This window comes from Pseudomonas sp. S5D5 (genome assembly GCF_003013355.1).
Lineage (GTDB): Bacteria > Pseudomonadota > Gammaproteobacteria > Pseudomonadales > Pseudomonadaceae > Aquipseudomonas > Aquipseudomonas aylmerensis.
In genome coordinates, this window is sequence record NZ_PTEO01000001.1 from 2,080,495 (window position 1) to 2,135,053 (window position 54,559).

Annotated in this window: 57 protein-coding genes, 4 tRNA genes and 1 riboswitch (2 of these 62 running past the window's edge); of the genes, 38 read left to right on the forward strand and 23 right to left on the reverse strand. The window is 60.8% G+C overall.

Going from position 1 to position 54,559, the window contains the following annotated elements; all coding sequences use genetic code 11:
- A protein-coding gene (locus tag C9990_RS09780) for an OPT family oligopeptide transporter (protein ID WP_106803144.1) crosses the window boundary here: on the forward strand, positions 1–1,133 show its 3' portion. 607 nt of this gene lie to the left of the window's left edge; 1,133 of the gene's 1,740 nt are visible here — the last part of the coding sequence; its start codon lies off the left edge, out of view; its stop codon occupies positions 1,131–1,133.
- Positions 1,134–1,143: 10 nt separating this feature from the next.
- Here C9990_RS09780 and C9990_RS09785 read toward each other — a convergent pair whose 3' ends face one another.
- Positions 1,144–1,770 carry a LysE family translocator gene (locus C9990_RS09785; RefSeq protein ID WP_106803145.1) on the reverse strand — a complete coding sequence of 209 codons (627 nt, stop codon included), beginning with the start codon at positions 1,768–1,770 and terminating at the stop codon, positions 1,144–1,146.
- Positions 1,771–1,911: 141 nt separating this feature from the next.
- Between C9990_RS09785 and C9990_RS09790 the strand changes: the two genes are divergently transcribed.
- The gene (locus tag C9990_RS09790) at positions 1,912–2,538 is read left to right on the forward strand and encodes a glutathione S-transferase family protein (RefSeq protein WP_065904430.1); all 627 of its coding nucleotides are present in this window, start codon (positions 1,912–1,914) and stop codon (positions 2,536–2,538) included.
- 41 nt (positions 2,539–2,579) lie between these two features.
- On the opposite strand, the gene solA is transcribed toward C9990_RS09790, so the two are convergent.
- The 3 genes from solA to C9990_RS09805 all read right to left on the reverse strand — a co-directional run bounded on the left by solA (position 2,580) and on the right by C9990_RS09805 (position 5,654).
- A complete protein-coding gene (gene solA / locus C9990_RS09795; protein WP_106803146.1) occupies positions 2,580–3,764 on the reverse strand; it encodes an N-methyl-L-tryptophan oxidase in 1,185 nt (394 codons plus the stop codon).
- 182 nt (positions 3,765–3,946) lie between these two features.
- Positions 3,947–5,206 carry a hypothetical protein gene (locus tag C9990_RS09800; RefSeq protein ID WP_106803147.1) on the reverse strand — a complete coding sequence of 420 codons (1,260 nt, stop codon included), beginning with the start codon at positions 5,204–5,206 and terminating at the stop codon, positions 3,947–3,949.
- A 97-nt stretch (positions 5,207–5,303) separates the two neighbouring features.
- Positions 5,304–5,654, reverse strand: coding sequence for a hypothetical protein (locus tag C9990_RS09805; RefSeq protein ID WP_065904434.1), 351 nt, complete (start codon positions 5,652–5,654; stop codon positions 5,304–5,306).
- 95 nt (positions 5,655–5,749) lie between these two features.
- Between C9990_RS09805 and C9990_RS09810 the strand changes: the two genes are divergently transcribed.
- Entirely contained in the window at positions 5,750–6,232 is a 483-nt protein-coding gene (locus C9990_RS09810) for a GNAT family N-acetyltransferase (RefSeq protein ID WP_106803148.1), read from the forward strand.
- Between the two features lie 13 nt (positions 6,233–6,245).
- On the opposite strand, the gene C9990_RS09815 is transcribed toward C9990_RS09810, so the two are convergent.
- Positions 6,246–7,109: a LysR family transcriptional regulator gene (locus C9990_RS09815; protein ID WP_065904438.1), complete on the reverse strand. Its 864-nt coding sequence runs from the start codon at positions 7,107–7,109 to the stop codon at positions 6,246–6,248.
- A gap of 111 nt (positions 7,110–7,220) precedes the next feature.
- On the opposite strand from C9990_RS09815, the gene C9990_RS09820 reads away from it, so the two are divergent.
- Positions 7,221–7,829, forward strand: a complete 609-nt coding sequence (locus C9990_RS09820; RefSeq protein ID WP_106803149.1) for a LysE family translocator — start codon at positions 7,221–7,223, stop codon at positions 7,827–7,829.
- A 12-nt stretch (positions 7,830–7,841) separates the two neighbouring features.
- On the opposite strand, the gene C9990_RS09825 is transcribed toward C9990_RS09820, so the two are convergent.
- A complete protein-coding gene (locus tag C9990_RS09825) occupies positions 7,842–8,378 on the reverse strand; it encodes a hypothetical protein (protein ID WP_106803150.1) in 537 nt (178 codons plus the stop codon).
- Between the two features lie 110 nt (positions 8,379–8,488).
- The gene (locus C9990_RS32275; protein ID WP_157955060.1) at positions 8,489–9,205 is read right to left on the reverse strand and encodes a hypothetical protein; all 717 of its coding nucleotides are present in this window, start codon (positions 9,203–9,205) and stop codon (positions 8,489–8,491) included.
- 247 nt (positions 9,206–9,452) lie between these two features.
- Between C9990_RS32275 and C9990_RS09840 the strand changes: the two genes are divergently transcribed.
- On the forward strand, positions 9,453–10,013 hold the full coding sequence (locus C9990_RS09840) for a hypothetical protein (RefSeq protein ID WP_106803152.1): 561 nt from the start codon (positions 9,453–9,455) through the stop codon (positions 10,011–10,013).
- A gap of 115 nt (positions 10,014–10,128) precedes the next feature.
- Here C9990_RS09840 and C9990_RS09845 read toward each other — a convergent pair whose 3' ends face one another.
- Positions 10,129–10,479: a hypothetical protein gene (locus tag C9990_RS09845; RefSeq protein ID WP_106803153.1), complete on the reverse strand. Its 351-nt coding sequence runs from the start codon at positions 10,477–10,479 to the stop codon at positions 10,129–10,131.
- Between the two features lie 218 nt (positions 10,480–10,697).
- Here C9990_RS09845 and C9990_RS09850 point away from each other — a divergent pair, with 218 nt between their 5' ends.
- Positions 10,698–10,991, forward strand: coding sequence for a hypothetical protein (locus C9990_RS09850; protein ID WP_106803154.1), 294 nt, complete (start codon positions 10,698–10,700; stop codon positions 10,989–10,991).
- Positions 10,992–11,646: 655 nt separating this feature from the next.
- On the opposite strand, the gene C9990_RS32280 is transcribed toward C9990_RS09850, so the two are convergent.
- Positions 11,647–11,952, reverse strand: coding sequence for a hypothetical protein (locus C9990_RS32280; protein ID WP_157955061.1), 306 nt, complete (start codon positions 11,950–11,952; stop codon positions 11,647–11,649).
- A 444-nt stretch (positions 11,953–12,396) separates the two neighbouring features.
- Here C9990_RS32280 and C9990_RS09860 point away from each other — a divergent pair, with 444 nt between their 5' ends.
- Both C9990_RS09860 and C9990_RS09865 read left to right on the forward strand, forming a co-directional pair.
- Complete coding sequence (locus C9990_RS09860) at positions 12,397–12,942, forward strand: GNAT family N-acetyltransferase (protein ID WP_065904464.1); 546 nt, start codon at positions 12,397–12,399, stop codon at positions 12,940–12,942.
- Between the two features lie 484 nt (positions 12,943–13,426).
- Entirely contained in the window at positions 13,427–13,795 is a 369-nt protein-coding gene (locus tag C9990_RS09865) for a hypothetical protein (protein WP_106803155.1), read from the forward strand.
- Between the two features lie 34 nt (positions 13,796–13,829).
- Here C9990_RS09865 and C9990_RS09870 read toward each other — a convergent pair whose 3' ends face one another.
- Complete coding sequence (locus C9990_RS09870) at positions 13,830–14,165, reverse strand: hypothetical protein (RefSeq protein ID WP_065904467.1); 336 nt, start codon at positions 14,163–14,165, stop codon at positions 13,830–13,832.
- Positions 14,166–14,464: 299 nt separating this feature from the next.
- Here C9990_RS09870 and C9990_RS09875 point away from each other — a divergent pair, with 299 nt between their 5' ends.
- The 6 genes from C9990_RS09875 to C9990_RS09900 all read left to right on the forward strand — a co-directional run bounded on the left by C9990_RS09875 (position 14,465) and on the right by C9990_RS09900 (position 17,983).
- Positions 14,465–14,887: a hypothetical protein gene (locus C9990_RS09875; RefSeq protein ID WP_106803156.1), complete on the forward strand. Its 423-nt coding sequence runs from the start codon at positions 14,465–14,467 to the stop codon at positions 14,885–14,887.
- 189 nt (positions 14,888–15,076) lie between these two features.
- The gene (locus C9990_RS09880; protein ID WP_106803157.1) at positions 15,077–15,310 is read left to right on the forward strand and encodes a hypothetical protein; all 234 of its coding nucleotides are present in this window, start codon (positions 15,077–15,079) and stop codon (positions 15,308–15,310) included.
- A gap of 66 nt (positions 15,311–15,376) precedes the next feature.
- Positions 15,377–15,676, forward strand: coding sequence for a hypothetical protein (locus C9990_RS09885; protein WP_065904505.1), 300 nt, complete (start codon positions 15,377–15,379; stop codon positions 15,674–15,676).
- 70 nt (positions 15,677–15,746) lie between these two features.
- A complete protein-coding gene (locus tag C9990_RS09890) occupies positions 15,747–16,310 on the forward strand; it encodes a nucleotidyltransferase family protein (RefSeq protein ID WP_106803158.1) in 564 nt (187 codons plus the stop codon).
- Between the two features lie 309 nt (positions 16,311–16,619).
- Positions 16,620–17,060, forward strand: coding sequence for a TspO/MBR family protein (locus tag C9990_RS09895; RefSeq protein WP_065904475.1), 441 nt, complete (start codon positions 16,620–16,622; stop codon positions 17,058–17,060).
- Positions 17,060–17,983: an alpha/beta hydrolase fold domain-containing protein gene (locus C9990_RS09900; protein WP_065904476.1), complete on the forward strand. Its 924-nt coding sequence runs from the start codon at positions 17,060–17,062 to the stop codon at positions 17,981–17,983. Before C9990_RS09895 ends, C9990_RS09900 begins: the two co-directional genes overlap by 1 nt.
- On the opposite strand, the gene C9990_RS09905 is transcribed toward C9990_RS09900, so the two are convergent.
- The 3 genes from C9990_RS09905 to C9990_RS09915 are packed head-to-tail and all read right to left on the reverse strand — an operon-like array spanning position 17,980 to position 19,531.
- The gene (locus C9990_RS09905; protein WP_177410328.1) at positions 17,980–18,414 is read right to left on the reverse strand and encodes a DUF6678 family protein; all 435 of its coding nucleotides are present in this window, start codon (positions 18,412–18,414) and stop codon (positions 17,980–17,982) included. The genes C9990_RS09900 and C9990_RS09905 overlap by 4 nt on opposite strands.
- 2 nt (positions 18,415–18,416) lie before the next feature.
- Complete coding sequence (locus tag C9990_RS09910; protein ID WP_106803159.1) at positions 18,417–19,103, reverse strand: hypothetical protein; 687 nt, start codon at positions 19,101–19,103, stop codon at positions 18,417–18,419.
- 26 nt (positions 19,104–19,129) lie between these two features.
- A complete protein-coding gene (locus tag C9990_RS09915) occupies positions 19,130–19,531 on the reverse strand; it encodes a hypothetical protein (protein WP_106803160.1) in 402 nt (133 codons plus the stop codon).
- 124 nt (positions 19,532–19,655) lie between these two features.
- Between C9990_RS09915 and C9990_RS09920 the strand changes: the two genes are divergently transcribed.
- The 3 genes from C9990_RS09920 to C9990_RS09930 all read left to right on the forward strand — a co-directional run bounded on the left by C9990_RS09920 (position 19,656) and on the right by C9990_RS09930 (position 21,015).
- Positions 19,656–20,195 carry a hypothetical protein gene (locus C9990_RS09920; protein ID WP_256595072.1) on the forward strand — a complete coding sequence of 180 codons (540 nt, stop codon included), beginning with the start codon at positions 19,656–19,658 and terminating at the stop codon, positions 20,193–20,195.
- Positions 20,196–20,296: 101 nt separating this feature from the next.
- On the forward strand, positions 20,297–20,521 hold the full coding sequence (locus tag C9990_RS09925; RefSeq protein WP_106803161.1) for a hypothetical protein: 225 nt from the start codon (positions 20,297–20,299) through the stop codon (positions 20,519–20,521).
- Positions 20,518–21,015 carry a GNAT family N-acetyltransferase gene (locus C9990_RS09930; RefSeq protein WP_106803162.1) on the forward strand — a complete coding sequence of 166 codons (498 nt, stop codon included), beginning with the start codon at positions 20,518–20,520 and terminating at the stop codon, positions 21,013–21,015. The genes C9990_RS09925 and C9990_RS09930 overlap by 4 nt, the downstream gene beginning before the upstream one ends.
- A 55-nt stretch (positions 21,016–21,070) precedes the next feature.
- Here C9990_RS09930 and C9990_RS09935 read toward each other — a convergent pair whose 3' ends face one another.
- From C9990_RS09935 to C9990_RS09945, 3 genes are read right to left on the reverse strand one after another with little or no spacing between them, the layout of a single operon-like run.
- Positions 21,071–21,835 (reverse strand): ABC transporter ATP-binding protein, encoded by a 765-nt coding sequence (locus tag C9990_RS09935; RefSeq protein ID WP_106803163.1) that lies wholly within the window; start codon positions 21,833–21,835, stop codon positions 21,071–21,073.
- Positions 21,832–22,836, reverse strand: coding sequence for an iron ABC transporter permease (locus tag C9990_RS09940; RefSeq protein ID WP_065904489.1), 1,005 nt, complete (start codon positions 22,834–22,836; stop codon positions 21,832–21,834). Before C9990_RS09940 ends, C9990_RS09935 begins: the two co-directional genes overlap by 4 nt.
- Entirely contained in the window at positions 22,833–23,843 is a 1,011-nt protein-coding gene (locus C9990_RS09945; RefSeq protein ID WP_106803164.1) for an ABC transporter substrate-binding protein, read from the reverse strand. Before C9990_RS09945 ends, C9990_RS09940 begins: the two co-directional genes overlap by 4 nt.
- 114 nt (positions 23,844–23,957) lie before the next feature.
- A riboswitch (cobalamin riboswitch) is annotated at positions 23,958–24,152 on the reverse strand.
- Positions 24,153–24,268: 116 nt separating this feature from the next.
- On the opposite strand from C9990_RS09945, the gene C9990_RS09950 reads away from it, so the two are divergent.
- Positions 24,269–24,712, forward strand: coding sequence for a hypothetical protein (locus tag C9990_RS09950; RefSeq protein WP_106803165.1), 444 nt, complete (start codon positions 24,269–24,271; stop codon positions 24,710–24,712).
- Positions 24,713–25,971: 1,259 nt separating this feature from the next.
- Here C9990_RS09950 and C9990_RS09965 read toward each other — a convergent pair.
- Complete coding sequence (locus C9990_RS09965) at positions 25,972–27,363, reverse strand: aldehyde dehydrogenase family protein (protein WP_106803168.1); 1,392 nt, start codon at positions 27,361–27,363, stop codon at positions 25,972–25,974.
- Positions 27,364–27,466: 103 nt separating this feature from the next.
- Between C9990_RS09965 and C9990_RS09970 the strand changes: the two genes are divergently transcribed.
- Positions 27,467–28,336, forward strand: coding sequence for a LysR family transcriptional regulator (locus tag C9990_RS09970; RefSeq protein WP_106805622.1), 870 nt, complete (start codon positions 27,467–27,469; stop codon positions 28,334–28,336).
- Positions 28,337–28,366: 30 nt separating this feature from the next.
- On the opposite strand, the gene C9990_RS09975 is transcribed toward C9990_RS09970, so the two are convergent.
- Together C9990_RS09975 and C9990_RS09980 are read right to left on the reverse strand one after the other, a co-directional pair.
- The gene (locus tag C9990_RS09975; protein WP_017138724.1) at positions 28,367–28,576 is read right to left on the reverse strand and encodes a hypothetical protein; all 210 of its coding nucleotides are present in this window, start codon (positions 28,574–28,576) and stop codon (positions 28,367–28,369) included.
- 146 nt (positions 28,577–28,722) lie between these two features.
- A complete protein-coding gene (locus C9990_RS09980; protein ID WP_034116881.1) occupies positions 28,723–29,919 on the reverse strand; it encodes an amino acid aminotransferase in 1,197 nt (398 codons plus the stop codon).
- Between the two features lie 343 nt (positions 29,920–30,262).
- On the opposite strand from C9990_RS09980, the gene uvrB reads away from it, so the two are divergent.
- Both uvrB and C9990_RS33060 read left to right on the forward strand, forming a co-directional pair.
- Positions 30,263–32,278: an excinuclease ABC subunit UvrB gene (gene uvrB, locus C9990_RS09985; protein ID WP_065904495.1), complete on the forward strand. Its 2,016-nt coding sequence runs from the start codon at positions 30,263–30,265 to the stop codon at positions 32,276–32,278.
- An 88-nt stretch (positions 32,279–32,366) separates the two neighbouring features.
- Complete coding sequence (locus C9990_RS33060; RefSeq protein ID WP_083221398.1) at positions 32,367–32,459, forward strand: UvrB/UvrC motif-containing protein; 93 nt, start codon at positions 32,367–32,369, stop codon at positions 32,457–32,459.
- A gap of 118 nt (positions 32,460–32,577) precedes the next feature.
- On the opposite strand, the gene C9990_RS09995 is transcribed toward C9990_RS33060, so the two are convergent.
- Together C9990_RS09995 and C9990_RS10000 are read right to left on the reverse strand one after the other, a co-directional pair.
- A complete protein-coding gene (locus C9990_RS09995; RefSeq protein WP_106803169.1) occupies positions 32,578–34,128 on the reverse strand; it encodes an MDR family MFS transporter in 1,551 nt (516 codons plus the stop codon).
- Positions 34,118–35,164, reverse strand: coding sequence for an HlyD family secretion protein (locus C9990_RS10000; protein WP_065904509.1), 1,047 nt, complete (start codon positions 35,162–35,164; stop codon positions 34,118–34,120). Before C9990_RS10000 ends, C9990_RS09995 begins: the two co-directional genes overlap by 11 nt.
- A gap of 183 nt (positions 35,165–35,347) precedes the next feature.
- Here C9990_RS10000 and gltX point away from each other — a divergent pair, with 183 nt between their 5' ends.
- From gltX to C9990_RS10060, 12 genes are all read left to right on the forward strand, one after another.
- Positions 35,348–36,829 (forward strand): glutamate--tRNA ligase, encoded by a 1,482-nt coding sequence (gltX, locus tag C9990_RS10005; RefSeq protein ID WP_025856465.1) that lies wholly within the window; start codon positions 35,348–35,350, stop codon positions 36,827–36,829.
- A 147-nt stretch (positions 36,830–36,976) separates the two neighbouring features.
- A tRNA-Ala gene (locus tag C9990_RS10010) sits at positions 36,977–37,052 on the forward strand.
- A gap of 78 nt (positions 37,053–37,130) precedes the next feature.
- Positions 37,131–37,206 (forward strand) — tRNA-Glu (locus tag C9990_RS10015).
- A 50-nt stretch (positions 37,207–37,256) separates the two neighbouring features.
- Positions 37,257–37,332, forward strand: a tRNA-Ala gene (locus C9990_RS10020).
- Positions 37,333–37,411: 79 nt separating this feature from the next.
- A tRNA-Glu gene (locus C9990_RS10025) sits at positions 37,412–37,487 on the forward strand.
- Positions 37,488–37,669: 182 nt separating this feature from the next.
- Positions 37,670–38,209 (forward strand): TetR/AcrR family transcriptional regulator, encoded by a 540-nt coding sequence (locus C9990_RS10030; RefSeq protein ID WP_065904511.1) that lies wholly within the window; start codon positions 37,670–37,672, stop codon positions 38,207–38,209.
- 16 nt (positions 38,210–38,225) lie between these two features.
- A complete protein-coding gene (locus C9990_RS10035) occupies positions 38,226–39,059 on the forward strand; it encodes an alpha/beta hydrolase (protein WP_065904513.1) in 834 nt (277 codons plus the stop codon).
- Between the two features lie 41 nt (positions 39,060–39,100).
- Positions 39,101–39,535 carry a thioesterase family protein gene (locus C9990_RS10040; RefSeq protein ID WP_106803170.1) on the forward strand — a complete coding sequence of 145 codons (435 nt, stop codon included), beginning with the start codon at positions 39,101–39,103 and terminating at the stop codon, positions 39,533–39,535.
- A 55-nt stretch (positions 39,536–39,590) separates the two neighbouring features.
- Complete coding sequence (locus C9990_RS10045) at positions 39,591–40,550, forward strand: tRNA-dihydrouridine synthase (protein ID WP_106803171.1); 960 nt, start codon at positions 39,591–39,593, stop codon at positions 40,548–40,550.
- A 481-nt stretch (positions 40,551–41,031) separates the two neighbouring features.
- Positions 41,032–42,531, forward strand: a complete 1,500-nt coding sequence (locus C9990_RS32920) for a hypothetical protein (RefSeq protein WP_157955062.1) — start codon at positions 41,032–41,034, stop codon at positions 42,529–42,531.
- A 502-nt stretch (positions 42,532–43,033) separates the two neighbouring features.
- A complete protein-coding gene (locus C9990_RS33065) occupies positions 43,034–43,621 on the forward strand; it encodes a hypothetical protein (protein WP_315420768.1) in 588 nt (195 codons plus the stop codon).
- Between the two features lie 86 nt (positions 43,622–43,707).
- The gene (locus tag C9990_RS10060; RefSeq protein WP_106803174.1) at positions 43,708–44,964 is read left to right on the forward strand and encodes a hypothetical protein; all 1,257 of its coding nucleotides are present in this window, start codon (positions 43,708–43,710) and stop codon (positions 44,962–44,964) included.
- Positions 44,965–44,967: 3 nt separating this feature from the next.
- Here C9990_RS10060 and C9990_RS10065 read toward each other — a convergent pair whose 3' ends face one another.
- Both C9990_RS10065 and C9990_RS10070 read right to left on the reverse strand, forming a co-directional pair.
- Positions 44,968–48,246 carry an EAL domain-containing protein gene (locus C9990_RS10065; RefSeq protein WP_106803175.1) on the reverse strand — a complete coding sequence of 1,093 codons (3,279 nt, stop codon included), beginning with the start codon at positions 48,244–48,246 and terminating at the stop codon, positions 44,968–44,970.
- A gap of 65 nt (positions 48,247–48,311) precedes the next feature.
- Positions 48,312–49,202, reverse strand: a complete 891-nt coding sequence (locus C9990_RS10070; RefSeq protein ID WP_065904527.1) for a LysR family transcriptional regulator — start codon at positions 49,200–49,202, stop codon at positions 48,312–48,314.
- Between the two features lie 147 nt (positions 49,203–49,349).
- Between C9990_RS10070 and leuC the strand changes: the two genes are divergently transcribed.
- The 5 genes from leuC to asd form a co-directional block, all read left to right on the forward strand.
- A complete protein-coding gene (gene leuC / locus C9990_RS10075) occupies positions 49,350–50,768 on the forward strand; it encodes a 3-isopropylmalate dehydratase large subunit (RefSeq protein WP_106803176.1) in 1,419 nt (472 codons plus the stop codon).
- A gap of 10 nt (positions 50,769–50,778) precedes the next feature.
- Positions 50,779–51,423 (forward strand): 3-isopropylmalate dehydratase small subunit, encoded by a 645-nt coding sequence (leuD, locus tag C9990_RS10080; protein ID WP_065904531.1) that lies wholly within the window; start codon positions 50,779–50,781, stop codon positions 51,421–51,423.
- 146 nt (positions 51,424–51,569) lie between these two features.
- Positions 51,570–52,334, forward strand: coding sequence for a class I SAM-dependent methyltransferase (locus C9990_RS10085; RefSeq protein WP_106803177.1), 765 nt, complete (start codon positions 51,570–51,572; stop codon positions 52,332–52,334).
- A 53-nt stretch (positions 52,335–52,387) separates the two neighbouring features.
- On the forward strand, positions 52,388–53,470 hold the full coding sequence (gene leuB / locus C9990_RS10090; protein WP_065904535.1) for a 3-isopropylmalate dehydrogenase: 1,083 nt from the start codon (positions 52,388–52,390) through the stop codon (positions 53,468–53,470).
- A 64-nt stretch (positions 53,471–53,534) separates the two neighbouring features.
- Positions 53,535–54,559: the 5' portion of an aspartate-semialdehyde dehydrogenase gene (gene asd / locus C9990_RS10095; protein WP_106803178.1), read on the forward strand. Its footprint extends 88 nt past the window's final position; 1,025 of the gene's 1,113 nt are visible here — the first part of the coding sequence; it begins with the start codon at positions 53,535–53,537; its stop codon lies off the right edge, out of view.

The window sequence follows — 54,559 nt, forward strand, 5'->3', positions numbered from 1 at the left end:
CGCTGGAGCGCCTGACCTTCACCGCCGACCCGTCGTTACTGCTGGTGGGGTTTGGCGGCATCATCGGTATTCGCGTGGGCCTGACCCTGTTGCTGGGGGCCTTGCTCGCGTGGGGCGGCCTCGGCCCTTGGCTTTTGGCGCAGCACCTGGTGACGTTGCCGGCCGACAGCAGTGGCCCGCAGTTCGCAGCGTTGGTGGAGTGGTTGCTGTGGCCGGGCGTGAGCCTGATGGTGTGTTCCACCTTGGCGTCATTGGCGATTCGCTTGTGGGCGTTGCGCGCCGCCACCCAGGCGGCGGGCGGGCGCACCTGGAGCGTACCCCGGCCAGGGCCGGCTGCGGGGTTCGTGTTGTCGATCGTATTGGTCGTGTGCCTGCAGGCGGTGTTGTTCGGCATCAACCTGTGGATGGCATTGTTGACGATTCCCTTGGCGATCTGCCTGGCCGCCGTGGCCGCGCGGGTGGTGGGCGCCACCGGTATTCCACCGATCGGCGCCATCGGGCAGCTGTCTCAATTGAGCTTTGGCATCGTCGCGCCCGGCCAGGTGCCGATCAACCTGATGAGCGCCAACACCGCCGGCGGCTCGGCCGGGCAATGCACGGATCTGATGAACGACTTCAAGGTGGGCAAGGCGATTGGCGCCACGCCGCACAAGCAGGTGATCGCGCAGATCCTGGGGATCTTCATCGGCAGCATCGTCGGGGTGTTCGCCTACCTGGCACTGATTCCGGACCCGCACGCCATGCTGCTCACGGAAGAATGGCCGGCGCCGGCGGTCGCCACCTGGAAAGCCGTGGCGCAAACCCTGACCCATGGCCTGGAGTCACTGTCCACCAGCATCCGCTGGGCGATCGCCATCGCGGGCCTGGTTGGCGTACTGCTGGGCATTCTCGACAGCACACTGTCTACCCAGCGGGCCCGCTACCTGCCCAGCGCTGCTGCGTTGGGCCTGGCCTTTGTGTTGCCGGCGTCGGTGTCACTGATGATGGCGCTCGGCGCCATCCTCACCTGGCTGGTGAGCCGCCGCTGGGCGAGTCTCACCGAACGCTTTGCCATTACCGCCGCCGCCGGGTTGATTGCGGGGGAGAGCATCACCGGTGTCGGCGCGTCGTTGTGGGCCATGATGAATGGCTGATCACGTCTGTCTAGCGCTGTTGCAGGGCGATTTTCAGCCCCAGGCCCATGAACAGCGTGCCGATGATCTTGCCTTCCCAGCGACGCAGCCGGGCCAGGCCTTTGATCATGCGGCTCAAGGGGCGAATCGAGAGTGAAATCAGGCTGGTGTAGACCGCGCTGAGTCCCGAGAAAATCAGGCCCAGCACCACGAACTGGAGCAGGGACGAGCCGGATTGCGGGTGGACGAACTGCGGCAGGAAGGCCAGGAAGAAAATCGCGGTTTTCGGGTTCAGCACCTCGGCGCCCACCGCCTGGAAAAACGCCTGCGTCGGCGTCACCTGCGGCAGGTCTGTCCGTGCGTAGGCGCTGGTCTTGGCCATGAACGCGCGCACGCCCAGGTAGATCAGATAACAGGCACCCGCCCATTTCACCAGATTGAACGCGGTGGCAGAGGTCATCAGGATCGCCGACAAACCCAGCGCCGCGCCGAGCGTATGGATCAGGTCGCCCGTGGCCACCCCCAGCCCGGTCGCGATACCGGCCTTGCGTCCGCCCTGGACGGTACGGGTGATCACCAGCAACACGGCAGGACCGGGGATCAGGAACAGGCCGATGACCACGGCTATATAGGTGACGAGCGCGGTGAGTTCAAACATGGCGAGCTGTCCAAGTGAAGGCAAGGCCCTCAGTTATCCTCAGGTTTGGCATGAATGCAATACTGTTTGATTCAGGGCACTCCACGGCGACGGCGTAGTCTTGTTCTAGACACCCCTCACTCTCGTCCTGCGGAGCTTGCCATGATCACGGTCCACCACCTCAACAACTCGCGCTCACAGCGCATCCTGTGGCTGCTCGAAGAACTGGGCCTGCCTTACGAGATCAAGCGCTACCAGCGTGACCCGAAAACCAACCTGGCGCCGCCGGAACTCAAGGCCATCAACCCGCTGGGCAAATCCCCGGTGATCGAGGACGGCGCGCTGGTCCTGATCGAGTCCGCCGCGATCATCGACTATCTGATCCGCCGCCACGGCGCAGGTCGCCTGCAGCCCGATCCTGCCACGGCCACCTACGACAAGTACGTGCAATGGCTGCACTTCGCCGAAGGCTCGGCGATGCTGCCGTTGATGCTCAACCTCTACGTCGGCCGCCTGGGTGAGGCGGGCGCGCCGTTGCACCCACGGATCGAGTCGGAGCTGGCCAACTACCTGGGCTATTTGAACGATGTGCTGGCGGATTCGCCTTACCTTGTCGGCGATGAGTTGAGCGGCGCGGATATCCAGATGAGCTTCATCGGTGAAATCGCCAAGGCCCAGGGCAAGCTCCAGGCCTACCCGAACCTGGCGGCGTGGGTGCAGCGCTTCCAGGCGCGACCTGCGTACCGCAAGGCTGTGGAGCAGGGCGGCGAGTACGCGTTTGCCAAATAAACTCAGCGCAGGCGAGGCCTATCCGCCTCGCCCCCAGCGCTTTACTGCGGCGCTAATGCCTGGCCTGCAAACCGCTTCAGCGAAAACGCCGACAGGTCCAGGTCGCTCGAACCGCGGATACACCACTGCGCAAATGCCTCGCCCAGTGCAGCCGAGTGCTTGAAGCCGTGCCCCGAGCACGGCGACACCACCAGGGTGTGCTGCAGCGTGGGGTGCTGGTCGATGATGAAATGGTGATCCGGCGTCACCGTGTAGGCACATACCGCCGACTTGACGACTTTGGACGTGACCCCGGCAATACGGCCTCGTACCTGCTGCGCATACATTGCCTGCTCCTCAGCGGCCGAGACCGTACGGTCGAGTGTTTCGGGGGTGGACGCGGTGTGGTACTGCGCCGTCGCAATCTTCAACGTGCCCTCGCCGGGCAATGCCGGGAAACCGTAGTTGGTATTGCCCTCGCCCTGGCCGTGCGTGAGGATGTAGGTCGGTGATTTCCCCACGAGGTCGGCCCCCGGCTCAAGCTCGAACCAGAACAGCTGTTGCCGATACACCTTGAGCAGTTGATCAAACGGCGCGCCAAGCAGGCCACCGGCCCAGTTGCCCGCACTCACCACCAACTTGTCGGCCTGCAGCGTGCGCTGGTCGGTGGTCACGGTGACACCGTGCTCATCCGCGCTGATAGCGGTCACGGTCTCGCCCTTGTACAACGTGGCGCCGTGCTGTTCAGCCAACCGGAGCTGCACCTCGATGCAACGCTCTGGCCGCACAAAGCCGCCGCCCGGTTCGTAGTAGCCGATGGCGCTGTCCGCCACGTGGGCGAATTGCGCAAAGCGCTGGCGAATCTGCGCCGCGTCCAGTACTTCATGTTCGATGCCGTAGGTGTTCGCCAGGCCAATGGTGCGCAAGGTGAAGTCCGATTCATCGCTGGGGTCGAAATCATCGCGGGAGGTCAGTACCAGCAACCCGGATTGTTCGAACAATGCCTCCCCCGACGCGGCCTCAAGCTCACGCCAGATACGGTGCGAGTTGCGCACGATGGGCACGTACTGGGCGCCTTCACCCACCGACAGCCGCGTGATGCGGGTGTCGCCATGGCTGGAGCCGAAGGTATGGGGCGGATGGTGACGGTCGATGCCGGCGACCTTTACCCCGGCCTTGGCCAATTGGTACACGGTGGCGGCACCCATGGCGCCCAGGCCGATGACCAGCGATTCATAACGTTCCACTGTCGATACTCGCTAGAGAGGGAGGGCGCTTAGTTGAGGGCAACGGCGGCTAAAACACAATGGGGGGCGGGATGTTTCAGGCCGGTCAATGTGCGCTTGGGCGAAACCGCGCAACGTTTTTGCGAGGTGCCGAGCTTTGCGTTGCCGGTGAACGGCTCACCGGCAACCGATAAAGCTGCCGGTCAGCGCACCACGTCCAACGCGGTAATTTCATTCACATAGTGAAATTCGCTCGACGTCGATTCCAGCGTCAGCGCGACGCCCAGGTCCTCGATGAAGGCGCGCGAGGTTTTGTAGTCGCCCTGGTCACACGCGAGCCGGATGGCGTCCCCGGTCAGCGTGGCAAACACCTGGCGCGCCGGGAAACGCTCGCCGACCTTGCAGGTCAACGTCGTGTCGTTCGGTTTGTCGGTGGGCTTGGCCGGCACATTGACCATGCTCAGGTGAGCTGTCAGCGTCTGGCCCGGCGTCCAACTGGTCGGCAGCTTCAGCTCGGCTGTGCGGGTTTGCAGGACCCGCCCGTCACCCACGCCGTTCATCTTCGATTTCAGCTGGATCAGGTCGGCCTGCATCAGCCGGTCGACGTTGAAGACCGGCCCGTAGACCTCGTTCTTCACCAGCAGGCCGCCCTCGGCCTTGAGCGTCACCGACGTCGGCGAATCCTCGCTGCCGTCGCCCTTCTTGGACAGATAGGTGTAGCTCAGCGTCTTGAACTTGGGTTGCAGCAACGGCGAATCGAGGCGTTGCAGCACGGCAGCCGGCACCTCGACATCGCCGAGGCTGGTTTCAACCTGGGTACGCGGGTAGTCGACCGGCGCGATGTCCGGTCGCAACATCGCCAGCAGCGCTGCGTTGACCCCACCCTGCACCGAGCAACTGATCCGCGACTGCGTGCCTTGCTTGCCTTCCGGTTCGATGATCAGCACGCGCTCGACATTGCGCGTGCCCGGCGCCTTGCCTGGCTGGGGCTTGATCGAGCGCCAGCTGTTGCCGACCTTGAGCTCGCTGCGCGTGTATTCGTGTTCGCCTTTGAACAGGAAATTCGGTTGGTCCAGCAACGGCGCCAGGCGCTGAGCCACTTCATCGATATTGCCCTGCGCAATGAAACCCCAGTAATAGTAGAGGCCCAGCGGGCCGAGGTCGGCGACCTCGTCGTTATAGGCCAGCAGTTTCAACCCGGCGATCGGCGGCGCGCTGACCGGCACGGCGTTGGCGTTGCGGTTGGTGCGATCTTTCACCGCGATCCAGGTGTAGTTCTTTTCCTGCTTGAGCGGCGCATAGGCCTGCCAGGCATCGCGATGGGTGTTCAAGCTGCTGAAGAAACTCGCGTCGCAACGGGCGAAGGCCTTGAGCGTGTCGGTCAGGGCGGCGTCATCGGCGTGGGCAAAGGACGGTGCCAGCAGGGCGCAGGCGAGGACGAGGGCGGACGCAGGCAACTTCATTGGGCGGGATTTCCGTATCGAGGCGGGGAGGTGGGCATTATCCAGAAATTGAGCGCCAGCGCAGTCAAAATGTAGGCGTTGTCGAGCGTGTCGCCTTTCAGCCCAGGCGTACACGCCAATCACCGCCGTGCTGCAGGCGGCATTCTTCTTCGCTGTCAACGCGTACGCAGCGGTCCAGGCGCACCGCGCCAGCTTCGGCAGCGGCCAGCGCAATGCCAGTCAGCTCACGCAGGCGCTGGTCAGTGCCGGCGGCGAGGGCCTGGTCTTTGCTGGCGCGGGTATCGAACACCCAGATCACCCGCAGGCTTTGGGGGAAGGCGGCGTAGTCGACGGTGTGGGTCAGCCACTCGAAGCCGGGGATTTCGGCTTTGGCGGTTTCGCAGGCGTCGGTGAGGGTGGCGACGAGGCGGCGTTCCAGGCGCGTGGCTTCGCGTGGGGTCAAGGGCATGCGGGGCTCCGGGATGTCATGTGTTTTTCACGAGGAGGTCCCAGACTAATGGGCTGGTTGCATTGTGCAAATCCATTTCAAGGAAAGTGCCCCTCATGGACGACGCTGTTACCTATCGACTTGCCACGCTCGATGACGCACTGAGCCTGTGTGAACTGGGGCAAGTGCTCTGCGACGTGCACCATGCCGCGCGGCCCGATATCTATGCGGCGCCCACCGAGGATTTTTCGCGCGATCTTGCCCATTGGTCTGGCCGGTTCGAAAAGGCGGGCCAGGTTGTCTTCATCGCGCATGCGGGCCTTGAGGCCGTGGCCTTTATTACCGCCAGCCTCTCAGCCAGCAGTGGGCCGCTGATGCAGCCGCAGACTGTCGCGCGCGTAGGCTCGGTGTGCGTAGCCGAAGCGTATTGGGGTCAAGGTATTGGCCGCCACCTTATGGGCCTGGTTAAAAACTGGGCGCTCGACAATGACGCGCAGGATTTGCGCTTATCGGTGTGGTCGTTCAATGAGCGTGCCGTGCGCATGTACACCGCGTTGGGGTTTGAGAGGCGTGCGCTGGAGATGGGAATGCGTCTGTAGCGCGGGCCGTCGACTACACCGGCGCCCTTAATGCGCTGATGATGAACGCGTGCAGGCTATTCACCGCCTTGGACCCGCGCGAGGCGCGGCTGCGCAGGATCGAAACTTCCATCGGCGCGATAGTGCCCAGGCCATGCTCGGCGCTCAACACCTGCAGCGATGGCTGCACGGTGCACTGGGTGATCGCGGCAATCGCGAGGCCGCCCTCGACGGCGGCCACCTGGCCGGCGAGGCTGGAACTGTTGTAGACCACCTTGTATTGGCGCCCCTGCTGGGCCAGTGAATTCACCGCGTAACGCCGCGCCAGGCTTTCACTTTCGTAGACCGCGATAGGCAGCGGGTCTCGGCGCCACAGTTCGAATTGCGGCGAGCCCACCCACACCATCGGCTCCTTGAACAGAAAGGTGCCGCTGTGGGACGAGTCGCGGGACACCAGCGCAAGGTCAAGATCGCCGCTGCGTAGACGCGGGATCAGCGTGGTCGACTGCTCACAGGTGAGTTCGATTTCGACCCCTGCGTAGCGCGGCGAAAAACGCTTGAGCACCGGTGTCAGGTAACTGGCGGCGTAGTCCTCTGCAACGCCGAGGCGGATGCGTCCGGTCAATGCCTCACCGTTGAAGGCCGCCTGGGTCTCGGCGTGCAGGGCAAGCATGCGGCGCGCGTAACCCAGCAGCGTCTGGCCGTCATCGGTGAGTTGCAGGTGCCGCGGGCCACGGTTCAACAGCGGGCGCCCCAGTGCGGCCTCGAGTTTTTTCATCTGCATGCTGACGGCGGACTGCGACCGGTTAACCTCCTGGGCAGCGCCAGAGAGCGACCCCGCGTCCACCACGGCGACGAAACATTTGAGCCAATCAATCTGCAGATCGCTGGACGGCATTGCGCTTACCTGTATTCGTTAATCGAATGGCTGCGACGTGAATAATGCGCTTTTCAGGGTGATTGTTCACTCGCAAGATAGGCGCTTGCCCCCTATTTGCAGGATCTGATCATGCCATTCGACACGTGGCTGCTGTACCTGGTGACCTGCTGCGGCATTGCCGTGGTGCCAGGACCCAATGCGTTACTGGTGCTCACCCATGGCGCCCTTCACGGCAGCCGCAGGACGTTGTTCACCATCAGCGGCGGCGTGCTCGGCTTTGCCCTGGTGCTGACGCTGTGCGCGCTCGGCCTGGGCGCACTGATCAAGGCCTCGGCCACCTGGTTCACGGCCTTGAAGGTGGTCGGCGGGCTGTATCTGATCTGGCTGGGGTTTGGCCTGTGGCGGTCGCCGCCGGTGAGCCTCGAGGCCACTGCGACACCAAGCCTGCGCCGCTGGCCGTTGTTTCGCCAGGGGCTGGTTTCGGCCCTCTCGAACCCCAAGGCATTGCTGCTGTTCACCGCGTTTATCCCGCCATTCCTCGACCCGCACCGCAGCATCATCGCGCAGACAGCCGCCATCGCGCTGACCTACGCCGTCGTGGAGTTCGTGGTGGAATACCTGGTCGCCAGCGCCGCGCACCGAGTGCGCCCTTGGCTGGCCCGAACCGGGCGCCGCTTCAATAAAGTCTGCGGCGGTTTTTTTGTGCTGTTCGGGCTGGCCTTGCCGGCGCATAGCTGAAGGTCGTTGGCCTTAGAAGTTGTCGCCCCATTTGCACAACTTGCTGTCGCCCAACGGTTCGAAGCTGAACGAGCGCGTGCCCACCTGCATTCTCTTGAGGATCACCGCGCAGCTACCAAGCCCGGCCGCCTGCAGTTCGTAGTCCGCGCCAGCAACAGGCACAAAAGTGAACATGTTGTAGCAACGATTGCCGATGTAATGAAATGCGATGGGCTGCCCGGCGGGCACCAGCAGCTCACTCTCCACGGTGGAGGGTAACTGCACGGCGGTGGGCTGCATGCCGAGCTTTTCACCGTTGCGATCAGCATAGCCGTCGCGCTGCGCCACCATCACCCCCGCGCCAGGCAGGCGAAAGTTGATGCAGTCCGACTTGGGCACGGCGCGGACCATGCCGTCGCTGATCACTCGTACGCGGGCGGTGTCGCCGCTGGTGGGCGACGAGTAAGGCGTGGAGAAGGAGCGGACATCCGTCAGCGCTCCACACCCGCTGAGCAATGCCAGCAGGCTGATTCCGACAAGCGAGTTAAGCGCGCGCGGCGATGTGTACATGAGGTGCTCCCTGCGTATTGACGGTCAAGAACGCCCTTTTTTCAGCGCAAAAGGGCCAGCGCGAAAGTGGCTGCACACACAGCAGCCATTGTGTACCAGGCCCGGTCGGCTTATTGCCCGGCCTGGCTGACAGGGGTCACGTTGCGGGTGTGATAATCGCCCGACGCGTCCTGGATGCAGTAATTGGTGGGAATCGGCTTTTCCTCGCCGACTTTCAACTCAACCACCTCATTGCGGCACGTTGTCTTGAATGTTTGCGACTGGAATGCCTGCCGGATTTCATAGTCGGCGCCTGCGCGTGGCACAAAACTCACGGGCGCTGAAGAGCAACTGGACCCGGACGTGACGAACGCCACAAACGCGATCAGCGGCTGCCCGGCCGGGACCACATGTTCATCGAAGTACCTGCGCGTCTCATCGATCTTCGCGCTGACCGGGGAGGGGGGCATGCCGATGACATTGTTCTGGTAGTCGGAAGGCCACATGCCGAAGATATCGCTGCTCTGACCGCTGGGCACGATACGCGAAGGATTCCATCCTTGCGGCCGTTCGCGGGCGGCCAGCGCTTTTACGTAAGTGTCGTTGAAATACTGCTCGCAGCTTTGGCCGGAGACAAAACCTGCGTAGGCCCCTTGCCCGCTGATCAGGCGGATGCGCGCCGTACTGGCGGGGTCGTACTTGGCCATCTCGGCCGGGTTCTGGACATCGGTTTTCTTGAAGGTGCAGCCCCCGACAGCCAACGGCACGATGAGCAACAGCCCCAGGCGTGCGATGACAGTGCCCAAGCCGGTATGAATTGATGAGCGCTTGCTGGCGTCCTGCTTCATTATTTTCTCCCTGTTAGTGGCGCAACCTTGGTGATGACGGGGTTTGGGCAGGCGTTTGCCTTCAAAGTTCGCGGGCTCGCATTGGATTGGGCAAAGAAAGCCGGGCGGCTGCCTTTTTCCCCTGCCGATGTGTCGCGCTTACAGTTCGCCCTGTTATTCTGATTCAGCAATCCGGGGTGTAGATAAGATGCCATACGGCATTAAGCGACAGGAATGTCGGCTAATTGATGGTTAGGGAAAACTGAGTATGCGTCGCTTAATAGCCCATGGGTTTGTGTTTGTCAGCATTGCGATACTCTGTTCCGGCTGCACGTCTTACTCGTCCCAGCCGACAATCAACGCACCCGCTGCACCCGAAACAAAAGAAATCATCCCCAGCTTCAGTTACGCAATAAACTCCCCATGGAAAGCCAGTCGCTTCGGCAAGGACGCCTACGCAGCGACACTCAAGGTTATTCCCGATGCACAGGATACGAGCTCCAGCCTTGCCGCCCCGAGCCTGCCGGCATTGGAAATAAAGATCTCGGAGTTTTCATCTGGCGGCGCGTGCGGACAAGAGTACTTGACGGGCCTGAGCCTGGGCTTGATCCCCAGTTGGTGTACGCGGACAAACCTTTTCAAGTTTGATTTTATATTGAATAAGGATCAGCGCTTTTGCAGGCAGAAAACCTACTCGATCAACTCCACGTCGTTTTCACATCTCACCATGATTCCGTTTGCACTCTTCAATACGGACAATCAGCCATTGACCCTCTATCAGGCGGCGCTTAAAGATTTCCTTCGGACAGGTCAATGTGCGACGCCTTGAGCGGCTGCGGCTACGAGAGGGGCTCATACCAAGCGTTGGGGCGTTCGAAATCAGGTGACCGGCAGCTTCTGGCCAATACGCCCGGCTAGCCACTAGGGGCATTGATGAAGTCAGGTCAGGCATATCCCGGCGGAAGGCGAGTTGCCACTTGCTCCCAGCATCTTCTGATTTCTTTGATAATGCTGCCGTCACCCTGTTTTTTCGTAGAGACCTCACACACCGACAAATGCTCTAACAGCCACTCATCTGTCCATCCCGCCCATTCACCTGCAATGGATTTGAGGTTTGCTTCAAGTGCCGGGAAAACTTCACCCCATAGGATGCTGTGAATTTCCTGGGGCGAATAGCCTGTTTCCACGACTACGCGAGCGACATAGTCAAACGTCGAGTCGGTGATCTCTGTATCGAGGAAAAATTCTGAAAGTGCCTGCCAGATCTTCAGGCGGTTTGTGTCGACAGTTTCCATGCAATATCCCGAAGCTGGACGGCGCCCGGAGGCCAGAGGGTAGGGTAGCCGAAAAAGCGTTTAGACGGATATTCGGTGTCAGGACGGGCTGCTTTAGATACAAAGCGGCTTGTCGTGAAGGGTAGCAATCGGCCAGAAGCGGACCTTCATTTTAGACGCATTCATTCGCCTATAGCGGCCTGTAGTAGAATGCGGATTTGAACAAAAGAAGCTTCATCATGGATGTTCACGCACTTGAAGAAAGCAGTGTCTTATCGATCACAATGGACCAAGCCCATCGCTATTTCGAGATGGTTGTCAGACTGGATGACGGGTCCAGAAACAAGCTGATGGCGTGGAACGCGGACGGCACTCAGCTATCTATCAGGCTTGGCGCTCTTAAACTTCAAAACATCAGCGAACTCGGAGAGCTTGAAGGGATAAATATCGTTGATAATGTTCTATCCCTTGAAGGCGATTTTGGAGATATAACGATCACAGCCACCTCGATTTTGATTGAAAAGCTGATGTAACTACCGTGCGGGAGGCTACTTCGAGCTGAATGCTAACCGTCACGGATGTCTGATTGTGGCCGATAACTGACTTTCTGATTGGAAAGGCCGAGCTGGAAGGGCTGATAGGCAGCTAGTACGCTTGAGTATCTCTAATGATAGGAACCTGACATGGGACATGATTCCTCGTTGCAGATCGAACGCGCCGCTTATGAGGAGTTCGTTCGGCTGTGGAGTCAGGAAGCTTCGAGCATCAGCGACTGGGCCAAGCGTTTTACAACCACTTCAATCTACACAAACTCACCGATCAGGCCGGATTACACGGTCTATATGAGACCGACGGTGATAAAGCCTCACGCTTGATCTTGAGGCTTTTCCACCTTCACTGAGTGGCAGCTGTCGACCCTAAGCTGCCCTTCGCGAAAGGCGGCAATCGGCCAGAAACAGACGTCCATAGACGACTGTTTCCGACCCATAGCAACCCTTCGGGGAGGGCAAAAACCGGCCCTGCAGGAGAGATCTATTAATTTCCGACGCGAACGTCCAAGCCTTTACGGTAATGCTTTGTTTTAATTATCCGTTTCTTGACCGCCATAATTACTATTGCGTGAGAACAATGTTGTCTGCGGCCATTGGATGCCGCAATGACGCAATGCGACCTCCAGCGGTTGCTCCACTATATATGCTCCAAATATTCTATGGAGACCTCTCCACCGATGTAAGGGCCGTCACCACCACAATCCATTGCCGGCTCGTCAAAATTAACCCAGGCACTGGTGATAACTCTTTCTTTGCCAGCAATAGTTCGCTGAGTACTAGTGAATGCCACCTCGCCATCCAAAGCTTCTTTTACAAATTCTGGTGGTAACGAAATTACTCCAACTCCACCATTGGGCCACCACGGGTGCGGCTTAATTTTTACTCTATCACCATCTTTATACTTCATATATTTTTGACCATGTTGCCGACTTTGATTTTGCATTTACCATTCGGTTAATGGGCGGGCGTTAATCCGTCCCAGTGAGCATAGCCAAAGATTTTAGCGCATTTTTATGTCTTGCTGTTTTTCGTTGATCTTGCTGGTCAAAAATAGTGCGCATGAATAGTTAAGTCGAATGCACATGAGCACGAGCCCGTGCAATTCCCCGCCGGTGATCCGAAAATGGCGGAGAGAAAATTCTGAATCGCCCCTGATTTTGTAGAGCATTGAATGACCACTTCTGGCCGACAGCGGTCTGTCACGAAGAGTTACTCCCGGCCAAGAGCTGCCTTTCAGAAAGGCCAGCTAACGAGCTGTTACTCGGAAAATAACCCCGTCTCCTTTCCTACAGCGATGGCTCCATCATTCCCCGTCACATTGGATCTTTCTTTATCAAAGTGCCGCTCTAGACTGGCTCCTACCCCTTGGCCAATCGGAAACAAACCCATGTCCGCCCCCGACTTCGACTGCCAACCCGATCTGTGCGGAAGTACCCTGAGGCTTAGACCTCTGGCGGGCAGTGATTTTGAAGGTATGTTTCAGGCTGCGGCTGATCCAGACATCTGGGGCGGTCATCCCGCCAGGGATCGCTATAAACGCGAGGTTTTCGAGGCGTACTTCGCCTCTCTACTCGCCACGAAGAAGGCGCTCGCCGTCATTGATATTGCCTCGGGGGATATCGTTGGCACATCAAGCTACTACACGCCGCCGGATTTACCGAACAGCATTGCCATCGGTTTTACATTTCTGGTGCGTGCGAAATGGGGAGGCAATTCCAACCGCGAGCTTAAGCAGTTGATGCTGGAGCATGCATTCATGGCTTACGACATCGTCTATTTCCACATAGCGACTACGAACATTCGTTCGCAAACGGCCACGATGAAGTTGGGTGCGGTGCACTTGTATGATGCCGAACTGAAAATATCCGCCGCGCCTGCCTTGGCGAAGTGTTACGGACTAACACGCGCTCAATGGAGGACGTCGCGGGGGTGAAAGGGGCCGTCACTCATCTCTGGATGTACCAACCCAAAACCTGCGACTCGATGCCTCCGGCGAATGTCCTTGCCCCTAGCCCCCCACGGCCGATGCCGACGTGTAGGAGAAACCCGGCGCCAGTCACCAGGATGTAGTTGCTTCCATGTTGGCATGTGGTGAAAAAAATGGCTCCGGCGTTGATCCCAAGGCCAGCTTCCAAGAAATGGCCCGGCGATTTGTATGTATGAAGCGTGCGGGCTATACCCGGCGTGACGGTTTCGACATCTATGCATTGCACCCCATGGAGCCGTTGAAGGCCTGTGAGTCGGTGCAATGAAGCCTATTGAAAACCCCGTAGGCTGAATCGCCCCCTGTATCTAGAGGTGCATCCAGCTGACTGCTTTCACCCAGGGTGTGTGAACACATTGCCGATGAATCAAATAGCGTAGACAAACAACCTCAGGTCTTTCACATTCCATCTAAAGCGGCTCAGGAAAAAGACATGCCTTCACGTTTGGCCTCCAGCTACCCAGATATTCAACATGCACTGGACGCGATCATTCCAAGCAAAAAAATGGACGTGGCTACTCGTATTGTCCTCTGGGCGGCGAGTGACGCCGGGCTAGATCCAGCCGAAATCATGGTCACGCTATCAAAGCTGGATCCAGTGCTGTTCGACAACCTTTGTTCTGAGATGGAGTTGCAGTATTTCAAGCTCTTCGAGCTCGGAGATGAGATGCATCGAGTGTTTTTCTGTAAGGCTCGAGCCTACAGCGCCAGCGCTTGGTTGGCTCGTGAGGCACCCGGCGAAGCCATTTACGAGTCGATCTTTGCCACCGATAGACCCGTTGTTATTGCTGATTTTTTGTAAAAAAGAACCTCCCAATCCTGCCCGATGGCGTCGTCTACATGGATTTAACCGATACCACATCCACGTACTTGTACTTCTTCCTGGCAGCCTTCACAGCCTCCTGCTCAGCAAGCAACGAGCTCAACGTATCGGCCTCGTGAATCAACTCGATCATTTTTCCCTCAAACTCGTTTCCAACACGCAACGTGACCCTCAGCCTGGGCGTAAATGCTTTCGCCACCTTCTTTTTGGCAGCTGGAGCGACCACGGGTTTCGCGGGCACAACGTCTTCCACAGGCGCCTTTACTAGAGGAGCAGACACCTGCTCTTCGGGCTGAGGCGTACCAAATAGGGCACGACGCATTTCTTCTTCAGTTAATTCAGTGTTCATAGAACATCTCAAAGGGGGCGGTAATCAGCTCGATGTATTCTACTAGGATGGCTGCTCCAGCGTGTGCTCTGGAAGCCTGGGTGACCACTGTGAATTCGGGCTACGTGCTCGCAATATTTCAGCGTGGTAACGGGTGTGCAGCCTATATTGCACCCGCACGGGCGGGTAAGTTTTAAGCTTGTCACAGCGATGAGGGGGAGTTGTGCGTATCTTTTCCCGTCGGAGTTTCCCTGACAAGCTGCTCCTCCACCTATAGTCAGGTACGATCCTGACGACTCATCAACAACTGAGATCGTGTCATGCAAGATGGCTGCTGGCCCTTTCATCTCTTCGGTGCCAATTTCGCCACTGAAGCCGAGGCGCAGAAGTTTGTGTTTGAACATTGGGAGCCAGAGCCGCCTGAAGGCGCGAGCGAAGCCGAGTACGATGTGTGGGAAGAACGCAATCCAACCTGGCGACTGGCGGAGGATCTTGGGTTCTACATGGATTCAGACTTTGTTGAGCTTGCCGGCACTCCAGAAGACGTCATAGCGCAAATCCGCAGTCAGTCCGAAAGAGCGCTGATCGTCTCCAAGGCAGGAGAATTCACGCATTTTATCATTGTGGGTTTGAATGCCATCTGGGGCGACCGTCGTTCGACCTCTTCCCAAGTAGAACCGCTGGTGCGCTTGCCGCAGAGCACTGGAACTATTTCATATCTCGGTATGTTCAACTCAATTTGACTGCCAGAAAGGGCGCGTCCGTGGTCGGACAGTTACTGCGGTATACGACTGAGTGTTTTTGGCCCGAAGCCGGTTCACAAAGGACAGAAATTGGCCGAAATCAGCCCCTTTCTCCCCCATCCGGTCTACCATGCCACCCCCGGCAGTGGTTCCACGCGCTACCGTTCTCTTTCCTTAAAGGTACCGCTCATGACCATCGACCAGATCTCCCTGCCTAAAGGCGTAGGTCCCCACGCCACCAAGCTCCTCGACGCCATCACTGGCGCATCCACCCATGAAGAACTCAACCGCGCCGGCGGCAAGGCCGAGGGTTTTGTGTTGGGGTTGGAGTCCGCCAAGGCCATCAAGAGCCAGATCGCCGAGTCGTTGTATGTGGCTTACGATGACGCTGCCAGTCACCGCGCCAGCGAGTTGAAGGGCTGATTTTCAGGGACACTGCGCGCGCACGTCCGCTAGACTGGGCGCCTTATATTTCAGGATGAAATGCTTATGCTTAAAGTTGTCGTCGCATCACTGCTGTTGAGCGCGTCCGTCTGTGTTTCGGCGGGGACGAGCGTTGATGTCTCGAAGATTTACGGCAATATCCAATTTGTCGATAGTTATCCCGACTATAAGGTCAAGGTGGTGAACAGCTACCCCGACCTCAAGGTGCAGCAGGTCGATCACTATCCTGACTCCGCCGGCAAATGGAAAACGGTCGATCACTACCCCGACTACAAGATCCAGATCGTCGATCACTACCCCGACTTCACTATTCAGTACGTGGATCACTACCCTGGCGTTAACTGAAGGCGACGCTGCCGGCCGCTCAGTCACGAAAAGCCAACGGTGAAGGGTTGTTGATCACCCAGGAGTCTCCATGACATTGACCGTCGAAACCCTGCTCGAACTGGCCATGGCCAACCCCATCAATGCCGAAATCATCGCGCGTCTGCCGGCCCTGGGCCTGGATCAGTGTTTTCTGACGGCGGGTTGTCTGTTTCAGGCGGTGTGGAATCATCAGTCGAACCTGCCTGCAGATCAGGGCGTTAAGGACTACGACGTTTTCTATTTCGACACCGACCTGTCCTACGAGGCTGAGGACAAGGTCATTCGTGCGGCCGAGCAGTTGTTCCAGGACCTTGGCGTTCATGTCGAATTGAAGAACCAGGCGCGGGTGCACCTGTGGTATGTGCAGCGCTTTGGCCGGCCCTATCCGCAATTGCACACGGCCAAGCAGGGGATTGATCGCTACCTCGTGGCGGGCACCTGCATCGGCGTGGAGATTGCGACGGGTGAGGTGTATGCGCCTTACGGGCTGGAGGATGTGGCGCAGGGCGTGCTGCGGATCAATCCGCTGCATGCGGAGCCTGAGTTGTTCGCGCAGAAGGCCAGGAGTTATCAGGCACGTTGGCCGTGGCTGAAGATTGTGGCGCCTGGCTAGCGTGAGTGTGGCGGTGATGCTTGTACGGTGTGGGTCGGTAGGACGTGGCGATCCCTTCGCAGCCTCGCAGGGGCTCGACAGCTCTCACAGTTGATCGTGGTCACGGCTGAAATCCCATCTTTAGACATACTGGAATGCAGCAGCACAGCAGCCCCTCTGTAGGAGCTGTCGAGCCCCAGCGAGGCTGCGAAAGCGGTATGTCAGGCGATAAAGGTACCCCGCATTGCCAGTGCCCATCTGTATATCGGCAGTGAACTTTTACCCGTGTGCGACACGTCCAAGCTTGAAATGCTCAGCCAAGGACCGACCATGACTTTCTTCATCTTCCTGCTCGCCTGCGCCGCCGCCGCCAGCACCGGCATTATTTTCAAGCCCGGGGCCTGGTACGACTCCCTGGTCAAACCCGGTTTCACCCCACCCAATTGGTTGTTTCCGGTGGCGTGGACGATCATCTACCTGCTGCTGGCCTGGGCAGGCTATCGCCTGAGCCTGATCCCCGGCAGCCAGGAAGTGCTGGCGTTGTGGGCGGCGCAGATCGCCTTGAATACGCTGTGGACGCCGGTGTTTTTCGGCGCACATCGCATCCTCGCCGGGATGGTGGTGATCGTGTTGCTGTGGATCACCGTGGCGACGATGGTGGTGCTGGCAGTGCGCCTGGACTTGATCACCGGGTTGATCCTGTTCCCTTACCTGGCGTGGCTGTGTGTGGCGGCGGCGCTGAACTTCTCGATCCTGCGGAATAACCGTTGATGGCCTGCAAACCTTGGCCTGCCAGTGAGGCTGAACTGGCCCAGATGCGCCGCTTCAATCAGAAGCTCGCCTGGTTGCCGCGTTTCAAGATCCGTAATCGCGTCACGCCGCGCTTGATCCAGGCACTGCTGCGCGTCAGCCAGACGCTAAAGAAGGCGCCAGACGCAGAGCGCAAGCTTGTAGGATCGGTGCCCGTGCGCATTCTGCGGCCGAGCGGCAAGCCCAAGGGCGTGGTGCTGGATATCCACGGCGGCGGTTGGGTCATCGGCAATGCGCAGATGGACGACGACCTCAATCTGGGCATGGTCAACGCGTGCGACGTGGCGGTGGTGTCGGTGGATTATCGGCTGGCGGTCGACACGCCGGTCGAAGGGCTGATGGATGACTGCCTGACGGCCGCTCGTTGGTTGCTCACCGACGATGAGTTTGCCGACCTGCCGGTGATCGTCGTCGGCGAATCGGCCGGTGGGCACTTGGCTGCGGCGACATTGCTGGCGTTGAAAGAATGGCCGCAATTGCTCCAGCGAGTGAGCGGGGCGGTCTTGTATTACGGTGTCTACGACCTGACCGGTACCCCGAGCGTACGTGCGGCAGGGCCCGATACGTTGCTGCTGGACGGGCCGGGCATGGTCGAGGCATTGCGCATGCTGACGCCGGGCTTGAGCGATGATGAGCGTCGGCGGCCGCCGCTGTCACCGTTGTATGGCGACTTCGAGGGCTTGCCGCCGGCGTTGATGTTTGTCGGGGAGCTGGACCCGTTGAAGGATGACACGCTGATGCTCGCTGAGCAGTGGCCGGGCGCTGAGGCGCATCTGTTGGCGGAGTCGGCGCATGGGTTTATTCATTTTCCGGTGGCAATGGGCGCGGGCGTGCTTGCCTACAGCCGAGGGTGGATTACCCGGACCATCGAGGTTTCGTCTTAGGCAGGCGGAAAGTCTTCGTAGGATTTTGGAAGGTAGCCCCAAATCCTTAGCACATCGGCTTGCACTTCAAACTCGAAGCCAATTCGCGCGACGACTGTCGATATTTCTTCGGTATGGTCGATGTATTTTTGTGGCAGCAGCACGCCCAAAGAGGGCGCCAGTTCCCACAAGCCGATGTCGAACCATTCGACATACGCAAATGGAAATGGAAGGTGGTAAAACCATTCCACATCCCAATCCGAGCGTGGGCCTTTGATGGATTTGGAGCGATAGGACGGGCGCCAACCAGGGCGTTGGCGGAAGTGACTGATCAGTTCGTTCCACTTGGTATTGTTTGCTGCGCCTGCCAGGTTTCTCGCCGCGACCGTGGCGTGGATAATCTTGCGATTTTTATCGTTCTGGCGCGCGTCGGCCATTGGCAGTTCAGTCATCTTCAGTCCTTTTTGTTCGTACCCACGACTGTGACCTTACTGGCACCCAGTTCGGTCAGCCTTCCGTCGAGTGCCTTGAGCAGTCTGATCGAGCCGGCATCGTATTCCTTGAGCTGACGGCTCGCGGTATCTCTGTCGCTATTTACCGCAAAAATCAACTCCATCAACCCATCAGGTTTTCCGGCTTTGATGTCTTCGTCGATGATGTCCTGGGTCACTGTCATGCTTCGTACGGTGTACTCGGTATCGGCCGCGAGCTTCTGGAGGTTATAGCGCCTGACTGCCGGGTCTCCCTTATCATTGCCTGTGTGGGTCGGGCCCATGGGGACGTCGTCCAAGTCAATCAGCGTATCGGCCATGTCTTTGCCGAAGTACCGCTCCAGCTTGAAGTGCTGAACAATCATTCTCTGATGCCAGCGGCGCTCGAATGCCATGTATTCGCGCCATGGGCCTTGGGAGAACTCTTTCCACCCGGTTTCATGTGTTGCGCTGATCAACTTGTCCAGCGCGTTGTAACCATCATCCAGAATAGCCACGGTTTCTTGCACCGTGTTTTGTGCCGCGTCCAGAAATTGGCTCGCCTGCGCCCGCGCCTCTTGGCGTGATTGCAGGGCGTAGGTACCGGCCAGCGTGAGTAGGGAAGTCAGGACAGCGGTAACAACCGCGGTCACAAGAGAGTTTTCAGCCATCAGGATGCTCCATTTCAGCCAGGTGTTCAGGCGCTAATCGTCTGCTCGTACGAGGCGCTCATCAGTGTGCCGCGCTCGCCCCACGCCTCTTGCGCAAGATCCTGGATAATCTCCTCCAGTGTCTCAATGTTTGTCGCAGCGGCGCTGATGCATGCCAGGCGTCCGGGCGACCAATCGATGACGTCACATTGAGGGTACTTGGCCAACAGCGTCGGCAGGGCTGCCTTCGGCGACTGCGTACCGGTGTACATAAAGTCAAAATACGCCTCGGTGGTGTCTTGCAGCGGGTACACCAACACCCAGGCATCCGGAGGGTTTTGGAGCCACAGGGTGACGTAACGGTGGGCCCATTCCGGCCCGTCTTCGGTCATGTGGCGCAGCACGTCGATGATCGACCGGCAGCCGAGGAGGGGGACGGAGGAGGACATGGGCCGTTCCTGTTGTAGAGGTGGCGCGCAGATATACCACGCCACGCCGTCCGGCTAAAACGATCCCCTTTTTCCGACAAGCCGGGTAACCTCTCGCCTCCCACAATCAAGCCAAGGAAAGCACGTGAAGGTTCTTCAAGGATTCATCGGTTTGTCGGCGCTGTACCTGCTGGTCGGTTGCGAGCAAGTCACTGAGAAAGCCGTGCGCTTCGACGTGCCCTACGGCTACTACGAGACCGCCTGGCGCCTGGACGTTACCGAGAAGGGCCAGTTGACGTGCAAGGTGACCACCGACACCCAGGACCGTGGCGAGAAGTGGGTGCCGTCGGTGATCCTCGCGGCCGCTGAGGATGCTGCCGAAGACGATACGTTGTTTCTCTCCAGCTACACGCCCGCCGACACTGACCTGCGCTTGTTCCAGGTGCGCACCTTCAACAAGGCGGAGCCGGTGATCGACACGTTTTTCCATCGGGCTCCCGATCAAAACGGGGTGTATACGCTGCGCCTGACCTGGCAAGCCGATGGCGCCATCGGCTACCAGGTCGAAAACGGCAGCACCTGGGAAGAGAAGAAGTTCGTCCAGAAGCCGGGTTTTCGCGTGCGCCATGTGAGCGTGCATGCGTCAGGAATGAAGGGTAATGCAGTGTGTGAGTTGCGCCAGTAAGTGCTGCCGGAGCTGCTGCCAATGCTGATCCATTGAACTTAAAACTTGATCGATGAGTCAGGTTAATGAGCAGCTCTTCTTTCATGACAAGGACTCCTCCCATGCGCGAATACACCCTCAACTACTTGTTCAACGACGAACCCCGCACCCATGTGTTCGAGCTCAAACAGCCCGACCTGCTGGTGCATGAGGCGGCGTTGCACTTGCTGCAGTTGCATTTCGGTGATGCGGAAAATGGCTTGATCCTGCCGCCCGCAGATGCAGCGCCGGAGGAAATTCTCGAGCAGGCGCAGGTGGTGGGGATTACGCAGATCGAGGTTGCATGAGCCCAAGGCCGATCATTCGAGCGGTCACGGCGGCGGATATCCCTGAGGTATTGGCGTTCGTGCTGGAGGCCCGTGCCGAGCTTTTCCCCAAGCTCGACGCGACAGGGATGCCAGCGGACCTGGCGCATTTCGAGGCGATTTATGTGCAGGGTGATGGGCGATTTCTGGTTGCCTGCGATCAAGGCCAGATCGTCGCTGCCATTGGCTATCTGCCCTATGACGGTCGTTTCCCGCAGTTGAATTACCAGGGCGAAAAGACCGTGGAGGTGGTGCGCCTGTTTGTGCTGCCGGCGTTTCGCCGTTTGGGTCTGGCGCGCGCGTTGTACCTTGCGTTGGAGGCGCAGGCTAAGGCGGATCGGGTCGCGGTGATGTACCTGCACACCCATCCGTTTTTGCCTGGGGCGATTGATTTTTGGCTTCGGCAGGGGTTCGAAGTGGTGGATGTGGACGCGGACCCGGTGTGGCGCACGACGCATATGCAGCGCACCCTCTAACACCACCACCCAGTGTAGACGCCGGCAAACCGGCTCCGACCGTTGAGTGCTCTGATCAGTTTGGGCGTAGCCGCAGTATCTGCGCGCCATCGAACGGGTCTGTCAGGTAATGCGCCTGCACCCCGAACGTCGCCTGCAGCCGATGCGGCGTCAGCACGTCCAGCGGTTTGCCCAGCGCCACCAACCGCCCATGATCCAGCACCGCCAAGCGGTCGCAGGTCAGCGCCTGGTTGAGGTCATGCAGGGCAATCAAAGTGGTCACCGGCAAGCCTTGCACCCCCTTCAGAATCCCCAATTGATGCTGGATATCCAGGTGATTGGTCGGCTCATCCAACAACAGGATCTGCGGCCGTTGCGCCAACGCACGGGCGATGTGCACCCGTTGGCGTTCACCGCCCGAAAGGCTGCGCCACGCACGTTGGCCCAGGTGGGTGGCGTCTACATCCTGCAGCGCCTGGTGCACGATAGCGTCGTCCTCGCGGGACCAGGGGCTGAGTGCCGACAGCCACGGCGTGCGGCCCAGGGCCACGGCGTCGAACACGCTAATGGCGTCGTCGGTGTCGGCCTGTTGTTCGACCACCGCGAGTTGCTGCGCAATGGCACGACGAGACAGGTCGCCCAGGCGCACTTCACCCAGTCGCACCTCGCCAGTGGCCGGGGTGCGCAGGCCGGCCAGCAGTTTCAGCAGGGTGGATTTGCCGGAGCCGTTCGGGCCGACGATGCCCAGGGTTTCACCCCGCTGAACCTGCAGGTGAATGTCGCGCAGCAACGTAGCTTCACGCACTTTAAAACCCAGGCCGGTGCAGCTCAGTACGGTCATCGCGCATTCCTCCGGCCGATCAGGATCAGCGCAAACACCGGTGCGCCCACCAGAGCCGTGACCACGCCCACCGGGATGACCTGGCCCTTGATCAAAGTGCGTGACAACACATCGGCTGCAATCAAGAACAATGCGCCGCCCAAGGCGCTGGCGGGCAGCAGGCGCGAGTGCCCGGTGCCGAGCAGCAGGCGCACGGCGTGGGGAATCACCAGGCCGACAAATCCGATGGAGCCGACAATCGACACCATTACCGCCGTGACCAGTGCGGCGCAGGCCACCAGCACAAATTGCACGCGGCGCACCGGGATACCCAGGGAGGCCGCCGAGTCGCTGCCGAAGGTAAACGCATCCAGCGCGCGGCGGTGCCACAGGCACACAGCAAGGCCTGCAACCGCCACCGGCACCGCCAGCCATACCGACGGCCAGCGTACCCCGCTGAGATTGCCGAGCAGCCAGAACATGATCCCGCGCGCCTGTTCGGAACTGGCCGACTTGGTGATCAGGAACGCCGTCAGCGCATTGAACAGCTGCGAACCGGCGATGCCCGCGAGGATGATCTGCCCGGTGCCGCTGGCTGAACCACTGGCTCGCGCGAGCAGGATCACCAGCGCAAATGCCGCCATCGCACCGACAAAGGCGCCGGCCGACAGCGAGATCAAACCGCCGCCCACCCCGATCAACGCCACCAGCACCGCGCCCGTCGAAGCGCCGGCGCTGATGCCCAGCAGGTACGGATCGGCCAGCGGGTTGCGCAACAGCGATTGCAGAATTACCCCGCAGGTCGCCAGCCCGGCGCCGCATGCGGCAGCGACCAGCGCGCGCGTGAGGCGGTAGTTCCACACCACGCCTTCATCGATCGGGTCCAGCACGTAGCCGGCGGCCCAGAGCTTGTTGGCCAGCACCTGCAGCACCACCTTTGGTGCGATGGCGGTTTCGCCGATGGCCACGCCGGCGAGCACGGCGATCAGCAGCAGCGACAGGGCGAGTAGGGTGCGTATCATTTGGGCAAGTCGTAGCCATCAATGGCTGTCGCCAGTTGTTCCAGGCCATCGAACATACGGATGCTGGCCTGCAGCGCCAGGGCGTCGAGGATGATGATGCGGTTGTTTTTCACCGCGTCCATGTTGCGGGTGACCGGGTCACTGCGCAGGAAGGCGAGTTTCTTTTCATGGTCATCGGCGGGGTAGCGGCGGCGGTCCATGCGCGCGATCACCAAAAAGGTCGGGTTGGCCTTGGCAATGGTTTCCCAGCCAACGGCTGGCCATTCTTCATCGGACTGCACCACGTTGTGCAGGCCCAGGGTTTGCAGCATGAACTCGGGAATGCCCTTGTGACCGGCCACGTAAGGGTCGCTGGCCATCTCCGAGCTGGAGAACCACACCAGCGCGCTGGCCTGCTTGAGGCCTTTGCCCTGCACGGTCGCGACGGATTTGGCCAGGCGCGCCTTGAGTTCGTCGTTCAGTTGTTGGCCGCGATCCTGTACGTCGAAAATCTGCGCCAGTTGGCTGATGCTTTTATAGATTGTCTCGATGCGAAACGGCTCCAGCCGCGTGCCGTCGGCGCCGACCAGGTTGTCCTTGCCTTCGCAGTCGGAGGGCAGCAGGTAGGTGGGGATCTTCAATTCGTGGAATTGCTCGCGGGTCCCGACCACGCCCTGCGGGCCGACCACCCATTCCAGCTCGGCAGCCACCAGTTGCGGGCGCTTGGCGATCACCGCCTCGAAACTGGGCTCGTTGTCAGCCAGGCGTTGGATTGTGTCGTTCTGTGCCTTGTACTGCGCCAGGACGCTGTTGAACCACAGCGAGGTGCCGACCACTTTATCGCCCACGCCGAGGGCGTAGAGCATTTCGGTGGCGGCCTGGCCGATGGTCACGCTGCGCGCGGGTGCCTGCTGGAAGGTGAGCGTGCTGCCGCAGTTCTGCACGGTCAGCGGGTACTCGGTGGGTGCGGCGTGGGCCAGGGCACAGAAGCCCAGGCCAGTGATCAGGGCGGTAACGCGTGGCAGCATGGGGCGATCTCCTTGAAACCGTACGTGGAACTGGGGAGGTACGGTCTGGAATTACGCCCTCGAGTGCTGCGGGTCAGGCAGGCAAGGATGTCCTTCCCGGACACCCCGCCGGTTAGTGTTGGTGCTTGGGCCGGCAGGTCTCCTGACTGATGCGTCGTCGCCACGCTCCGGCCTTCCCGGACGAGGTCCAGTGGCATCAAGGAGCAGGCTCGGCACCTACAGTTGCGGGGGCAGTTCCGATTGGCGCGGCATACCGCGCTTCGGATTCCCTATTAGTCCCATTTGGGAACCGGCGCGGTATGGTAGTCGATCACGCGGTTGAGCGGGAGTTCTGACGGCGCGCGGTGAGAAGACTGCGGTAGCTCTTGTGGGATGGGTCTCCTATGATGCGCGGCCATGGACAGCCTTCACACAAGGAATACACAGTGAAATCATTCGTCGCCCTCACCCTCATCGCCATGCTCGCCGGTTGCGCCACCCCCGGTAAAAGCGAAAAGCAGATTTTTGACGAAGCCGCCACCGCGCATGTCATGTCGCTGCCTTCCGGGGAAAACAGGGTGCGCTTGCACAGTGTGAAAATCCCCAGCCACGGCTTGATCGCCGACAACCTGGCCCTTGCCATGGCCGGTGGCGCCAATGCGATGTATCTGAAAGAAGAATTGCTGAAGGCCAAAAGCCTGGGCGACACCGGCTTTCTGATAATCGGCGCCAGCACTGTCGTTGACGTGGCCGTGATCGGCAACGCCTGTGAAGGACTGGATCTGAAAGGTATGCAGATTTACTACTCGGGCACCGATGCGCAGAAGGATAAAGTGCGGACCGCGGTTGAAAAGACCCAGGCGCAGTTTTATTACATTAATGCGCAGTGAGGGGCGGGCAGTAGAGGCAGCCTTTTGGCAGTGAGTGGGCCAGTGCTCGCAAACGCTCTTGTACGGGTATGCGGACGTATCTTGCCCAGCAGGTTAAGCAGGCTAAGCAGGCTAAGCAGGCTAAGCAGGCTAAGCAGGCCAGACAGGCTAAGCAGCCAAGCAGGCCAAGCAGGTTGAGCAGGTTGAGCAGGTTGAGCAGGGTGAGCAGGTTATTGTGGTGAGCAGGCTTGCCCTGCGTTGGGTTGCGAAGCAGCCCCAAAACCTCACACCACGGTTTGCCTGAAACTATGCGGTGGGATTCATGGGGGCGCTTCGCACCCCAACGCAGGGCAAGCCTGCTCACCACAACAACCCGTTGACATGGCCGTGATCGGCAACGCTTGTGAAGGGTTGGATTTAAAAGGTATGCAAATTCACTACTCGGGCACCGATGCGTAAGCCCAGCAGGCTAATTGTGGTGAGCAGGCTTGCCCTGCGTTGGGCTGCGAAGCAGCCCTAAAACCTCACACCACGGTGTGCCTGAAACGATGCGGTGGGATTACTTGGGGGCGCTTCGCACCCCAACGCAGGGCAAGCCTGCTCACCACAACAACCTGTTGACGTGGCCGTGATCGGCGACGCCTGTGAAGGGGTGTATCTGAAAGGCATGCAGCTTCACTACTCAGGCACCAATGCGCAGGCCCAGCAGGCTAATTGTGGTGAGCAGGCTTGCCCTGCGTTGGGTTGCGAAGCAGCCCCAAAACCTCACACCGCGGTTTTGCCTGAAACTATGCGGTGGGATTCATGGGGGCGCTTCGCACCCCAACGCAGGGCAAGCCTGCTCACCACAACAACCCACTGACATGGCCGTGATCGGCAACGCTTGTGAAGGGTTGGATTTGAAAGGCATGCAGATTCACTACTCGGGCACCGATGCGTAGGCCCAGCAGGCTAATTGTGGTGAGCAGGCTCACCACAACACCCCGTTGACGTGGCCGTGATCGGCAACGCTTGTGAAGGGCTGGATTTGAAAGACATGCAAATTTACTACTCAGGCACCAATGCGCAGGCCCAGCAGGCTAATTGTGGTGAGCAGGCTTGCCCTGCGTTGGGCTGCGAAGCAGCCCTAAAACCTCACACCACGGTGTGCCTGAAACGATGCGGTGGGATTTATGGGGGCGCTTCGCACCCCAACGCAGGGCAAGCCTGCTCACCACGACAAGCCTGCTCACCACGACCAGGCGGCTCGCCGCGAAAGCCGGCAGTCGTGCTGATCCGGCTTACTTGCGATCCAGCCAGACCGTCTGCGCATTGCAGAATTCCCGCACGCCGAAGTGCGACAACTCGCGCCCGAAGCCGCTCTTTTTCACCCCACCAAATGCCACCCGAGGGTCGGACACGCTGAACGCGTTGACGAAGATCCCGCCGGTTTCCAGCTGGTTGGCGATCTCCCGCGCCTTGGCTGCGTCAGTGGTAAAGATGCTCGCGGTCAGGCCGAACTCGCTGTCGTTGGCCAGTGCGACGGCGTGGTCGGCGTCGCGGGCGGTGATGATCGAGGCCACCGGGCCGAACAGTTCCTGCTTGAACGAAGTCATCTGGTCGGTGACACCCGCCAGCACGGTCGGCGCGTAGTAGTTGCCGGCACCCGGTACTTTGTCACCGCCCAGCAGCAAGGTTGCGCCTTCTTCCAGGGTCGCCTGGACCTGGCCGTGCAACTCGTCACGCAGGTCGAAGCGCGCCATCGGGCCGACATAGGTGTGGGGCGAGGTCGGATCGCCCATCACCAACGCACGGCTGGCTTCGAGGAATTTCGCGGTGAACGCTTCCACCACGCCTGCTTCGATGATCAGGCGCTTGGCGGCGGCGCAGACTTGGCCGCTGTTCTGGAAGCGACCGATCACGGCAGCCTGCACGGCGGCGTCGAGGTCGGCGTCGTTGAGCACGATGAACGGGTCGGAGCCGCCCAGTTCCAACACGCATTTTTTCAATGCAGCACCCGCCTGGGAACCGATGGCGATGCCGGCACGCACGCTGCCGGTGAGGGTCACGGCGGCGATGCGGGGGTCGGCGATGGCCTTGGATACGCCATCCTGGGTCACGTTGAGCACTTCGAACAGGCCTTCAGCGAAGCCGGCTTTGTCGAACGCGGCTTTCATCAGGTAGGCGCTGCCCATCACGTTCGGTGCGTGTTTGAGCACGTAGGTATTGCCGGCGAGCATGGTCGGCACGGCACCGCGCAGCACTTGCCAGACCGGGAAGTTCCACGGCATCACGGCGAGGATCGGGCCCAGCGGGCGGTATTCGATCTGGGCGCTGCCGTTGTCGACCAGGGTCGGCTCCGGGGCCAGCATGGCCGGGCCGTGGGCGGCGTACCATTCGGCGAGTTGCGCGCATTTTTCGATTTCGGCCCGCGCCTGGGCGATGGGCTTGCCCATTTCCAGGGTGATCATCTGCGCCATGTCTTCGGCTTGCTCGCGCAGGGCGCCGGCCAGGGCCAGCAGCAGCTCGGCACGCTGGCTCACCGGCTGGCGGCGCCAGCTGCGGAAAGCACCGGTGGCCCGGTCGAGGGCGGCGTCCAGTTGCGCTGCGGTTTCGTAAGGGTAGCTGCCGACAGTCTCGCCATTGGCGGGGTTGATCGACAGGGCGTGGGTCTGGTGAGAAATAGCGTTCATGGCACCGTCCGGCTGAATGAGTGGAATGAGTCCAGCCTACGGGGCTGCATCTTTTCTGGAAACTGAATAATATTAAGCAATACGTTCACGATTGGAGAATGATTTGGACCTGGTGCAGCTGGAAATCTTCAAGGCCGTTGCCGAGCAGGGCAGCATCAGTGCCGCCGCGCAGGTGATTCATCGGGTGCCGTCAAACCTGACCACGCGCATCAAGCAACTGGAGCAGGACCTGGGCGTGGAATTGTTTATCCGCGAGAAGAGCCGCCTGCGCCTGTCCCCGGCCGGCTGGAATTTCCTCGGCTACGCGCGGCGCATTCTCGATCTGGTGCAAGAGGCGCGTGCCACCGTGGCGGGGGAGGAGCCCCAGGGCGCGTTCGCCCTCGGCTCGCTGGAAAGTACTGCAGCAGTGCGCATTCCGGCATTGCTGGCGGCGTATAACCAGAAGCACGCCAAGGTCGAGCTGGACCTGAGCACCGGGCCGTCGGGCACGATGATCGAGGGCGTACTCTCGGGGCGCCTGGCGGCGGCGTTTGTCGATGGGCCGGTGCTGCACGCGACCCTGGAAGGCGTGGCGGTGTTTGAGGAGGAGATGGTGGTGATCGCGCCGTTGCACCACGCGCCGATCACGCGCGGCCAGGATGTGAACGGGGAGAGCATCTACACCTTTCGCTCGAATTGTTCGTACCGGCACCACTTCGAGCGCTGGTTCTCACAGGATGGCGCGGTGCCGGGGCGGATCTTCGAGATGGAGTCGTACCACGGCATGCTTGCCTGCGTCAGCGCCGGTGCCGGGCTGGCGCTGATGCCGCGCAGCATGCTGGAGAGCATGCCGGGGTTTGCGGCGGTGAGTGTGTGGCCGCTTGCGGACTCGTTCCGCATCCTGAATACCTGGCTGATCTGGCGCCGAGGCACGGTGTCGCAGAGCCTGAACAGCTTCGTGAAGCTGCTGGAAGAACGCGTAGCTCCCTTGTAGGAGCTGGCTTACCAGCCCCAACAGGGCGTGTCAGCCGCCAAATTGCAGGGTGCCCATGGCCAGCTTGGCCATGATAGCTGTCGCGCCGAGCTGCACCAGCCACAGCGCCAGCCCGCCGAGGAACACCCCCAGGGCCACTTGCAGCACCAGGCTTTTCTGGCGCTTGGCTTGCGGGGCGCGCGGGGTGTAGTCATGCAGTTCGTCGCGGTCGGCGCGCAGGTCCAGGTCGTCGTTTCTCATAAGGCTCTCACAGCAAAGGGGCAGTCAGGGTTCAGTCTAGGGGCTGAGTGTTGCGGCCAGTGAATTTTTTGCAAGCTCGCTCGCCACAGCCAATAAAAAAGGGGAAGCCCATGAATGGCTTCCCCCTCTTCACAGCCGTTTCAGGTTTACAGCACCTGAACAATCGCCTTCGTCACGGCACCAATGTTCGACTGGTTCAACGCTGCCACGCAGATACGCCCGGTATCCAGCGCGTAGATGCCAAACTCGGTGCGCAAGCGGGTGACTTGCTCAACGGTCAGGCCGGAGTAGGAGAACATCCCGCGCTGGCGACCGACGAAGCTGAAGTCGTGGCCCGGAGCAGCCTTGGCCAGTTCGGCGACCATCTGCTCGCGCATGCCACGGATGCGCAGGCGCATTTCAGCCAGTTCGGCTTCCCACTGGGCGCGCAGCTCAGGGTTGTTCAGCACCGCAGCCACAATTGCCGCGCCGTGGGTCGGCGGGTTGGAGTAGTTGGTGCGGATCACACGCTTGACCTGGGACAGGATGCGCGCGCTTTCTTCCTTGGATTCGCTGACGATCGACAGCGCGCCCACACGTTCGCCGTACAGCGAGAACGACTTGGAGAACGAGCTGGACACAAAGAAGGTCAGGCCCGATTCAGCGAACAGGCGCACCGCAGCGGCGTCTTCGTGGATGCCGTCGCCAAAGCCCTGGTAGGCCATGTCGAGGAATGGCACGAGGTTCTTGGCCTTGACCACGTCCAGCACGTTTTGCCAGTCGGCCGGGCTCAGGTCGACGCCGGTCGGGTTGTGGCAGCACGCGTGCAACACCACGATGGACTGTGGCGGCAGGGCGTTGAGGTCTTCGAGCAGGCCGGCACGGTTCACGTCGTGGGTGGCGGCGTCGTAGTAGCGGTAGGTCTGTACCGGGAAGCCGGCTTTTTCGAACAGTGCCTGGTGGTTTTCCCAGCTTGGGTCGCTGATGGCGACGACAGCGTTGGGCAGCAGTTGCTTGAGGAAGTCCGCGCCGATCTTCAGTGCGCCGGTGCCGCCGACCGCTTGGGCGGTGATGACGCGGCCGGCGCTCAGCAGCGGCGACTCAGCGCCGAACAGCAGTTTCTGCACGGCCTGGTCGTAGGCCACGATGCCGTCGATCGGCAAGTAGCCACGGGCGGCATGTTGCGCCACGCGAATGGCTTCCGCTTCGGCAACGGCACGCAAGAGTGGAATTTTCCCCTCCTCGTTGCAGTAAACGCCCACGCCAAGGTTGACCTTGGTGGTTCGTGTATCGGCGTTGAATGCTTCGTTGAGGCCCAGGATTGGATCGCGTGGTGCCATTTCGACAGCGGAGAACAGGCTCATTTTTGCGGCAGCTCTTTGGGGGAAAGGAGGGACGTGTCGCGCTCCAGCCGAATGCACTAGAGCGGTGCACAAACGGGGAGCTAGTATAGAGGCCATCACCGCCAAGGGCGACAGCCGAAACGGCTTTTCGGCCAAGTTTTTCGGTTTATTTGCCCACCGTTAGTCGTATTGCAACATTGCTCCCGGACGGCAGGTCAGATGATTGCCTTGAAACCCGCCACATTCGCCACCACTTCTACGGCTATCATGGTTTTTTCCTACGGCCCGCTCTGAATCTTCGCGGGTTGTGGTCTTATTCGTCCCCGACGGGTTTACAGTCTGGGGTGACTCCAAGAGGTACGTTATGTCGGATTTCCAACTAGTCACCCGCTTTGAACCTGCTGGCGACCAGCCCGAGGCCATTCGCCAGATGGTCGAAGGCATCGAGGCCGGCCTGGCGCACCAGACCTTGCTCGGGGTGACCGGTTCAGGCAAGACCTTCAGCATCGCCAACGTGATCGCGCAGATCAACCGTCCCACCTTGGTGCTGGCGCCGAACAAGACCCTGGCCGCGCAGTTGTACGGCGAGTTCAAGGCGTTCTTCCCGAACAACGCGGTGGAGTACTTCGTTTCCTACTACGACTACTACCAGCCCGAAGCCTATGTGCCGTCCTCCGATACCTTTATCGAGAAAGACGCCTCGATCAATGACCACATCGAGCAGATGCGGCTGTCGGCAACCAAGGCGCTGCTGGAGCGCAAGGACGCGATCATCGTCACCACGGTGTCGTGCATCTACGGCCTGGGCAGCCCGGAAACCTATCTGAAGATGGTGCTGCACGTCGATCGCGGCGACAAACTCGACCAGCGCGCCTTGCTGCGCCGCCTGGCGGACCTTCAATACACCCGCAACGACATGGACTTTGCCCGCGCCACCTTCCGCGTGCGCGGCGATGTGATTGACATCTACCCGGCCGAATCCGACCTGGAAGCGATCCGCATCGAGCTGTTCGATGATGAAGTCGAGAGCCTGTCGGCCTTCGACCCGTTGACCGGCGAAGTCATCCGCAAGCTGCCGCGTTTTACCTTCTATCCGAAAAGCCACTACGTGACGCCGCGCGAAACCCTGCTGGGCGCCATCGAAGGCATCAAGACCGAGCTGGCCGAGCGCCTCGAATACCTGCGCTCCAATAACAAGCTGGTGGAAGCCCAGCGCCTGGAGCAGCGCACCCGTTTCGACCTGGAGATGATCCTGGAGCTGGGCTACTGCAACGGCATCGAAAACTACTCGCGCTACCTCTCGGGCCGCGAATCCGGTGCGCCGCCGCCGACGCTGTACGACTACCTGCCGGCCGACGCGCTGCTGGTGATCGACGAATCCCACGTCAGCGTGCCGCAGGTCGGCGCCATGTATAAGGGCGACCGTTCGCGTAAAGAGACCTTGGTGGAATACGGTTTCCGCCTGCCGTCGGCGCTGGACAACCGGCCGATGCGTTTTGACGAATGGGAAAGCATCAGCCCGCAGACCATCTTCGTGTCGGCGACGCCGGGCAACTACGAGGCCGAGCATGCGGGCCGCGTGATCGAGCAACTGGTGCGCCCGACCGGCCTGGTCGACCCGGAAATCGAAATCCGCCCGGCGCTGACCCAGGTCGACGACCTGCTTTCGGAAATCACCAAGCGCGTGGCCCTCGAAGAGCGCGTATTGGTCACTACGCTGACCAAGCGCATGTCCGAAGACTTGACCGACTACCTGGCCGACCACGGCGTGCGCGTGCGTTACCTGCACTCGGACATCGACACCGTGGAGCGCGTGGAAATCATCCGCGACCTGCGCCTGGGTACCTTTGATGTGCTGGTGGGCATCAACCTGCTGCGTGAAGGCCTGGACATGCCGGAAGTGTCGCTCGTGGCGATCCTCGATGCCGACAAGGAGGGCTTCCTGCGTTCCGAGCGTTCGCTGATCCAGACCATCGGCCGCGCGGCGCGTAACCTCAACGGCCGGGCGATTCTCTACGCGGACCGCATCACCGGGTCCATGGAGCGCGCGATTGGCGAGACCCAGCGGCGTCGCGACAAGCAGATTGCGTTCAACCTGGAAAATGGCATCACCCCCAAGGGCGTGTTCAAGGATGTCGCCGACATCATGGAAGGCGCCACGGTGCCCGGCTCGCGCAGCAAGAAGCGCAAGGGCATGGCCAAGGCTGCCGAGGAAAGCGCCAAGTACGAAAACGAACTGCGCTCGCCGAGTGAGATCACCAAGCGCATCCGGCAGCTGGAAGAGAAGATGTACCAGCTCGCTCGGGACCTGGAGTTCGAGGCTGCGGCGCAGACGCGTGATGAGATCGGCAAGTTGCGTGAGCGTCTGCTGGCTGTTTGAGGTGTAGCGTCTGGAAGGGCCTCATCGCAGGCAAGCCAGCTCCCACAGTTGACCGCGTTCGCCTGGACGACGCGCTTAACTGTGGGAGCTGTACCCGCTCGCGCGGGACCTGGAGTTCGAGGCTGCGGCGCAGACGCGTGATGAGATTGGCAAGCTGCGTGAGCGCTTGTTGGCTGTTTGAGGTGTAGCGGTTGGAAGGGCCTCATCGCAGGCAAGCCAGCTCCCACAGTTGACCGTGTTCGCCTGGGCGACGCGCTCAACTGTGGGAGCTGGCTTGCCTGCGAAGGCGGCGACTCGGTCTAATGCGCTTCCCCCGCCTTGAGCCCCGCCGGCAACGCCTTGGTTAACAATATCGCCAGCATGCTGATTCCCAGCGCCAGCCCGACAAAATGAAACGCATCGTTATAGGCCATGATCTGCGCCTGCTGGTGCGCAATCTCACTCAACTTGCCCAATGCCGCCGTCTCGTTGCCGAACTTCTCGGTCAGTGTCGCCATCCGCTCCGCCACCTGCGGATTGGTTGGCACGACCGCCTCGCGTAGATAATCGAAGTAGGTCTTGGTGCGCGCATCCAGCAAGGTTGCCAGTAGCGCAATGCCGATGGCGCCGCCGAGATTGCGCAGGATGTTGAACAGGCTAGACGCCGAGCCCGCGTCCTGGGGCAGGATGTAGGCGGTGGCGATCAGCGAGATGGTCACCATGATCAGCGGCTGGCCGAGGGCGCGGATGATCTGGATCTGGTTGAACTGGCTGCCGGCGAAGTCCGGGTTGAGCACCCCCGAGGAAAAACTCGCCAGGCCGAACAGGCCAAAGCCTAGCGTGCACAGCCACTTGGGCGACACGTACTTCATCAGCTTGGGCACCAGCGGAATCAGGAACAACTGGGGCACGCCCATCCACATGATCACTTCGCCGATCTGCAGCGCGTTGTAGTTCTGGATCTGCGCCAGGTACAGCGGCAGCAGGTAGATCGAGCCATACAGCCCCACACCCATGCCCAGGCTGGAAATGCTCGAGAGGCCGAAATTACGGTTGGCCAGGATGCCCAGGTTGATCAGTGGGTTGGGCTTGGACAGTTGCACGATGACAAAGGTGATCAGGCTGAGCAGCGCGACGCTGCCGAGGCTGACGATCAGGCTCGATTCAAGCCAGTCCTTGCGATGACCTTCTTCCAGAAACACCTGCAAACAGCCCAGGCCAATGGCCAGGGTGACGATGCCGAGGTAGTCGGTGCTTTTCAGCAAATCCCAATTCGACGGCTTTTTCTCCAGGCCATAGAGCAGCCCGGCGATCATCACCAGGCCCGGTGGCACGTTGATGTAGAAAATGTACTCCCAGCCCCAGTTTTCGGTGAGCCAACCGCCGATGGTCGGACCGATGGACGGGGCGAAAGTGGCCGTCATCGCGAACATCGCCATGCCTTTCGCGCGGTGATGCTCGGGCAGTTTGATCAAGGTGAGGGTGAACGCCAGCGGGATCAGCGCACCGCCCGTGAAGCCCTGCAAGGCGCGGAACACGATCATGCTTTCCAGGCTCCAGGCCATGGAGCACATCAATGAGGCGATCAGGAAACCCACCGACACCCACACGGCCAGGCGCCGTGCCGAGAGCAACTGCACCAGCCACGCGGTGAGGGGGATCATGATGATTTCGGCGACGAGGTAGGAGGTGGAAATCCACGAGCCTTCTTCCAGCGTGGCTGACAGCGCACCCTGGATATCCTTGAGCGACGAGTTGGTGATCTGGATGTCGAGCACGGCCATGAAGGCGCCGAGCATCACGCTCATGACCGCGATCCAGTCGCGCCGGGTCGGTTCGCCGACCGGGCGCAGCAGTTGATCACCGGCCATCGGGCTGGTCTTTGATGTTCACTTTGACGGTGACAGACATGCCAGGGCGAATCTTGCCCTGCAGCGGGTTATCCGGCGCAAACGTGAGCTTTACCGGAATGCGTTGGACGACTTTGGTGAAGTTGCCGGTGGCATTGTCCGGCGGCAACAGGCTGAACTGGGCCCCGGAGGCGGCGAACAGGCTGTCGACCCGCGCCGCGATGGGCGTGTCGCCATAGGCATCGAAGGTCAGCTCGGCGTGTTGCCCCGGTTGCATATGGCCGATCTGGGTTTCCTTGAAGTTGGCCTGGATCCAGATGTCCTGGTCGGGGACGATTGATAGCAGATAGGCGCCGGCCTGCACGTATTGGCCATTGCGTGCGGCGCGCTGGCCGACCAGGCCACTGATCGGCGCGTGGATTTCGCTGCGGGTCAGGTTGAGTTCGGCCTGGGCAAGGTCGGTCTTCGCGTTGACGATCATGGCGTCGAGGCGCTTGATCTCGGCGTTCAGGGCATTCACCTGCTGGCGCTGGCCCTGCAGATCGGCCTCGGCCATGCTTACCTGGGAGCGGGCGATGTGGTTGTCGGCGGAGAGGGTGGTCACGCGTTCTTCCGAGACGTAGCCGGGCCCGCGCAGGGTTTGCGCGCGCGACAAGTCAATCTGCGAGCGCCCCAGGCTGGCCTGGCTGGACGCGACCTTGGCCGCGCCGGCGGCAATCAGGCTGGCTTGCTGGGTGAGCTTGCTCTGCGCCTGGACGCGCTCGGCTTCACGCATGGCCAGGGCGGCGTTGGCGCGGTCAACGGCCAGGTGGAAGTCATCGCCTTCGAGCTTCACCAGCAACTGGCCTTTTTGCACGTGCTCGTTGTCGCCGACCAGCACCTCGACAATCCGCGCGCCCAGTTGGCTCGACACACGGGTGATTTCGCCCTGCACGTAGGCGTTGTCGGTGCTTTCATAGAAGCGGCCCCTGAAGAACCACTGGGCGAAGAAACCCAGGGCAATCAGGGTCACGATAAACACAAAGATAAACAGGCGGCGTTTGAGTGGGGCAGGCATGGGCAGGATGTCTGTAACAAGAGGTAATGGAATATAGCCAGCCGCGCATCTGGCAAATAGCCATGGCACACCTTCAGACCGAAGCTTGGCCACTATGCCCTTGTGCTGGAGCCGGGGTGCCTGGGGCTGTTACCATTCGCCCCTTGTTTCAATTTCAGTTATATCGCCCATTCGAGACCTGCCATGACCACCGTCCGCACGCGCATCGCGCCATCGCCTACTGGGGATCCCCACGTCGGCACTGCCTACATCGCTTTGTTCAACTACTGCTTTGCCAAGCAGCACGGCGGTGAATTCATCCTGCGGATCGAAGACACCGACCAACTGCGTTCGACCCGCGAGTCGGAACAGCAGATTTTCGATGCCTTGCGCTGGTTGGGCATTACCTGGGCAGAAGGCCCGGACGTTGGCGGCCCGCACGGCCCGTATCGCCAGAGCGAGCGCAGCGACATCTACAAGCAATACACCCAGCAACTGGTCGACATGGGCCACGCGTTCCCGTGCTTCTGCACCGCCGAAGAACTCGACCAGATGCGTGCCGAGCAACAGGCCCGTGGCGAAACCCCGCGCTACGACGGCCGCGCACTGCTGCTGTCGAAGGAAGAAGTGGCCCGCCGCCTGGCCGCTGGCGAGCCGCATGTGATCCGCATGAAAGTGCCGAGCGAAGGCGTGTGCGTGGTGCCGGACATGCTGCGCGGTGACGTCGAGATCCCGTGGGACCGCATGGACATGCAGGTGCTGATGAAGACCGACGGCCTGCCGACGTACTTCCTCGCCAACGTGGTCGACGACCACCTGATGGGCATCACCCACGTGCTGCGTGGCGAAGAGTGGTTGCCGTCGGCGCCAAAATTGATCCTGCTCTACGAGTACTTCGGCTGGGAGCAGCCGCAGCTGTGCTACATGCCGCTGCTGCGTAACCCGGACAAGAGCAAGCTGTCCAAGCGCAAGAACCCGACCTCGGTGACCTTCTACGAGCGCATGGGCTTCATGCCGGAAGCGATGCTCAACTACCTGGGCCGCATGGGCTGGTCGATGCCGGACGAGCGCGAGAAGTTCTCGCTGCAGGAAATGGTCGACAACTTTGACCTGTCCCGCGTGTCGCTGGGCGGGCCGATCTTCGATATCGAGAAGCTGTCCTGGCTCAATGGCCAATGGCTGCGTGACTTGCCGGTGGAGGAGTTCGCCAGCCGCGTGCAGCAGTGGGCGTTGAACCCTGAGTACATGATGAAGATCGCGCCGCTGGTGCAGGGCAGGGTGGAGACGTTCAGCCAGGTCGCGCCGCTGGCCAGTTTCTTCTTTGCCGGCGGCGTGAACCCGGATCCCAAGCTGTTTGAATCCAAGAAGCTTTCGGGCGACCAGGTTCGCCAACTGATGCAGTTGATCCTGTGGAAGCTGGAAAGCCTGCGCCAGTGGGAGAAGGATGCAATTACCGCGACAATCCAGGCGGTGGTCGAGTCCCTCGAGCTGAAATTGCGCGATGCGATGCCGCTGATGTTTGCCGCGATCACCGGGCAGGCCAGCTCGGTGTCGGTGCTCGATGCAATGGAAATTCTCGGCCCGGACCTGACGCGTTTCCGTCTGCGCCAAGCCCTTGATTTGCTTGGTGGTGTGTCGAAGAAAGAAAACAAGGAATGGGAAAAGCTGCTGGGCGCTATCGCTTAAGCAACGAGCAGTAACGTTAAAACCCCGGTTTTCCGGGGTTTTAACGGTAAGTGATTGTTATCCCGGCAAAAAATTTTGAAAATTGTTGAAAATAAATTTGACAGCCTTTCAAACCGCCATTAAGATTCGCCCCGTCCTCACCGATGAGGGGCTATAGCTCAGCTGGGAGAGCGCTTGCATGGCATGCAAGAGGTCAACGGTTCGATCCCGTTTAGCTCCACCAATTTACAGGTTCAAGGTCTGGCCACACCGTCCTTGAATCGATCAGGTCTCAGCCCTGATCTGTTGTACAGAAGGTTTTGTCCCCTTCGTCTAGTGGCCTAGGACACCGCCCTTTCACGGCGGTAACAGGGGTTCGAGTCCCCTAGGGGACGCCAGTTTCAACAAGCAGTTCGCAAGGCCTGCTGCGTCGCGAGACGAAAAATCCGGGGCTATAGCTCAGCTGGGAGAGCGCTTGCATGGCATGCAAGAGGTCAACGGTTCGATCCCGTTTAGCTCCACCAATTTACAGGTTCAAGGTCTGGCCACACCGTCCTTGAATCGATCAGTACTCAGCACTGATCAGTTGTATAGAAGGTTTGTGTCCCCTTCGTCTAGTGGCCTAGGACACCGCCCTTTCACGGCGGTAACAGGGGTTCGAGTCCCCTAGGGGACGCCACGATTACCCGCTCTGCGGGATTTTTAAGGGTCATTCAATTATTGAATGGCCCTTTTGTTTGTCTGGCGTTTGGCCAATCCTCTCCTCATTCCCCTTCCTGTGTTCTGACCAGCGGTCATGCCTGTCGCTTGCGAAATATTATTATGGTAATAATATTCAACCCATGAAAGACGGAGGCAACGATGAACGATAAAAAAGCGCAAACCCGCGAACGTATTCTGCAAGCCGCCAGCGCCGCGTTGATCCAGCGTGGCCCGGCCGAGCCGAGCGTGGGTGAAGTCATGGGCGCGGCGGGGCTGACCGTCGGTGGTTTCTACGCGCACTTTGAAAGCAAGGACGCGCTGATGCTGGAGGCCTTCACTCAGTTACTGGCCCGGCGTCGTGCGTCGATCGACGATATGGATGCACAGCTGACCGGCGAAGAACGCAGGGGGCTGGTGGCGGCGTTTTACCTGTCACGCAAGCACCGTGACTCAACTGCCCAGGCGTGCCCGATCCCGGCCACCGTGGGCGAGATGGCCCGTTTGCCGGACGCTTTTCGCGATGCGCTGAACGAACACGTGGAGCTGATGGCCGCTCAACTCGCTGCCAGCCCCGAAGACACCGATAAAGCCCTGGCGGACATGGCGCTGATGATCGGTGGCCTGGCCTTGGCACGCGCGCTGGGGCCGGGTGAGTTGTCGGATCGAGTGTTACGCGCGGCCAAGTCGGCGGTGCGTTAAGGAGAGGGCTTGCAGGATGGGCACATTGACCTGGATTCGTCGCATCAATGGCACGCTGGGGCACCTGGCACCGCACACGGTGGCCAACAAGATGCGTCGCGCCTTCATGACTCCGCGCGACCTGCCTCCGCGTGACTGGGAGCTGCCGCTGCTGGCGCAATCGGAGCGCATTACTTTGCGTTTCGGCTTGTCGGCTTTGCGTTGGGGCCAGGGCCCGGCGGTGCTGTTGATGCACGGTTGGGAAGGGCGCCCCACACAGTTCGCCAGCTTGATCACCGCGTTGGTGGACAACGGCTACTCCGTGATTGCCCTGGACGGTCCAGCCCACGGGCGTTCCCCGGGGCGAGAAGCGCATGTGCTGCTCTTTGCGCGTGCCATGCTGGAGGCAGCGGCGGAACTGCCACCGTTGCACGCGGTGATCGGCCATTCGATGGGCGGCGCCAGTGCGATGCTGGCGGTGCAGTTGGGGCTGCGTACCGAGGCGTTGGTGAGCATTGCCGCGCCGTCGCGCTTTCTGGATGTGCTGCGCGGCTTCACCCAGATGGTCGGGCTGCCGGCGCGGGCGCGTTCGGCGTTTATCCAGGAAGTGGAGCTGACCTTCGGCATGCCGCTCAAGCATCTGGATGTGGCCCACTACCAGATGAATATCCCCGGCCTGATCGTGCACGCCGAAGACGATACCTTCGTGCCGGTCAAGGCATCGCAAGCCATCCATGAAGCCTGGTTCGACAGCCGCCTGCTGCGCCTGGAGCAGGGCGGTCACCAGAAAGTACTGGCCGATCCCCGCGTGATCGACGGGGTGCTGGCGCTGTTGGCCGGCCGTCGTCTACAGGAGCGGCAAACCGCCTGATACACTGCTCCCCGCCGACATTAATCGACTGGGAGCAAGGCATGGGCTGGGATTTGGCAACGCCGTTTATCATCGATCTGCAGGTCGCCCCTGAAGACATCGACGGCCTCGGGCACGCCAATAACGCGGTGTACGTGTCCTGGCTGGAGCGCTGCGCCTGGCGCCACTCACAGCGCCTGGGGCTGGATCTCACCGAATACCGCCGCCTGGATCGCGCCATGGCCGTGGTGCGGCATGAAATCGATTACCTGGCCGCCGGCTACGAGGGCGACGAGCTGCAACTGGCGACCTGGATCGTCGACTGGGACCAGCGCCTGAAAATGACCCGCCGCTTCCAGCTGCTGCGCCCGCGCGATGGCACCACGCTGTTGCGGGCGCAGACCACCTTTGTGTGCATCGAACTGTCTACCGGCAAGCCCAAGCGCATGCCGCCTGAGTTTCTCGACGGTTATGGCCCCGCCCTGACAGGGGGTTAACGGTTGCCGTGGGAAACCCAGTAAACTGCGCCACGATTTTTGTTGAGTGTTTTCCATGCAAATTGCTTTGGCGCCCATGGAGGGGTTGGTCGACAACATCCTGCGGGACGTGCTGACCCGAGTCGGCGGTATCGACTGGTGCGTGACCGAGTTCATCCGCGTCAACGACCGCTTGCTCACCCCGGCGTATTTTCACAAGCTCGCTCCGGAACTGCTGCACGGTGCCCACACCGCTGCCGGCGTGCCTCTGCGCGTGCAGTTGCTCGGCTCGGACCCGGTGTGCCTGGCGGAAAACGCCGCGCTCGCCTGCGAGTTGGGCTCGCAGGTCATCGACCTGAACTTCGGCTGCCCGGCCAAGACCGTCAACAAGTCGCGTGGCGGGGCGGTGCTGCTCAAGGAGCCTGAGTTGCTCAACCAGATCGTCGAACACGTACGCCGCGCTGTTCCCGCGCATATTCCGGTCACTGCCAAGATGCGCCTGGGTTTCGACAGCCCGGACGGCGCACTGGTCTGCGCAACCGCCCTGGCCGAGGGCGGCGCGGCGCACATTGTGGTGCATGCGCGGACCAAGACTGATGGTTACAAGCCGCCTGCGCACTGGGAGTGGATCCCGCGCGTGCAGGACGTGGTCAAGGTGCCGGTGTTCGCCAACGGTGATATCTGGAGTGTCGAAGACTGGCGGCGTTGCCGGGAAATCAGCGGCGTCGAAGACATCATGCTCGGTCGCGGCCTGGTTGCGCGTCCTGACCTGGCACGCCAGATCGCCGCGGCGCGCGCGGGTGAGGAAGTGGTGGAAATGACCTGGGCGCAACTGCAGCCCCTGCTTCAGGACTTCTGGACCCAATCGGTAGCGCAACTGACCGAGCGGCAGGCACCGGGGCGACTGAAACAGTGGCTGGCGATGTTGACGCGCAATTACCCGGAAGCGGTGGCACTGTTTACCGCCCTGCGCCGCGAAACTGAACTTGACCAGGTCAGCCGTTTATTGGGGATGAGTCCTGCGGTTGCCGCCTGACCCCGGAAATTGTCTGCCTGCATTTCAAACGAATGCTCCTTATCGAAAGATAAGGAGCATTTTTGCGTTTTAATACGTTTAAACGTTACCGCTGAAATATTCTGACAGTCACTGTCGTTGTTCGAGTTGATAAACCAACCCGTGCTGTGGGGGTGTGCCTGTGCGCGTGAACTATCACAGGCATTCGTTTGAAAGTACGGTTAATTATGTCGCTGAGTGACAGGTCTCTCGGTTTATAAGTGCATATGTCTGTCGCGAGAAGGTGCGGGCACGATAAATCACGGCTGGCTCCAGGTGGCGATGAGGCAAAGTCTGAAAGTTTGCTTTTCTTTCCTTATGTGAGGCGCGATTTCTGGAACTCGATAGCGTCAGTTTCCACGAATTAGGGGACTGAGATGCAACGCGGTTGTATTCAGCCTCTATAAATCCTATCGCTGTTCCAGGTGTTCACCGCCTGGCTGCGCTGACTAAGGAATTTTATATGTCTTTCTCGATTAATAATTCGCCTTATGTAAAGTTCGATACAACTCCCCAAGACTCACAAACGCCAACACTCCCAAAAAGCGGTGCAATACTCTCTACACCGGCAGCTGATTCAAAAGTTATCCCGCCCGCTACCCAGCAAGATATTAGCCGAGGGCCGCAGGGCGAAATGATGATTAACGCCCGCGCGCTTTCAAAGTTATTTGACATGCTTGAACAAGTCTTCAAAGCCATGCGCGAAATGCTGTCGGGGAAAGATGTAACTCCCGACCTCAAGGCCGCTTCCGATACGGCGGCCAAAGCCAAGGTCAAGCCGGATGCCGCGCCTCACGACAAAGCGAGTACGGATTCAAGCGCGTTGCCGAAAGTTGCGCCGAATGCAGCAGACCAACCAAAAGTGAAGGCAGAGGCGAACCCGCAGCCGAAAGTGGCGCCCGACGCGGCAGACCAGCCCAAAGTGAAACCAGAGGCGAACCCGTTGCCGAAGGTGGCGCCCGACGCGGCAGAGCAGCCAAAAGTGAAACCAGAGGCGAACCCGTTGCCGAAGGTGGCGCCCGACGCGGCAGAGCAGCCCAAAGTGAAGGCAGAGGCGAACCCGCAGCCGAAGGTGGCGCCCGACGCGGCAGAGCAGCCAAAAGTGAAGGCAGAGGCGAACCCGCAGCCGAAGGTGGCGCCCGACGCGGCAGAGCAGCCCAAAGTGAAGGCAGAGGCGAACCCGTTGCCGAAGGTGGCTCCCGACGCGGCAGACCCGCTGAAAGTGAAGCCTGGGGCGAACCCGTTACCCAAGGTCTCGCCAGATGCTGCAGAGCAGCCGAAGGTCAAAATAGATAATGGTGGGCTGAGTGTGATTACGCCTAAAGCCATTCCGGGCGTTCTACCTCCGTTTCCCCAACCCGATGTCAAAGTTACCAACAATGCCAATGCGCAGGTGAAAGTGGAGGTCAATGTCAACCATTGTCACTGCCCTGACACCCGCTCCGAGCATGACAAAGGTGTGCGGCCGGCGCTCACGCCCCAACCCAAGCCAGACGCTGCGCCACAGCCACCGCTGACGCCCCAACCCAAGCCAGACGCTGCGCCGCAGCCACCGCTCACGCCCCAACCCAAGCCAGACGCTGCGCCACAGCCACCGCTGACGCCCCAACCCAAGCCAGACGCTGCGCCGCAGCCACCGCTGACGCCCCAACCCAAGCCAGACGCTGCGCCGCAGCCACCGCTCACGCCACAACCCAAACCAGACGCTGCACTGCAGCCACCTGTCAATCCACAGCCCAAGCCAGACGCTGCACCGCAGCCGCCGCTCAATCCACAGCCCAAGCCAGACGTTGCACCGCAGCCACCGCTCACGCCACAACCCAAGCCCGACGTTGCACCGCAGCCGCCGGTCAACCCTGTTGTGCCAACGCCTGTGCCTGATGTGACCAGCCCGGGCCCCGCTGACACCCAAACCGATCTGCAGGGCTGGAGCTTTATCAACCGTCGACGGGTAAGGACTTGATGCCTGGCGTCGTGTTTCGACTTCTTCGATAAAAAACAGCGCTCTCCGGACCAGGCGTTCGGAGAGTCGCTAAAAAAGTGGAGAGACAGTCATGTCATGCTGCTCAATTAATAATATTGCTCGCGTAGTGGACGTACGCCAGGCGTTGAACAGGGAGTTACCGGACGCAACTAATGAAACCACGGGGACTGGTGAGCCGAAACATTCAGGCTTTGGCCCAGGCCCTGTATCGACGCCCGTGAGCGTGCCGCAGAACAATGTCGCGATAGGAGATAACTTAGCCCCGATTGCCGGCCTGATTACATTGTTCAATTCATTGATCACTCGGTTGATCGACTTGATATCGGCTAGACCGGACAAGAGCACTCCCGCCATTACGCCGAGACCAGAAGTCACTCCCCCGTTAGTGCCGGCGCCCATTCCAGCGCCAATACCGGCACCCCTGCCAGCGCCGACACCCGCACCGCAACCGATGCCCACTGTACCGACCCAGATCCCGAACTTGTCCGATAAACGCAACGGCACCAAGCCGGACAATATCTGGAGTGGCTTCCGCCAAGGCCCGGATGGCAACTGTGTCACGGTATCCGCCATCAAGGCTGCGATGTATCGGTTTGGCCAAAGCCCTACGGATATCTATAAGGAGGTGTTAAAGACGAACGACGGTTATCGAGTGACGATGCGTGATGATGTTGTGGTCAGGCTGACCGACCAGGAGTTGCAAATAGGCGCGGCAGGCTCGCTATTTAAGGGCACGGATAAAGGCATGCTCAAGGACGCGCAGTTTCTTTTCGCTGTCAGTGCCAAGCGGGCGCAAATGGAAAACAACGACGGCACGGCAGCGCGCAGCTTTAGAGCGGCTGTAAAGAGTCTGAACGATGGCGAAGATGACAACGGCCCCGGTGAAGGCTTCCTGCGCTTGGGGCTGAGGCACCATATGAAGCGGGTCAGCGTGCGCGATCTGGCCAAGGGCCAATTGGGCATGTGCAACCGAGCCCGCCATTCGGTGGCCGTGATCAATGGACGCGAAGAACTATATGGGCGACAGGGCTCGGCGCCGACGCGGGGTGACGCCGTCGCACTGATCTGATCCACGGCTATTCGTTTCCTGTTAAAGGATGCAGCCGGGATCTCTGGCTGCACTTTTTTCCTGCCCTGTCTTGAGTGAACAATTCCATGAACGCTTCAATTGATGGTCGTGGCTCGGTGGTGCCAAGTCGGTTGCCTGAGCCTGTTGCGAGTGGTTTCAATGTGCAGGCCGGTGCGAAACGGGGTGACCTCGTGAATGCACTTCAAGGCGCCGAGCGTCGATTCGGCGAGCGCTTTGACTGCAGTACTCACGTGGCCGTTATCAATATGATGATGATGACCCTCGGCCCGCGTGCCTCCGATGTTTTCAGCGAAGTCACCCCGGCGGGTGATGGTTATGCCATCACCATGAAGGATCAATACCGGGTGCAGGTGTCCCAGGCCGAGCTTGAGCGGGCCGCGCAGGCTTCGCGGTTCAGCGGGCAGGACCCTGACGTGGTGAAGCACGCCAACTTCATGTTGGCTGCGTTTGTAAAGCGCAAGCAGCAGTTGGGTGGCTATCCGACGTTTGAGGCGGCCCTGGCAAAAAGCCTTGAGGGCGAGACAAGCAAGCGTTGCCTGGAAGGGATGGGCGTCTATGGGCTGTCGCGTTGGGTTGCCGCTCGTGACATGGTCGGCAGGGAGTCGCCCTGGGTCCGCCAGACCCATGACTTTGGCGCCGCGCTCGTGGTGGGGGGCGCCAGTCACCCACACGGTAATGGTTACGGGTATGTGTTGTTCGATGACCGTGAGACGCCGCCGCAAAGGGACGGGGTGGAGTCTCAAGTGGCGGAGGGCATCAGGCATGCCGACATCTGGAGCGGCTTTTATCAGGGCGTCGAGGGCAATTGCGTCACCGTGTCGGCAATCAAGGCCGCCATCACTCGTTTCCCGGAAGGTATCTACACGTCCATCGTCAGGACGCCGGGCGGCTGTGAAGTGACGATGCGCGATGGCTTCCGGCTGCGCTTGAGCCATGCCGAGCTGAGGCAGGCCACTGCCGCCTCGAACTTTGCCGGCAGCAACCCGGTGTTGCTGGACTACGCGAACTTCCTGTACGCCTGCAGCGCCAAGCGGGCGCAAATGGAAAACAACGACTTCCGCGCCGAACAAGGGTTTGCGGTGGCCCTGGAAACCCTCAACGATGGCGAGTACCCCGGCGAGGCGCTGCAAAGGCTGGGGCTGTTCGGCTATATCCGTAACAGCACGGCTGAAGAATTGGCCGACGGTGCCATCGGCACGCTTGCGGACGGCTGGCACTCCGTGGCGGTAGTGGGCGGGGCGCTGGACCTGTATGGGCAAAAGTATGATCTGGGCACCTCGCACTGGAAGCGCAAGACGCTGACCGCCTTGAAGCTGGTGTGAGGATTAACCCAGCAACTGCCTGAACCCCTCGATCGGCAAGGGCCGGCTGTGTAAGAAACCCTGGAACAAATGGCAGCCCAGCTTTTGCAGGAATGCCAGTTGCTCCGAGGTTTCCACACCTTCGGCAATCACTTCCAGGTTCAAGCTGCGAGCCATGGCCACGATGGCGCGGATGATTTCGGCGTCGTTCGGGTCGTGGGTCGCGTCGCGTACAAACGACTGGTCGATTTTCAGCGCATCCACCGGCAGGCGCTTGAGGTAGGTCAGCGATGAATAGCCGGTGCCGAAGTCATCCATCGCAAAGCTCACGCCGAGTTTTTTCAGCCGGCGCATCTTGCTGATGGTGTCTTCCAGGTTCTGGATCACGATGCCTTCGGTGATTTCCAGCTTCAGCAGGCTGTAAGGCAGTCGATGCTGCTTGAGGCTGCGCTCCACCCGTTCGACAAAGTCGTTCTGGCGAAACTGTCGGGGGCTGATATTCACGCACAGGCTGAAATTCAGCGGGTCCACCAGGCCGTCGGCAATCAATTGCTCGAACGCGGCGCAGGCTTCATCGAGGATCCAGGTGCCCACTTCGAGGATCAGGCCGCTGTCTTCCAGCACCTTGATAAATTCGGTGGGGGACTGTGCGCCCAGCTGCGGATGCTGCCAGCGCACCAGTGCTTCGGCCCCGACGATCTTGTTGCCGCGCGCATCCACCTGCGGCTGGTAATGCACGCTGAACTCCCCGCGCGACAGTGCCAGGCGCAGGTCGGTCTCCATGCGCAGCCGCTCGCTGGCGGTTTTCTGCATGCTGTTGTGGAACATCTGCGTGGTGTTGCGCCCCGAGTCCTTGGCGCGGTACAGGGCGATGTCGGCGCGCTTGAGCAAGTCGGCCGGGGTCGAGCCATGATCGGGAATCAGTGCCACGCCAATGCTCGGCGTGACCTGCAAGCGGTGGCCATCGAGGAACATCGGTTCCGAGAGCAATTCGCGCAGGGTGTCGGCCAGTTCCTGCACCTGGCCACTGACTTCGCTGCGCGTACCCTCCAGCCCGCTGAGCAGCACCACAAACTCATCGCCGCCCAGGCGCGCCACCGTGTCCTCCATGCGCACGCTGGCTTCGAGGCGTGCGGTGACGATTTTCAGCACCGTGTCGCCCACCGGGTGGCCGAGTGAATCGTTGATGTGCTTGAAGTGATCGAGGTCGAGAAACAGCAGGGCACCGCGCAGGTTGTGGCGCTTGAGCAGGGCGATCTGCTGGCTCAGGCGGTCCATCAGCAGCGCGCGGTTGGGCAGGTTGGTCAGCGGGTCGTGATAGGCCAGGTGGCGAATCTGCGCCTGGGCGTTCTTCAACAGGCTTACGTCGCGCGCGGTCAGCAGCAGGCACGGGGTTTCATTGAGGGTGATCGGCTCGACCGACACTTCCACCGCCAGCACTTCGCCTCGCTTGTTGTGCCAGAGCATTTCCAGGTGATGGATGCGCCCCTTGATCTGCAGCTCGGCGAGCAATGCCGCGCGCTGGTTTTCGTCGGCCCAGATGCCGATCTGGTACAGCGTCAGGCCGATGGCATCCTCGGCGCGGTAGCCGGTCAGGCGGCAGAAGCCGTCGTTGACCTCGACATAACGGCCGGTGTCGCGCTCGGTGATGGAAATCGCATCGGGGCTGGAATGAAACGCCTTGGCGAACTTCTCTTCGCTGGCCTTCAGCGCGGCCTCCGAGCGTTGCTGCTGGGTAATGTCACGCAACGTGGTGACGATGCACGGCTGGTTGCCGACCTTGATCAGGCGGCTGGAAATCACGCAGGTCAGGGCCTGGCCGTTCTTGTGGTGCACCACGATGGCCACGTTGCTCAGCCCCTGCTCGCGGATCACCCGTTCGATACGCTGCAGGCGCTTGCTCGATTCGTCCCACAGGCCGATCTGCTCGGCGCTCTTGTCGATGACCTCGGCGGCGGTCCAGCCGAAGGTCTGGGTAAAGGCCGGGTTGATCTCGATGAATGCACCGCTGTCCAGGTAGGTGACGCAGATCGGATCGGGGCTGGCCTGGAACAGGCTGGCAAATTTTTCCTCGGAGGCGGTCAGGCGTTGTTCGCGCTCGACCTGGTCGGTGATATCCAGCAGGGTGCCGGCCATGCGCTGCGGCGCGCCCAGTTCGTCGCGGTAGAGGCGGGCGCGGCTTTCCAGGTAACGCGAGCTGCCATCCTCCAGCTGCACGCGGTAGGTCAACTGATAGTTGCCGGCCGGGCCTTCGCGCAACGTGCGGTAGGCGTCGCGCATATTGTCGCGTTCTTCATCGGGCATGCCTTCAAAGAACGCCTCGAAGGATTCATGGAACGGCTCGGGCGGCAAGCCATGCAACTGGGCGGCGCGGGCCGAGCCGTAGAGCATGCCGCTGGGAATGTGCCAGTCCCAGGTGCCCAATTGCGCCGAGTCCAGCGCCAGGTCGAGGCGCTCCTGGCTGTCCTTGAGCGCCTGCTCGGCATTTTTGCGATCGGTGGTGTCGACAAAGGTGCTGATCAGGTAGGCCTCGCCCTCCAGTTCGACTTTCTGCGCGCTGAGCGTGCCATCGTGAATCTGCCCGTTGCTGGCGCAGAACTGTACTTCCATGCTGATCGGTTCGCCCTTGCGCTGAGTGGCCTTGACCAGTTGCGCGCGTTGTTCGGGGTGGCGCCACAGCCCCAGGTCCAGGGTGGTGCGGCCAATGACGTCGGCCACCGGCCAGCCGAAGTGCATTTCGAAATACTGGTTGGCCTCGCTGATCAGCCCGTCGGATTGGCGGGTCAGCAGGACCATGTTCGGGCACAGGTGAAACAGCGTGGCGAAGCGCTTTTCGGAGTGGCTGAGGGCGTGCTCGCGCTCGCGCTGGCGTGTGGTCTCGCGGATCACCCCGATCATGCGGCGCCGGCCCGCCTTGTCGGGGGCCAGGCTGCCGTTGATTTCCAGCCAGTGATGGCTGCCGTCCGGCCACTGGATGTGGTGATGCATGGCCTGCTCGAACGGCTCGCCGGCCAGCACCGCATGAAAGGCGCGCACCACGCGGGTGCGGTCCTGCGGTGCGAGCAGGTCCAGGTAGTCGAGGTCCTTGGGCAGCGGTTGGCGCGGATCGAAGCCGAACAGCGCCTGGGTACCCCGCGACCAACTGATGCGCCCGGTGTCGATTTCCCAGCACCATGCGCCCAGCCGCGCCGCATTCAGGGCGGCCAGCAGTTGCGGGGCACTGTCCCAGCTTTGCTCCGCCTCTTGAGGGTCAAGGGCGTAGATGCGTGGCAGGGGAGGCAAGGAATCGACGGGGTTGCGCATTATCAAGGGGCCTTGGCTCTGTGGGCGTTCGGCGCGGTAGGTTCAGACCTTGAGGGCGCACAAGTTCATGCCGGTGTCCCTGGCAGATCGACCTGTGCATCCAATAGGCTCATGAAAGCCCGCGCAGCGTTCGACAGCGTCCTTTCGGTGTGCACGATATAGCCTAGCTGGCGACTGAGCTGTATGCCCGGCAAAGCGATACTTGCCACCTGATCGTCGAGCATGGTGCGCGGCAAAACGCTCCAGGCCAGGCCGATCGACACCATCATCTTGATAGTTTCCAAGTAGTTAGTGCTCATCGCGATATTCGGCGTCAGGCCCTGGGCCTCGAACAGCCGGCTGACAATATGGTGCGTAAAGGTGTTGCCACCGGGGAAAACTGCCGGGTGGCCGGCAATATCGGCCAGGCTGACGGAGCCGTTGCTGATCAGGCTGTGTTCCGGCGCCACCACGAAATCCAGCGGGTCGTCCCACACCGGGGTGGCGCGGACGAGGTGGTGAGGATCGGGCGCCAAGGTGATCACGGCCACTTCGGCGCGGCCGTGGAGGATTTCTTCGTAGGCCACTTCCGAATCGAGAAACTGGATATCCAGCGCCACATTCGGGTACTCGCGGGTAAACGTGCGCAGGATCGGCGGCAGGCGGTGCAGGCCGATATGGTGGCTGGTGGCCAAGGTCAGGCGACCGCTGACTTCACCGGTCAGGTTGGTGAGGGCGCGGCGGGTGTCGTCCAGCACATTCAGGATCTGATAGGCACGCGGCAGCAGGGCGCGGCCGGCCTCGGTCAGTCCCACTTCACGGCCCAGGCGGTCGAACAGGCGCACCTTCAATTGTTGCTCCAGGCCAGCAATGCGCTTGCTGATGGCCGGCTGGGTCAGGTGCAGGCGTTCACCGGCGCCGGAGAAGCTGCCGGTCTCGGCGATGGCAATAAAGGCATTGAGGTTGGCCAGGTCCATTGTGCTATTCCAGTTGGTAATCCAAAGCATAAAAAATATGAATTTGAGTTATTTAATGTAGCGCCATACCATCAGCCTCACAAGCCAAAGGGTTATTGAATGTCTCAAGACCCGGGGCATAGAAAGACCGCTGATGAGGACCGACTGATGGCCGGCAAAACGCTTTACGACAAGCTTTGGGATTCCCATGAAGTGAAACGGCGCGACGATGGCTCGTCGCTGATCTATATCGACCGTCACATCATCCATGAAGTGACCTCGCCCCAAGCGTTCGAAGGCCTGCGCCTGGCCGGGCGCAAGCCTTGGCGCGTCGACTCGATCATCGCCACCCCGGATCACAACGTACCGACGACTCCCGAGCGCAAGGGCGGCATCGAAGCGATTGCCGACCAGGTCTCGCGTTTGCAGGTGCAAACCCTCGACGATTACTGCGACGAATATGGCATCACCGAATTCAAGATGAATGACGTGCGTCAAGGGATCGTGCACGTGATCGGCCCGGAGCAGGGCGCCACCTTGCCGGGCATGACCGTGGTCTGCGGTGACTCCCACACCTCCACCCACGGTGCCTTTGGCGCCCTGGCCCACGGCATCGGCACGTCCGAGGTGGAACATGTGTTCGCCACCCAGTGCCTGGTCGCCAAGAAAATGAAGAACATGCTGGTGCGCGTTGAAGGCAAGCTGCCCTTCGGTGTGACCGCCAAGGACATCGTCCTCGCGGTGATCGGCAAGATCGGCACCGCCGGCGGTAACGGGCATGCCATCGAATTCGCCGGTAGCGCGATCCGCGACCTGTCCATCGAAGGCCGCATGACCATCTGCAACATGTCCATCGAGGCCGGTGCCCGTGTGGGTATGGTGGCGGCGGATGAAAAAACCGTGGAATACGTCAAAGGCCGTCCTTTCGCCCCGCAAGGGTCGGAGTGGGATGCCGCCGTCGAAGCCTGGAAAGACCTGGTGTCCGACGCCGATGCGGTGTTCGACACCGTGGTCGAGCTGGACGCTGCCCAGATCAAGCCGCAAGTCAGCTGGGGCACCTCGCCGGAAATGGTCCTGGCCGTCGACCAGAACGTGCCGGACCCGGCGCAGGAAGCCGACCTGGTCAAGCGCGGCTCCATCGAGCGCGCCTTGAAGTACATGGGCCTCAAAGCCAACCAGGCGATCACCGACATCCAGTTGGATCGCGTGTTTATCGGTTCCTGCACCAACTCGCGGATCGAAGACCTGCGCGCCGCGGCGGTGATCGCCAAGGGCCGCAAGGTGGCTTCGACCATCAAGCAAGCGATCGTGGTGCCAGGTTCGGGCCTGGTCAAGGCGCAAGCCGAAGCCGAAGGCTTGGACAAGATCTTCCTCGAAGCCGGTTTTGAATGGCGTGAGCCGGGCTGCTCGATGTGCCTGGCGATGAACCCGGACCGCCTGGAGTCGGGCGAGCATTGCGCGTCGACCTCCAACCGTAACTTCGAAGGGCGTCAGGGCGCCGGTGGGCGTACCCACCTGGTCAGCCCGGCCATGGCCGCTGCTGCTGCCGTCAACGGTCGTTTCATCGACGTTCGCGAATTGATCTGAGGAAAACCCGATGAGAGCTTTTACCCAACACACAGGATTGGTCGCGCCGTTGGACCGTGCCAACGTCGACACCGACCAGATCATCCCCAAGCAGTTCTTGAAGTCGATCAAGCGCACCGGTTTCGGCCCCAACCTGTTCGACGAGTGGCGCTACCTGGACGTGGGTTATGCCTACCAGGACAACTCCAAGCGCCCGTTGAACAAGGACTTCGTGCTGAACGCCGAGCGCTACCAGGGCGCCAGCGTGTTGCTGGCCCGGGAAAACTTCGGTTGCGGCTCCAGCCGTGAACACGCGCCGTGGGCCCTGGAAGAATATGGCTTTCGCAGCATCATCGCGCCGAGCTACGCCGACATCTTCTTCAACAACAGCTTCAAGAACGGCCTGTTGCCGATCATCCTGAGCGACGCTGAAGTGGACGAGCTGTTCAAGCAGGTTGAAGCCGACGTCGGCTACCAGCTGACTGTCGACCTGGCCGCGCAGACCGTGACCCGTCCGGACGGCAAGGTGTATCACTTTGAGGTGGACGCGTTCCGCAAGCACTGCCTGCTCAACGGCCTGGACGACATCGGCCTGACCTTGCAGGACGGCGATGCGATTGCAGCGTTTGAAGCCAAGCACCGGGCCAGCCAGCCTTGGTTGTTTCGTGATGCGTAATTCTATGTAGGCTGCACTGGCCCCTTCGCGAGCAAGCCCGCTCCCACATTCGACCGAGTTCCTTGAGTTGAAATGCGATCAAATGTGGGAGCGGGCTTGCTCGCGAAAGGGCCTGTACGAACAACACAAAAGCCAGGAACATCACCATGACCAACACCGCCCACACCCAAGTCGTGCAAAAACAATTCGGCGAGCAAGCCTCGGCCTACCTGAGCAGTGCCGTGCACGCCCAGGGCACCGAGTTCGCACTGCTCCAGGCCGAGCTGGCCGGGCAGGGCAGTGCACGACTGCTGGACCTGGGCTGCGGCGCCGGGCATGTGAGTTTCCAGGTGGCACCACTGGTCAAGGAAGTTGTGGCCTACGACCTGTCCCAGCAGATGCTCGACGTGGTGGCCGGCGCCGCCAAGGACCGTGGCCTGGGCAATATCCGCACTGTCCACGGTGCCGCCGAACGCCTGCCGTTTGCCGACGGCGAGTTTGACTTTGTGTTCAGTCGCTACTCGGCCCATCACTGGAGCGACCTCGGCCTGGCCCTGCGTGAAGTGCGCCGGGTGCTCAAGCCGGGTGGCGTGGCGGCGTTCGTCGATGTGTTGTCACCGGGCAGCCCACTGTTGGACACTTACCTGCAAACCGTCGAGGTGCTGCGCGACACCAGCCACGTGCGTGATTACTCCGCCGCCGAATGGCTGCGCCAGCTCAGCGAAGCCGGCCTGCGTGTGCGCACCAGCAGCCGCCAGCGCCTGCGCCTGGAATACACCTCGTGGGTCGAACGCATGCGTACGCCGCAGGCGCTGCGCGCGGCGATCCTTGAGCTGCAGCAGGCGATGGGCCAGGAAGTGCGCGATTATTACGAGATTCAAGCCGACGGCACCTTCAGCACCGACGTGCTGGTGGTCTTCGCCGAGCGCTGATTAACTTTTTCCGACCTGCCCACGGGCAGGTCGCTTGATGAAATGAGGAACGCATGAGCAAGCAGATTCTGATTCTCCCTGGCGACGGTATTGGTCCGGAAATCATGGCCGAAGCGGTCAAAGTCCTGGAACTCGCCAACAGCAAGTACAGCCTGGGCTTCGAATTGAGCCACGACGTGATCGGCGGCGCCGCCATCGACAAACATGGCGTGCCGCTGGCTGACGAAACCCTGGACCGCGCCCGCGCGGCCGACGCCGTGCTGCTCGGCGCCGTGGGTGGCCCGAAGTGGGACAAGATCGAGCGTGACATCCGTCCTGAGCGCGGCCTGCTGAAAATCCGTGCGCAACTGGGCCTGTTCGGCAACCTGCGCCCGGCGATCCTCTACCCGCAACTGGCCGATGCCTCGAGCCTCAAGCCGGAAGTGGTCGCGGGCCTGGATATCCTGATCGTGCGCGAACTGACCGGCGGTATCTATTTCGGCTCGCCACGCGGCGTGCGCGAGTTGGAAAATGGTGAGCGCCAGGCCTACGACACCCTGCCGTACAGCGAGAGCGAAATCCGCCGGATCGCCCGTGTCGGCTTCGACATGGCCCGCGTGCGTGGCAAGAAAGTCTGCTCGGTGGACAAGGCCAACGTGCTGGCGTCCAGCCAGCTGTGGCGTGAAATCGTCGAAGAAGTCGCCAAGGACTACCCGGACGTCGAGCTGAGCCACATGTACGTCGATAACGCCGCCATGCAACTGGTGCGTGCGCCGAAGCAGTTCGACGTGATCGTCACCGACAACCTGTTCGGCGACATCCTGTCCGACCAGGCGTCGATGCTCACCGGCTCCATCGGCATGCTGCCGTCGGCGTCCCTGGACACCAACAACAAGGGCATGTACGAGCCTTGCCATGGTTCGGCGCCGGACATCGCGGGCCAGGGCATTGCCAACCCGCTGGCGACCATCCTGTCGGTGTCGATGATGCTGCGCTACAGCTTCAACCTGGGCGAAGCGGCGGATGCAATCGAGAAGGCCGTGAGCCTGGTGCTGGATCAAGGTTTGCGTACCGGCGACATCTGGTCGCAGGGTTGCACCAAGGTCGGCACACAAGAAATGGGCGACGCAGTAGTCGCCGCGCTGCGGAATCTGTAATCTCTCGGGCCCGCTTGCAGTTGTTGCTGCAAGGCGGCCCACTTTTTAACAAGGTGTAGTTGCGATGAAACGTGTAGGTCTGATCGGTTGGCGCGGTATGGTCGGTTCCGTGCTCATGCAGCGGATGCTGGAAGAGCAGGATTTCGATCTTATTGAGCCGGTGTTTTTCACCACTTCGAATGTCGGTGGCCAAGGGCCGTCCGTGGGCAAGGATATTGCCCCGCTCAAGGACGCCTACAGCATTGAAGAGCTGAAAACCCTCGACGTGATTCTGACCTGCCAGGGTGGCGACTACACCAGCGAAGTCTTCCCCAAGCTGCGTGAAGCCGGCTGGCAGGGCTACTGGATCGACGCCGCCTCGAGCCTGCGCATGCAGGACGACGCGGTGATCATCCTCGACCCGGTCAACCGCAAGGTCATCGACCAGCAGCTGGATGCCGGCACCAAGAACTACGTCGGCGGCAACTGCACCGTCAGCCTGATGCTGATGGGCCTGGGCGGCTTGTTCGAAGCCGGCCTGGTCGAGTGGATGAGCGCGATGACGTATCAGGCGGCCTCCGGTGCCGGCGCGCAGAACATGCGTGAGCTGATCAAGCAGATGGGCGCGACCCACGCGGCCGTCGCCGATCAACTGGCCGACCCGGCCAGCGCGATCCTCGACATCGACCGCCGTGTGGCCGAAGCCATGCGCAGCGATGCCTACCCGACCGAGAACTTCGGCGTACCGCTGGCCGGCAGCCTGATCCCGTGGATCGACAAGGAACTGCCGAACGGCCAGAGCCGTGAAGAGTGGAAGGCCCAGGCCGAAACCAACAAGATCCTCGGGCGCTTCAAGAACCCGATCCCGGTGGACGGCATCTGCGTGCGCATCGGCGCCATGCGCTGCCACAGCCAGGCGCTGACCATCAAGCTGAACAAAGACGTGCCGATCGCCGATGTCGAAGGGCTGATCAGCCAGCACAACCCGTGGGTCAAGCTGGTGCCGAACAACCGCGACATCAGCATGCAGGAGCTGAGCCCGACCAAGGTCACCGGCACCCTGAATGTACCGGTAGGCCGTCTGCGCAAGTTGAACATGGGCAGCCAGTT

Coding starts and splice junctions, on each gene's coding strand:
- C9990_RS09975 (WP_017138724.1), bottom strand. CDS start 28,576: ATGAGAAACGACGACCTGGACCTGCGCGCCGACCGCGACGAACTGCAT.
- C9990_RS09940 (WP_065904489.1), bottom strand. CDS start 22,836: ATGATACGCACCCTACTCGCCCTGTCGCTGCTGCTGATCGCCGTGCTC.
- C9990_RS10040 (WP_106803170.1), top strand. CDS start 39,101: ATGGGCTGGGATTTGGCAACGCCGTTTATCATCGATCTGCAGGTCGCC.
- C9990_RS32920 (WP_157955062.1), top strand. CDS start 41,032: ATGTCTTTCTCGATTAATAATTCGCCTTATGTAAAGTTCGATACAACT.
- C9990_RS09820 (WP_106803149.1), top strand. CDS start 7,221: ATGCCATTCGACACGTGGCTGCTGTACCTGGTGACCTGCTGCGGCATT.
- C9990_RS09995 (WP_106803169.1), bottom strand. CDS start 34,128: ATGGCCGGTGATCAACTGCTGCGCCCGGTCGGCGAACCGACCCGGCGC.
- C9990_RS10070 (WP_065904527.1), bottom strand. CDS start 49,202: ATGGACCTGGCCAACCTCAATGCCTTTATTGCCATCGCCGAGACCGGC.
- C9990_RS09925 (WP_106803161.1), top strand. CDS start 20,297: ATGCGCGAATACACCCTCAACTACTTGTTCAACGACGAACCCCGCACC.
- C9990_RS09980 (WP_034116881.1), bottom strand. CDS start 29,919: ATGAGCCTGTTCTCCGCTGTCGAAATGGCACCACGCGATCCAATCCTG.
- leuB (WP_065904535.1), top strand. CDS start 52,388: ATGAGCAAGCAGATTCTGATTCTCCCTGGCGACGGTATTGGTCCGGAA.
- C9990_RS09865 (WP_106803155.1), top strand. CDS start 13,427: ATGCCTTCACGTTTGGCCTCCAGCTACCCAGATATTCAACATGCACTG.
- uvrB (WP_065904495.1), top strand. CDS start 30,263: ATGTCGGATTTCCAACTAGTCACCCGCTTTGAACCTGCTGGCGACCAG.
- C9990_RS09800 (WP_106803147.1), bottom strand. CDS start 5,206: ATGAAGTTGCCTGCGTCCGCCCTCGTCCTCGCCTGCGCCCTGCTGGCA.
- C9990_RS09790 (WP_065904430.1), top strand. CDS start 1,912: ATGATCACGGTCCACCACCTCAACAACTCGCGCTCACAGCGCATCCTG.
- C9990_RS10000 (WP_065904509.1), bottom strand. CDS start 35,164: ATGCCTGCCCCACTCAAACGCCGCCTGTTTATCTTTGTGTTTATCGTG.
- C9990_RS09890 (WP_106803158.1), top strand. CDS start 15,747: ATGACATTGACCGTCGAAACCCTGCTCGAACTGGCCATGGCCAACCCC.
- C9990_RS09930 (WP_106803162.1), top strand. CDS start 20,518: ATGAGCCCAAGGCCGATCATTCGAGCGGTCACGGCGGCGGATATCCCT.
- C9990_RS10045 (WP_106803171.1), top strand. CDS start 39,591: ATGCAAATTGCTTTGGCGCCCATGGAGGGGTTGGTCGACAACATCCTG.
- C9990_RS32275 (WP_157955060.1), bottom strand. CDS start 9,205: ATGAAGCAGGACGCCAGCAAGCGCTCATCAATTCATACCGGCTTGGGC.
- C9990_RS32280 (WP_157955061.1), bottom strand. CDS start 11,952: ATGCAAAATCAAAGTCGGCAACATGGTCAAAAATATATGAAGTATAAA.
- C9990_RS10030 (WP_065904511.1), top strand. CDS start 37,670: ATGAACGATAAAAAAGCGCAAACCCGCGAACGTATTCTGCAAGCCGCC.
- C9990_RS09815 (WP_065904438.1), bottom strand. CDS start 7,109: ATGCCGTCCAGCGATCTGCAGATTGATTGGCTCAAATGTTTCGTCGCC.
- C9990_RS09945 (WP_106803164.1), bottom strand. CDS start 23,843: ATGCTGCCACGCGTTACCGCCCTGATCACTGGCCTGGGCTTCTGTGCC.
- C9990_RS09845 (WP_106803153.1), bottom strand. CDS start 10,479: ATGGAAACTGTCGACACAAACCGCCTGAAGATCTGGCAGGCACTTTCA.
- C9990_RS10035 (WP_065904513.1), top strand. CDS start 38,226: ATGGGCACATTGACCTGGATTCGTCGCATCAATGGCACGCTGGGGCAC.
- C9990_RS09915 (WP_106803160.1), bottom strand. CDS start 19,531: ATGTCCTCCTCCGTCCCCCTCCTCGGCTGCCGGTCGATCATCGACGTG.
- C9990_RS09785 (WP_106803145.1), bottom strand. CDS start 1,770: ATGTTTGAACTCACCGCGCTCGTCACCTATATAGCCGTGGTCATCGGC.
- C9990_RS09900 (WP_065904476.1), top strand. CDS start 17,060: ATGGCCTGCAAACCTTGGCCTGCCAGTGAGGCTGAACTGGCCCAGATG.
- C9990_RS09905 (WP_177410328.1), bottom strand. CDS start 18,414: ATGACTGAACTGCCAATGGCCGACGCGCGCCAGAACGATAAAAATCGC.
- C9990_RS09850 (WP_106803154.1), top strand. CDS start 10,698: ATGGATGTTCACGCACTTGAAGAAAGCAGTGTCTTATCGATCACAATG.
- C9990_RS09895 (WP_065904475.1), top strand. CDS start 16,620: ATGACTTTCTTCATCTTCCTGCTCGCCTGCGCCGCCGCCGCCAGCACC.
- leuC (WP_106803176.1), top strand. CDS start 49,350: ATGGCCGGCAAAACGCTTTACGACAAGCTTTGGGATTCCCATGAAGTG.
- C9990_RS09860 (WP_065904464.1), top strand. CDS start 12,397: ATGTCCGCCCCCGACTTCGACTGCCAACCCGATCTGTGCGGAAGTACC.
- C9990_RS10085 (WP_106803177.1), top strand. CDS start 51,570: ATGACCAACACCGCCCACACCCAAGTCGTGCAAAAACAATTCGGCGAG.
- gltX (WP_025856465.1), top strand. CDS start 35,348: ATGACCACCGTCCGCACGCGCATCGCGCCATCGCCTACTGGGGATCCC.
- C9990_RS09870 (WP_065904467.1), bottom strand. CDS start 14,165: ATGAACACTGAATTAACTGAAGAAGAAATGCGTCGTGCCCTATTTGGT.
- C9990_RS09885 (WP_065904505.1), top strand. CDS start 15,377: ATGCTTAAAGTTGTCGTCGCATCACTGCTGTTGAGCGCGTCCGTCTGT.
- C9990_RS09910 (WP_106803159.1), bottom strand. CDS start 19,103: ATGGCTGAAAACTCTCTTGTGACCGCGGTTGTTACCGCTGTCCTGACT.
- C9990_RS09825 (WP_106803150.1), bottom strand. CDS start 8,378: ATGTACACATCGCCGCGCGCGCTTAACTCGCTTGTCGGAATCAGCCTG.
- C9990_RS09935 (WP_106803163.1), bottom strand. CDS start 21,835: ATGACCGTACTGAGCTGCACCGGCCTGGGTTTTAAAGTGCGTGAAGCT.
- C9990_RS10060 (WP_106803174.1), top strand. CDS start 43,708: ATGAACGCTTCAATTGATGGTCGTGGCTCGGTGGTGCCAAGTCGGTTG.
- C9990_RS09805 (WP_065904434.1), bottom strand. CDS start 5,654: ATGCCCTTGACCCCACGCGAAGCCACGCGCCTGGAACGCCGCCTCGTC.
- leuD (WP_065904531.1), top strand. CDS start 50,779: ATGAGAGCTTTTACCCAACACACAGGATTGGTCGCGCCGTTGGACCGT.
- C9990_RS09880 (WP_106803157.1), top strand. CDS start 15,077: ATGACCATCGACCAGATCTCCCTGCCTAAAGGCGTAGGTCCCCACGCC.
- C9990_RS09965 (WP_106803168.1), bottom strand. CDS start 27,363: ATGAACGCTATTTCTCACCAGACCCACGCCCTGTCGATCAACCCCGCC.
- C9990_RS09875 (WP_106803156.1), top strand. CDS start 14,465: ATGCAAGATGGCTGCTGGCCCTTTCATCTCTTCGGTGCCAATTTCGCC.
- C9990_RS09810 (WP_106803148.1), top strand. CDS start 5,750: ATGGACGACGCTGTTACCTATCGACTTGCCACGCTCGATGACGCACTG.
- C9990_RS10065 (WP_106803175.1), bottom strand. CDS start 48,246: ATGCGCAACCCCGTCGATTCCTTGCCTCCCCTGCCACGCATCTACGCC.
- C9990_RS09840 (WP_106803152.1), top strand. CDS start 9,453: ATGCGTCGCTTAATAGCCCATGGGTTTGTGTTTGTCAGCATTGCGATA.